Here is a 57,671-nt window from a genome sequence, read left to right as displayed (position 1 = left end):
CGGTATGCTGCCGAAAAACAAATTAGGCGAACAGATGTACCGCAAGCTCAATGTGTACGCTGGTGCAGAACATCCGCATCAGGCTCAGAAACCTGAAGTTCTGAATTTAAACATTCGTTAATCATACCGGGAGGAAGATTTCATGGCAGTAGCACAGTACTACGGCACTGGCCGTAGAAAGACCTCCGTTGCCAGAGTTCGTCTGGTTCCGGGTCAAGGCAAAATCACAGTTAATAAAAAAGATTTGAACGAATATTTCGGCCGTAAAACGCTGGAATTGATCATTAGACAGCCCCTCGTACTGACTGGCGTAACGGAACAGTACGATGTCATCGCTGACGTAAAGGGCGGCGGACCGTCCGGCCAGGCCGGCGCAATCCGTCACGGCATCAGCCGCGCGCTGTTGGAAGTCGACCAGGATTTCCGTCAGTCCTTGAAAAAGGCTGGTCTCCTGACTCGCGATCCTCGTGAAAAAGAACGTCGGAAATACGGCTTGAAGAAAGCCCGCAAGGCTTCTCAGTTCTCCAAACGTTAATCATTTTCATAATAACTACTCTAAAACCTATGCAATCAAAAATGGCGTAACCCATGAGGTGTACGCCATTTTTTTTGTAAAAAGCACCTGCTCCGTCGGCTCTGGAGTTTGTCACTTGCTCCAGCGGTCGTACGTCGCTATTTTTCGATTTAAATACGCCAAGGCTTCCTGCATGGCGCTCATCCGCTCTTTGAGGCGGTCCCGTTCGCGGACGAGGATGGCCTTTCTCGCCTCATAGGTCTCGCGGCTGCCCTGGTTGTACAGCTCGATGTACTCCGTCAGGCCTTCGATGGATACGTTGCCCGAACGCATGCATTTAATAAAGGCGATGGTATTGCAGTTTTCCTCTGAATAATTGCGGATGCCGTTTTTATCGCGCGGGACGTTGCGGATCAGGCCGATGCGTTCGTAATACCGCAGCGTGTCCGGCGTAATGTCGTATTGCTCGCTTACTTCTTTGATTTTCATGATAGATTCCCTCCTAGTACCCTTACTATACAGTATGGAGTTTACTATAAGTCAAGAGACGGATGGAAATTCGCTGTCCTTGACGGGGTATGATATACTGAAAAAAATACGATAAGGTGATGTCATGAATAAAACACGTGCCGGTATAAAAAATAAAATCATCGCGGCCCTCGCCGTCGCTTGTGCGGCGTATTTTGTCGCTTTCTGGATGGGGACGGAGAAAGAGGCGACGCTGGAGGCCTATGAAAAAGCAGCGGAAGAAGCCATGATAGCCGATACGGAAATCTTGGCTCATAACGGCCATATCCGCGCCATGGACGGGCAAGATACAGAAATACGAGATTTATATAACGACAAGCCCGTGCTCATCTATTTCTGGATGCCCTGGAGCGACGACAGCAAAGAGGGAATGCCTGTGCTGGAAAATATATACCGAAGGTACGGCGATGATATTCATGTCGTCGCCCTTTCTTTCGGCAGCACGGCAGAAGAAGCCCGCTCCTTTTATTTGCAGCATGCCTATGCCATGCCCTTTTATACGGGCGCCTTGTCTGTCGCCGACGACTATAACGTATATGAAGTCCCGCAGTGCGTCATGATCCGCAAAGGCGGAGCCATTTCCGACAGAGTCGCAGGGCTGCCCGATGAAAGATCGTTGGCTTATATGGTGGAAAGAGGGATGGAACCGTGACGTATTGGGCGAAAGCCTTGGGTTGCGAGTTGCTGCGCTCAGAAGGCTGGTCCGTATTGATATTCCCGTTTGGATTGGCAGAATAGGCCTCGATGGAAATTCCTTTTTGGTGCCTATTCACCATGGTTCCTGCATCGATGGTAGGAAGGGAAAAAAGTTGATGGCAGCGTGAAAAAATTATAAAATTACTATTGACAAATTCGCTGATTTTGCCGTATAATAAACAAGTCGCATGGAGCGGCACTGTTGAGGGCGGTTAGCTCAGTTGGTTAGAGTATCTCGTTGACATCGAGGGGGTCGATGGTTCGAATCCATTACCGCCCACCACACACGTAAACCTTACTAGTTCATAGTAAGGTTTATTTTTTTGCCGCACAGCGGCCGGGATGCGCATGTAGGAGCCCTTCGTTTCGGGTTCATCTTTGAAACGTCTTGACAAATATCATATAAACTATTAAAATACGGCTATATACAAGTTTATGTATATTAAAATGCGATGAACAAGACGGCCTGCGTCGGAGGTCTTTACAGCGAACCGGGAAGAGTGTGAGCCCGGGAAAGACGGTATGCAGGCGGATCACTTGGAAGCTTCGGCTGTGAACCAGCCGACGGGTAGCTCCGTTACGGGCATAGAGTGGCTGCACTGCAGTCAATAGGGTGGTACCACGGTGATTACGTCTTCGTCCCTTAGGGATGGAGGCGTTATTTTTTTTACTGAATGAGGAGGAAACACAATGGACTACGGCAAGACCTTACATCTGCCAAAAACGGATTTCCCCATGCGCGGCAATCTGCCGAAACGGGAACCGGACTTTTTAAAATTCTGGCAAGAACACAAGATTTATGAAAAACGGCTGCAGAAGCGCGACGGCGCGCCGAAATTTATTCTGCACGACGGCCCTCCGTATGCAAACGGCAAGCTCCATATCGGCCATGCTTTAAATAAAGTATTAAAGGATATTATTTTAAAATATAAGACGCAGCAGGGCTATTATACGAAGTATATTCCCGGCTGGGATACGCACGGCCTGCCGATTGAACACGCCGTCATTAAGGATACGGGCCTGAACCGCCATGAAATGTCTGCCCTCGATTTGCGGGCGAAATGCCGCGATTATGCCTTGGAACGCGTAGAAGAACAGAAGCAGGACTTCATCCGCTTCGGCGTTCTCGGCGATTGGGATCATCCCTACCTGACGCTTCATAAGCAGGTCGAAGTGGCTCAGATCGGCGTATTCGGCAAAATGGCCAAGAAGGGCTATATTTACAAAGGCCTCAAAACCGTTTACTGGTGCCCGCACTGCGAAACGGCCCTGGCTGAAGCTGAAATCGAATACAAGGACGACAAATCCTTCTCCATCTATGTAAAATTCCAGGCTGTTGACTTGAATTGCCACATGCCGAAGGGTGCCGATCCGGATAAGGTATTCGCCTTGATTTGGACGACGACACCTTGGACGATTCCGGCCAACCTGGCCATTTGCGCCAATGAAAACTTTGAATACGTATGGGTCAAAATCGGCGAAGAATACCTGCTCATGGCTAAGGAACTCGTCGAAGCGACGATGAAGGCCGGCAAGGCAGAAGACTACGAAGTATTGCCTGAGGTCATGACGGGCAAGCAGATCGAAGGCCTCGTCTTCCAGCATCCCTTCTACGCAGACCGCAAGGTTCCCGTCCTTCTCGGCGACCACGTTACGCTCGACGCCGGCACGGGCCTCGTCCATACGGCTCCGGACCACGGCCAGGACGACTTTGACGTCTGCGTGAAATATGCATCCTGGGGTGTCAAGCCGATCGGCACCGTCGGCTCCAACGGCTGCTATACAGATAAGGTTCCCGATTATGAAGGCAAGTTTGTCTTCGATATGAACGTGCCTATCATCAAGCGGCTGGCTGAAATGGGAGCACTCTTCGCCAAGAGCACCTTCCGCCATCAGTATCCCCATTGCTGGCGCTGCAAGAACCCGATTATCTACCGCGCGACGGAACAGTGGTTCTCCTCTGTCGACGGCTATCGTCAGAAAGCGCTGGAAGCGATTGACCAGGTACAGTGGATTCCTGGCTGGGGTCACGACCGCATTTACAACATGATTCACGACCGCGGCGACTGGTGTATTTCCCGTCAGCGCGTATGGGGCGTTCCGATTCCTATTTTCTACTGCAAGGACTGCGGCGAACACATCATCAACGACGAAACGATCGCTCATTTGCAGACGATGTTTGCCGAAGAAGGCTCCGATACGTGGTGGATGCACGATGAAAAGGAACTGCTGCCCGAAGGCTTTACGTGCCCCCACTGCGGCGGCACCCATTTCCAGAAGGAAAGCGACATCATGGACGTATGGTTCGACAGCGGCTGCACCCATCAGGGCGTTCTCTGCAACGATCCGGAATTGGATTATCCCTGCGAAATGTACCTGGAAGGCTCGGACCAGCACCGCGGCTGGTTTAACTCGTCCCTGCTGACGTCCGTGGCCGTCAATGGTTGCGCTCCGTATAAATCCGTACTGACTCACGGCTTTACCGTCGACGGCGAAGGCCGCAAGATGAGTAAATCCGTCGGCAATACGGTAGCTCCGCAGGAAGTCATCGAACAGTACGGCGCCGACGTCATGCGCCTGTGGGTATCCTCGGCCGACTACCAGGGCGATATCCGCCTGTCCCCGAAGATTTTGAAGCAGCTGTCTGACGTATACCGCAAGATCCGCAACACCTTCCGCTATCTTTTGGGCAACCTCAGCGACTTCAATCCGGAAACGGACGCCGTCGCTTATGCCGATATGACCGAACTCGATAAATGGGCTCTTATGCGTCTGGAACAAGTATATGAAACGGTTACGGAAGCCTATGAAAACTACCAGTTCCACGTCATGTACCATGCGATTCACAACTTCTGCACCGTCGACTTGAGCGCTATGTACCTCGACGTCATCAAAGATCGCCTGTACACGGAAAAGGCCGACTCGCAGGTCCGCCGCAGCGCCCAGACGGCAATGTACCAGATTCTCGATACGCTGGTCAAGATCATTTCGCCCGTATTGTCCTTCACGGCAGAAGAAGTTTGGCAGAACATGCCGCAGATTCCCGGCAAGGAAGAAAGCGTTCTTCTGACGGATTGGCCGAAAGCTCATCCGGAATATTTGAACGCCGATTTGGAAGCTCGCTGGAATACGCTGCTGTCGTACCGCCGCGATTTGACGCGTATCCTTGAAGGCGCTCGTCAGGATAAGAAGATCGGCCATGCCCTGGACGCTGCCGTTGCGATTTACGCTTCCGGCGAAGACTACGACTTCCTCAGCCAGTGGAAAGACCAGCTGGCGACGCTGCTCATCGTCAGCGAAGTTTCCTTGCTGAACGAAGCGGCCCCGGCTGAAGCCGTTTCCGGCGAAGACCATGGCGATATGAAGGTCGTCGTCGCTCCGTCGACTCATGAAAAATGCGAACGCTGCTGGATTCACAGTGAAACCGTCGGCGCTGATGCCGAACATCCGACGCTGTGCGCACGCTGCGTTTCCGTCTTGAAATAAGTAAATATTCTATTCGTATGCATCCCGTCTGCTCTTTCGTCAGGCGGGATGTTTTTTGTTATTGAAGGGAAGGCCGCAGGCTATCGGCGTTGCGAGTATGCTGCGATGTACCGCAAAAAAGCCCTCCCCCGGGCGTACCGTTGGGGGAAGGGCCGTGCAGACTGATATGATTATTTTTGGATGGAGACGGTATGGAGTTCCTCTCCGGAAGGCAGGTACCCCGTAAAGGTAAGGGCAGCGTCGGAGGCTTCCATGACCAGGTAGTTTTCCGTTTCCGGCTGAGGCGCTGCGTATTCGTCCAGGGAATGGTTTTTCCATAGGCCGGGATATTGGACACTGCCGGCTACGCCCGTCAGGATGTACAGCGGACCTGAAGCATCGCGCTGGAAGTTGCGGATATGGCCGCGGTCGCGATAGCTGTGGAGATGGGCTGATAATACGACGTCGACGCCGTATTCATCAAAGAGGGGCATCCATTGGCGGCCTTCTTCGGAAAAGCCTTCTTCGCGGGGCTGCGGGCGGTTTTGGAACCCGTACTGCAGGACATCCTTGTGCATGACGACGACTTTCCATTTCTTTGTCGTGCGGGCCATGTCCTGGCGGAACCAGGCCATTTCATCTTCCAGCAGCTTGGGCTGGAACTGAGCCATTTCGGAAATCTGCGTGTTGAGGACGACGAAGTGGACGTCGCCGTAATCAAAGGAATAAAATTGGTTCCGATACGGCTCAGGCGCGTTGGCCGGCAGGGCGAACAGGCGGAGATAGGCTTCGGGCATGCGGATCTTCCAGTCGCGGTTGTACGTTTCGTGATTTCCCATGGCGGGCGCGATGGGGATCTTGCTGATCATATCCTCCGCAGCGTCGAACCAGGCATTCCACTGGTAATGATCCTGGCCGTTGTCGACGAGGTCGCCCATAGAGATGGCGAATTGGGCGTCGGGATGAGCCTGCCAGGCCGGGTCCAGCGTGGCGGCCCATACGCTGTAATCGCTGGATTGCGAGTCGGGAAATATCAGGGCTTTAAATTCGTTTCCTTCTGCCGTGTGCAGGCGAATCCAGGCGCTTCGCTTTTGGCCGTAGCCGACGCGGTATTCGTAGGCTGTGCCGGGCGACAGCTCCGTCAGCGTTGCTTTATGGATATACGTCGTTACGCCGTCGTCCGTAAAGGCTTCGCTCGTCGCCGCGACAGCGTAGACCTCGTCCTGTCCCTGTTCATGATATTCTACGACAGCATCGTCTTCGGCCATTGCCGACTGCCACATGATGGTCCGCGACGTCTCGCTGTTTTTCGTAATGACCTGGCGTATGTTCATGGCGTCTACATTGCTGGTGAGCTCGTAATGAGCGGCCAGGGACTTCGTTGTCCGAAGGCTCTGCTGGGCTGCCGTCTTGACGCCGGGAATGAAGGCGTACGCGGCGGCGCAGGCGATGAGCAATACGGGAACAATTCGTTTCAACAGTTTCTTTTTATTCATTTGCAGCCCTCCTTGCGGTGTATATCCTGAGATGAACTTTATCATATCACATGGAGTTTGCTTTAAGTCAAGACCTTTAACATAAGGTATTCTTACTAATTACATTATAGGTTTTAAATCTGATCATGTCTAATGCTTGCCTTTTATGGCAAGAAATACGATGGAGGCATGGCATGCCCTTAAATCGGTGCTGCTGCGGCGCTTGACAAGGGGATGTGCAGGATATACAATATTGAACGTAATAGAGAATGTCGATGAACGGGAGTAAGTACCCTTGCGGCACCCTTTGCAGCGAGCCGGCGGCAGTGGAAGGCCGGCATGAGGACGCAGGCGGGAATGGGCCCGGGAGATGCGGTCTGAACGACGAGTAGGCGCCGCCGGGACTTCCGCCGTTATGAGGAAGAGCGCATGAAACGTGCGCGTATGAGCCGGGCAGCTTGCCAACCAGGGTGGTACCGCGGAAATGTCTTTCCTTTCGTCCCTATCATAGAGGGATGGAAGGATTTTTTTTATAGCATAGCAATGTGTTGAATTTGAGGAGGATGATACTATGTCGATTATTTTTTCCGGCATTCAGCCGAGCGGCAATCTTACATTGGGAAATTATTTAGGCGCCCTGCGCAATTTTTCGAAGATGCAGGACGGCAACGAATGCTATTACTGCGTCGTCAACCAGCACGCCATTACGGTGCCCCAGGACCCGAAGCTTCTCCATGAACGGACGCGGGCTCTGGCGGCTATTTACATCGCATCGGGCCTCGACCCGGAAAAATCTACGCTGTTCGTACAGTCCGAAGTGCCGGAACACGCCCTGCTGGGCTGGATTATGATGACCCAGTCTTACGTAGGCGAGCTGGAACGCATGACCCAGTACAAGGATAAGGCGGCGAAGCGGGGCGATTCGATTCCTGCCGGCCTGCTCGTCTACCCGCCTCTCATGGCTGCGGATATTCTCTTGTATCAGACCAATTACGTACCCGTCGGCGATGACCAGAAGCAGCATATGGAAATTACCCGCGACCTGGCGCAGCGTTTCAATCGCCTGTACGGCGAAGTATTTACGATTCCCGATATTTACCTGGGACACGACGGCACGCGCGTCATGAGCCTCCAGGAACCGACGAAGAAGATGAGCAAGTCCGACGACAATACGACGGCGACGATTTATCTGCTCGATGAACCGAAGGCCATTGAAAAGAAAATCAAGCGGGCCCAGACGGACAGCGAAAACTCCGTCCACTACGACAGGGAAAACAAGCCGGGCATTTCCAACCTGATTGAAATTTTCTCGGCCGTGACGGATCATACTCATGAAGAAGTCGAAGCAGCGTATGCCGGCAAGGGCTACGGCGCGTTCAAGAAAGACGTGGCCGAAGCCGTAATCGCCGCCCTCGAGCCGATTCAGGCCCGCTACGCCCAGCTGGTCAACGACCCAGAACTGGACGAAATTCTCGACAAAGGCGCGGCGAAAGCCCATGCCAAGGCCAGCGAAACGTACGAAAAAGTCGTCCGCGCTATGGGCCTGAACCGGAAATAAGAGGCCGTCATGAGCCATTTCTTTGCGCTCCTGGCGCGGATGAAATTCATTCGCCGCTGGAGCCTGATGCACAACACGCAGGAAGAAAACATCCAGGAGCATACGCTGCAGACGGCTATGATCGCCTATCATCTCTGCCTTCTCAGTAACCTGCATTTCGGCGGCCGGACGGACCCGAAGCAGGCGGCCGTGTTGGCTCTGTATCATGACGCAGCGGAAATCTTTACGGGAGATATGCCGACGCCGGTGAAATATTTCAACGAAAAGATGCGCCGTACCTACGGCGACGTAGAGGCCATGGCCCAGGAAAAGCTGGTTCAGACGCTGCCGGAGGAACTGCAGGCCTATTACAAGCCGCTCATCTGCAGCGCCGAGGAGGATCCGGCGTGGCCCTTCGTCAAGGCGGCCGATACGCTGAGCGCGTATTTGAAATGCCGGCAGGAACTGGCGGCGGGAAACCGCGAGTTTGCCGAGGCCTTCTCGTCGCTGAAGGCACGGCTGGAACAGCTGGGCATGCCGGAAGTCGATATGTTCTTGGCCGACTACGCGCCGAGTTTTTCCTTGTCCCTGGATGAAATGAATCATTCAGGCTGACAAGAGTTTAAAGAAATAGAAAATAAGGTTTACCGATTTTCGATCGGCAAGCCTTATTTTTTTATAAAAATATTTTGCGATACAAGTTGTATATTTAGTATAATAAGGATCATATGCTGATACATATAGTATATGCATTTCGGCGGGAAATTTTTTTGAAAAAGAAGGTATTTACCTGCCGAGTGTGGAAACGTATAATAAATAAGGCAAATATACTTTAGTAAGTGGAGGTAGTCCTTATGACGCTCAGTTTATTTTGGTCGAGATATACATTAGAGCTGCATGAACGGCATCTGCGCGATGTGGACGCCATGTACCGCTATGTGATTGCTCGGGAAAAATGGAACTGGTTTTTATCTCAAATTCCGGAAAAGGAACAGGTACAGATCCTGCGCGGCCATAATCACGGCGACGAGTCGTGGTCGTGCCGGAAGTGGCTGGACCATATGCTGGAATGGATGAAGGAAAATAAGCCGGCCGCCGTATACGAGGCCGTGGCGGAGCGCGTTCGCGCGATGGAAGCCAAGCCGATAGAGGAATTGGAAAAGCAGGCGGCCCATTCGCTGTCGCAGGAAGAGCTGCATACGCTGCGGCAGGCCGGATATTTCCGGTGCGTCGACGCGCCGGAAGGCGAGGAGTGACCAAAGGAGGTGCCTATGAGTGCAGTGCGGCGCATTTGTTTAGTTGTTCTTGGATGGTTTATTATATGTTCGGCGGCTGCGCTGCCGTCCGTTCAGGCGGCCGATTCGGTGCGGGCTATCGTCATTTCCGGTGAAATCGACGGGAGCCAGGCCGCTCTCGTGCGGCGTGGCCTGGAACTGGCAGAAGAGTCGGGCGATACGGCCGTCGTCGTGTCTATCGACACTATGGGAGGCCGGGCGGACAGCGCCCTCAAAATACGGGATATGCTGCGGAGCACATCTTTGCCGACGATCGCTTTCGTCAAGTCGCGGGCCTGGTCGGCAGGCGCCCTCATCGCCTTATCGTGCCGCCACATCGTCATGGCTCCGGGAAGCAGCATCGGTGTAGCCGAGCCGATTCCCAATACGGAGAAAAATATCGCCGCTATGAAATCGGAATTCAGCGCGACAGCTTCCCACATGGGCCACAATCCCCGCGTAGCTGAAGCCATGGTTGACAAGACCCACGGCTATCCCGACTACGCCGAGCCCGGCGAGATATTGTCCTTGTCGGATATGCAGGCCAAGGAGCTCGGCATTTCTGAAGGGACGGCCAATTCGCCGGAAGAAGCGCTGAAGCTGTTCAGCTTGGGCGACGCATCGGTGCAGTATGAAGAAAAGAGCTGGAAGGACAGCATCATCGGCATCCTGCAGAACGAGTACGTCCGCATGGTCGTCATCGCCCTCATCCTGATGGCGATTTTCGTAGAAATCAAGACGGCCGGCATCGGCGTAGGCATCATCACGGCCATCGTCTTAGGCGGCCTGCTGTTCTTATCCGGCGAGGATTCCCTGGGCGACAGCCTGATCGTCTTAGGCGCGTTTATCGGCAGCCTGTTCTTCGTCGGGATGGAAATCCTGTCTCCCGGCATGGGGATTTTCGGCGTCCTGGGCGTGCTGCTGCTCTTCGGCAGCTTATTTTATACGCTGGGGGCGACTATAGATTCTGTCTACATTTTAGCCGGCGGAACCGTCTTGTCTTTAGTTTTGTTTTATTTTGTCGGCAAGCGTCTGCCGAAGAGCCGGCTGGCGGCGAAGTTCATGCTGACGACGCAGTCGACGAAGGAGAAAGGCTATTCGTCCCAGTCTGATAAGAGCAAGTACCTGTATCAGCGGGGAAAAACCATTACTATTTTACGGCCGGCCGGCACCATCCGCATCGGCAAGGAGCGAGTCGACGCCGTATCGGCAGGCTCGTTCATCGAGAGGGATGTAGAAGTGCGCGTCGTAGAAGTAGAAGGAACGCGCGTCGTCGTCGAGCCGGTTCCCAAACGCAGCGAGTAAAGGAGGTACCTTATGTCCATATTATCAGTTCTTGCCGTACCGATTATCGTCATCGTCATAGCCATTGTGGCCATATCCCTGTTTCTGCACTTCGTGCCCATCGGCTTGTGGATTTCGGCCATGGCTGCCGGCGTGTCCGTCGGCATCGTCAATCTCATCGGCATGCGCCTGCGCCGCGTCGTGCCGTCGAAGATTATCCTGCCGCTGGTCAAGGCGAATAAAGCGGGCCTCAACGTCAATGCCAACCAGCTGGAAGCCCATTATCTGGCCGGCGGCGACGTAGACCGCGTCGTCGACGCCCTCATTGCGGCGCACCGGGCTACGATGGCCCTGACCTTTGAACGGGCCTGCGCCATCGATTTGGCCGGCCGCGACGTACTGGAAGCCGTGCAGATGAGCGTCAACCCCAAGGTCATTGAAACGCCCTTTATTTCGGCTGTCGCCCAAAACGGCATCGAGCTGAAAGTACGGGCCCGCGTGACGGTCCGGGCCAATATCGACCGCCTCGTTGGCGGCGCCGGCGAAGCGACGGTCATCGCCCGCGTCGGCGAAGGCATCGTTACCAGCGTCGGCTCGGCCAGCGACCATTCACAGGTGCTGGAAAATCCCGATGAAATTTCCAAGACCGTGCTGAACAAGGGCCTCGACGCCGGTACGGCCTTTGAAATCCTGTCTATCGATATTGCCGACGTCGACGTAGGCCGCAACATCGGCGCGCGTCTCCAGACGGACCAGGCGGAAGCGGATAAGCAGATTGCCCAGGCCAAAGCAGAAGAACGGCGGGCCATGGCTGTAGCGAAGGAACAGGAAATGCAGGCTTATACCCAGGAAATGCAGGCCAAAGTTGTCGAAGCACAGGCGGAAGTTCCCCTGGCATTGGCTCAGGCCCTGCGGGACGGGACGCTCGGCGTGATGGATTACTATAATATGAAAAATATCATGGCCGATACGGAAATGCGCTCGGCTGTGGCCCAGGCCGGCATCCCCAAGGCAAAGCCGGCGCCGGCGAAGGACGAAGGCCATAAAGGCGGATTTACGTCTGAGGCAGAAGAATAAGCAGGTGATACCATGGATATATTTGACGGCAGACTCTTAAATTACGTCATTCCCATTATTATGATTATTTTGTTTTCTCTGCCCGACGCCATGCGTAAAAAACGGCGCTATCCGAAGCGTCAGACGCCGCCGGCAGAGAAAAGGCAGCAGCCTGCGCCGGCTAAGAATGAACCGGAGCCGGTCCGAACGGCGCCACGCCGCGTTCCCATACGATCGCGAAAGGTCAAGGCGCCGGCAGAAGAACCAGCTGCCGCCATTCCTGCCGCTGCGGCACAGCTGGCGGCATACGCCGCGTCGCTGCCGCCTCAGCCCAAATCGGCTGCGCCGGTTCGGCTGGCCAAGACAAAAACAGAACCGTGGAGCGGCCTGACGCCCGAAGCACGGGATCTTTACGCCGGCCTCGTATGGGAAGAGCTGCTGCAGCCGCCATTGGCCCGCCGCCGCAACCGGCGCTAAGGTCCTCCATCGGACATAATGAGATAAAGTGAGGATAGGATATGATACGAGAAACTCGAATTAATATAGACGGCATTCCGGCCCTGCAGATCACCTGCGGCGATATGCCGAAAGGCGTCGTGCTGTTTTATCACGGCTGGACGTCGCAGAAGGAATATCAGTCCGTCCGCGGCCATCTACTGGCAGCTTACGGATACGACGTGCTCATTCCCGAAGCCGTAAACCACGGCGAGCGCGGCCCCATCGACTACAACAGCCCTGCGTCGTACGGTGAATTTTGGCAGACGATTTTTCAAAATATCCGCGAAGCGCCGTCGATCATCAAGTACATACGCAAGTGGCGGCGGCATGTGCCGTGCGCCGTCATGGGCCATTCTATGGGGGCCTTTACGGCCTTGGGCGTCATGGCTCACTATACCGAATTCCGTACGGCCGTAGCCCTGAACGGCTCCGGCTGGTGGGATGAATCGGACCGCCGGTTCCGGGCGGCGCTCCACATCGAAAAGCCGAGAAGCTACCGCGTGCTGGCCATGCAGATTCAGGCCATGGACCCCTACGCCTATACGCATAAGCTGGCCGGCCGCTCCGTCCTGGCTCTTAACGGCGGCGCCGACGACGTCGTCGACAATAAGGCTCAGGAGCTGTATATGGAGAAGCTGGCGAAAGACAGCCAGGTTATCAGCCGTTACGGGACGTACGACGGCCTGGGCCATTTCGTGACGACGAATATGATGGGCGACGCCGTGCAATGGCTGGATGAAGCGCTGGCTGTTCCCGTGAGGTAGCCGGCTTGCGGAAATACACTGAATCATGGAAAAAGACTGGGCGTCTGTGCGATGCCGGTCTTTTTTCATATAAAGACGATTGGAGGAAATTATGTATGGCTTTGCCTAATATATACATCGTAGCCTGCGGCGGGACAATTGCCGGAAAGGCGGCGACAGAAGAAGATTTGACAGGATACACTGCCGGAGCGGCGACGATAGACGAGGTGCTGCAGGCTGTGCCCGCCGTTCATCAGTATGCCCGGATTCGGGGCGAGCAATTCTGCAGCATAGACAGCTCTGATATGAGCGAAGGGCTGTGGCTGGCCTTGGCCGCCCGGGTGCAGGAGCTGGCCGGCAGGGACGACGTAGACGGTATCGTCGTTACCCACGGCACCGATACGATGGAAGAAACGGCGTATTTTCTGAATCTGGCCGTCCATACGGAAAAGCCCGTCGTCTTCGTCGGCTCCATGCGTCCGGCGACGGCTATCAGCGCCGACGGTCCCTTAAATCTGCTGGAAGCCGTGCAGGCGGCGGCCCAGGCCGAAACGGGCCGTTACGGCGTCGTCATCGTCATGAACGGGACGATTTGCAGCGCCCGGTTTGTAGAAAAGACCGATACGACTCACGTCGACACCTTTAAAAGCCGTCAGCTCGGCTATATAGGACTGATGCAGGACGGAATGCCCATGTTTTATCAAGCCCCGCTGCGCCGCCATACCTATGAGTCCGGCTTGTCCTGCAGCGGCTGTGCCGCCCTGCCGCCCGTCGTTGTTGCCTACGCCTATGTTGGCATGGAACGCTGGATAGAATCCCTCATCCCGCAGGACGTCTGCGGCCTCGTGCTGGCCGGCTTTGGCCACGGCCGCATGCCCGGAGCCGTATGGCAGTCCCTGCAGAAGGCAATGAAAGAGGGCCTCGTCGTCGTGCGGGCCAGCCGGACCCTGGGCGGAGCCGTTACGCCCGTAGCCGAATACGAGGGCACGATCTGCGCCGATACGCTGACACCGCAGAAGGCGAAAATCCTGCTGCAGCTGGCCCTGCTCAAAACGAGGAATATCCAGGAGATCAAAGAGGCCTTCCGGGAATACTGATTGGCCAAGGACGGCCTATTCCCTATTCGTTTTGAGTGTGATAAAATAAAAAAGATATGAGAATAACGTATACAGCGATGCTGTGAATTATATAGTGACAGGAGAGATGCACGATGAAAAGATATGCGAAAGTTTTTATAACCGCCGCCCTGGCTGCCGGCCTCAGCACGGCCGCTTTTGCGGCGAATAATGCGTCGCAGCTGACGGATATCGACAATTACTGGGGAAAAGCTGCCGTACAATATTTCTATGACCGCCATTACGTCAGCGGCACGGACGGAAAATTCCGTCCCAACGAGGACATTACCCGCGAAGGCATTGCAGCGATTATCAACAACATGATCGGCGAAGATTCGGCGGCAGTGACGACGGACTTTAAGGATGTCAAAGGCCGCTGGTCCGAACGGGCGATTTCTTCTCTTGTCGATAAGCAGATTATGAGCGGCTACAGCAACGGCACCTTCCGGCCGACGCAGAAAATCACGCGGGAAGAGTTCGCCGTTATCGCCTACAATTACATGAGCTATAAAGGCATGGCTACGACGGGCGAGCAGACCGTCCCCTTCGCCGACGAAGCCAAGATTTCTCCGTGGGCTAAGGAAGCCGTCAACGCGATGGGCGCGGCAGGCTACATGACGGGCTCCAACAACGTCTTCAATCCGAAGGAATACGTTACCCGCGGCGAAGCGGTCAACGTATTGTACCGCATCGTCATGACTGCCGATTCGGCCCAGGCTGCGGCGCCGGAAGCGACGCCGGAGGAAGCGTCCCTGGAAACGAAGGTATTTAAGGATATTACAGAGGCCTATGGTTCGATTAAGAAATTTGCCGGCGACGGCATTATGTACTGGCAGGGCGATACGCTCCACATCGGCGTGAAGACGCAGAAGAATAAGGACGAACTGGAAAGCGTCCTGGCGGCGGATAAGACCATACCGAAAAACGTCGTATACGTACAGACGGCTAAATACAGCTATGACGACTATAAGAAGATGATGTCCAAAGCCGAAGAAGTATACAGAGCTACGGAAGCTACAGATGCCGTCGTCAAGACCGACGTCGACTATCTCAATGAAAAAGTCGTCCTCACCGTACAGTCCATTTCGGAAGAAACGCGGGCCAACCTGGACGACGCCCTCGGCGGTGCGCTGCGCATCGTAGTTCAGTAAATATTGTCGCAAAAGGAGACATTTGCATGAAATATAGAGCCTTGGCGGCGGTTTTAGGCACCGCCGCTATACTATCCGCAGGCGCTGCTTCGGCAGAAGCGCCGTATACGGACTTGAACACATTGCCCCAGCGGGCTGCCGTCGACTACTTGTACGATACGCAGTGCCTGACCTTCGTTACGGGCGATCAGTTTCATCCGAATACCGTGTTGACTCGCGGCGATTTGGCCCAGCTCATTTACAACGCTGCTGCCAATATGCCGTTAGCGAATCCGGAGTTTAAGGACGTCCAGCCAGGACGGGCTGCCGACGCCATGGCGGCCGTAGCGGCCCAGGGCATTTTGACGGGCTATGAAGACGGCTCGTTCCAGCCGGATAAAGAAGTGACGCGGGAAGAATTTGCCGGCGTCCTGTACCGGTATCTGCAGTACTGCCGCCTGGCGGACGCCGACGGTGAAGTGGAAGCATACGCCGATGAAAGCGACGTATCGCCGGCTGAGCTGACGGCCGTTCAGGTGCTGCACAGCAAGAATATCATGGTGCCCGACGATAACTATTTCCGTCCGAAAGACGGCATTACCCGCATGGAAGCGGCCGAGGTCATATACCGCCTGCTCCATTCGGACGAAGACTACGTATCCCATGTGCAGGTGGAAATGCAGGTCATGAAATGCCTTAACGCCGAGTATGGCTCGGCCGTGGCCTATTTCCGGTATGGGACGATGTACTGGGAAGGCAACACCCTCGTGTTAGGTATAAAAGGCAGCCCAGGCCGGTATTTAGAAGACCGCATTGAGCATGAAGTGACTCGCGCCGACGCCGTGTCTATTCGCCGCGTCCGCTTGAGCCGGAGCGACTACGACCGCATTCTGAACAGCGCCGTCAATACGATCGTGCGGATGGAAGGCGTGCAGACCTACGTCGGCTCCATTCCTGATTACGTCAACGAACAGGTCGTCGTTACGGTCCGCCGCCCGGTAAGCGAGCAGACCCTCAAGGCATTGACCGAACGGGTGGGAGCAGGCGTTATCCGCATTGAAACCCTGGCTGCTCCGGGAAAGGCCGTCCATGTGCAGGAAAATCGCAGCGGTGACGGCGAAGGCTACGACGTGGACCGCCGCGGCCGCCGTCATGACAATATCAGCTATTCGCCCCTCGTAGACCAGGCGACGTCAAACGCTATCGCTTATGTGGAAAACGATGTAATGAATTAAAAAAGAAATAAAATGAACCGACCCTTCAACGTCAGAGTTTCAGGTCTAACGTCAAAGGGTCGTTTTTTTATGCGTTGGGGAGAAAGAGTTCAGTCAGCTCTTGGCAGGAATGGACGAGGTAATCGGGATGAAGGCTTTCTAAAAAGGACGTGTCCCGAAAGCCCCAGGTAACGAGGACTGACGTCAGGCCGGCGTTGTCCGCCGTTTCCTTATCTACTTCCGAATCGCCGACGTAGACGGCCTGCTCGGGCCGGCAGTTCAAGAGGTGCAGGGCTTTTTCTATCATGTCCGGCGCAGGTTTTTTGCGGTACTGCGGCGATTCGCCTATGGAGAAATCGACGAGCTGGCGGAAGAACTCGTCGTGGAGGAGCGATACGGCGCCTTGTCCTTTGTTGGAAACGATGGCCGTCTTGTATCCGCCGTTCCGCAGCGCTGCCAGCATGTCTGCGACGCCGTCGTAGGGACGGGTATTGCCTTGGCAGTGGGCGCTGTAATATTGCTTGAACTCTTCCGCTAACAGGGCCTGCTCGTCGGCCGGCACGGACGGAGCGGCCCGCTCGATCAATCCCGTATAGCCGTAGCCCAGGCAGAGGCGCACCTCCTGCGGAGGGAGCTCCGGCATCTGGTGGAGCCTGAATATATGATTTAGACTATGAGTCAGTTCGGACAACGTATCGAGAACCGTGCCGTCCATATCGAAGATGACGGCTTTGTACGAATGGTTTATTTCATGGGGCATGACGGCCCGCCTCCTTTGCGCAGTATACCCATAGTATACCGTTCCCGGCGGTCTTTGTCCAACGGCGATAGCTTCCTAAATTCATAGGGCTTCATCCTAAATAGGCTAGTGCTAAAATAGATGCAGTATGATACAATAGGGAAAGATATTTGATAGAGCAAGATAGAGGAGAGGTTGATATGGCAAATTTGTTACCATATGCTATTGTAGCTGGCATTGCAGTTGTCTTTTTTGTAGTATGCTATATTTTATTTTCCGGCGGCAGCTCGGAAAAGGAAGAGAAAAAAGGAAAGAACCGCCACAGCCGCGCCGTGTCCGAACGGCCTGGCCAGGGCAAGTCGTCCCTCGGGTATGACGAGGCGGAAAAAAGACGCTCGGCGCAGCCGCAGCAGCCCGCCAGGGAAGATACGGCGCCCATTCCTCGCATTTCTAACGTAACCGTGCGGGAGCGTCAGGAAAATCCCGACGAAACGGCCTTCGTGACGACGAAGGGAGAAGCCGTACGCCGCGACGGAAAAATCGTATACGAAGAACCGCATCGTCCGGCTAAGAAACAGGAACATCTCGATGCGACACAGGTATTGTCGCGCGAAGAAATATTAGAAGCCATGGATAAAATCGATAAAGAAGAAGCTGCGGCTCACAAGGCGAAGGAAGAAGAAGCCAAGAAGAAAGACATGGCTGAAACATTGCGGAGCGCCAAAGCCGCTGAACGGTCTGAGGGAGAACGGGAAGACGAAGAGGCTCCCCGCGCCGCCTTGGCCGATATGGCCGCCGTCGTAGCCGCCGATTTAGAGGCGAAATCGCAGGGCGAAGCCGCGGCGCGGCCGGGACGCCGCATCGTGCAGGAAGTCATGGCTGAAACGGCCAAGGCTGCCGCCAAAAGCGTCTCCGACGAAACGCAGGTCATCAGTCCGGCCGAGCTGCGCAGAAAGCAGGAAGAAACGGCTGCTGCGGCAGACGAAACAGTTATGTTCGACGCAGGCCGCTTGTCCGATGCTATGCGTCAGACCGGCGCGGCCCCTGCAAGCGATGAAACGGCCGTCATGCCGCCGGTACGGCAGCATACGCATAGTGACGCCGGCAACGAGACGAAGCAGCAGAAGAGCCCCTGGGGCAACGACCTGTCCCGCTCGGCGGCGAAGGCTGCGCCAATGGCCGGCCGGCCGTCTATTTGGGAAGCGGCTCCCGAAGCTGATTCGCCCTTTATGTCCCAGTGCACGGCTCATTTCCTGCGTCAATTCGGCATGGTGACCGAGGATATGAAAGCGCAGGCCGCTTCGATTACGGCGGCGGCCTTCCGCCGCATCGGCTGTCGCTCCGACGGCGAACGAAAGAAAGCCCTGTCGTCGCTGCTGGCCCAGGAAGCGCTGCAGAACGTGCAAAAGGCCTACGTGGCCCATCCGAAGGATTACGTCGCGGCGATGGCATTGCAGGCCTTTGCCGATATCGTGCAGGGCTCGCCCGTTTCGACGCGCCATCTCGTTGCCGTCGACGCGCTGAAAATCATGCCCTACTTGTCGGATAACCACTATAAGATACTGTCTGTCCTGCTGCTGTTCCTGTATTCGCGCAATTCCCACAACGTCGACGCCGAAACCTTCGGCCAGTACATCGACAAGTACGTACTGCCCTTCCTCGACGGATTCCCGACGGAACGGCCCTATTACCAGCAGCTCGATTATCTCCACTGCACGGCCTTTGAAGGCAAGGAAACGCACTTTGCTGAAATCCTGGCTGATTCGTATCCGCTCTTGTTCCGCTACCGCGGCTTTACGGAAGAGGAACTGCGCAAGGTGCTGAAGGGAACGCCCATGCCGGCGGAATATATCGTCCGTTCCTTCAATTCGCCCCTGGTGAAGCTGGCTATGATCGACGAAAGCATGGCGACGCGGTTCTTCCGCCTGGCCGGTATTTCCGACAGGGCCATGCAGTCGCAGCTGCTGCGGCTGGCGAAAAAACGGCCTGCCGGCTTCGGCGGCGAAGAAGCCTTGGATATCATGGAAGATATTTCGCCGGTACTGGCCGATTTGGGCGACATTTGGGACAGCACGATGCTGCGCATTTCCACCTTGTCGCTTTTAGGCTTGTATTTAGCGCAGGGATATATCAAGGAACAGATCGGCGAAGAATTCGATTTGTCCCGCTGGTTTGAATAAGGAGGATCTGCTATGAAGAAAATTCGCAAGGCCGTCATACCGGCTGCCGGCTTCGGCACCCGTTTTTTGCCGGCGACGAAGGCTACGCCGAAGGAAATGCTGCCTATCGTCGATAAGCCGACGATTCAATATATTGTAGAGGAAGCCCTGCAGAGCGGTATCGAAGAAATCCTGATCATCAGCGGTCACGCCAAGCGGGCCATCGAGGACCATTTCGATACGAATCCGGGCCTGGAAATGCATTTGGAAAGCCACGGGCAGGAGTCGCTGCTGAAGATGGTCCGCAGTATTTCGGAAATCAACATCCACTACATCCGGCAGAAGCACATGCGCGGCTTAGGCGACGCTATCTTGTGCGCCCGGTCCTTTATCGACGACGAACCCTTTGCCGTCCTTCTCGGCGACGACGTCGTATACAATGAAACGAACCCGGCTCTGCGCCAGATGATTGACATTTATAACGACTTAGGCGCGACGATTTTGGGCTGCCAGGAAGTGCCCTTGGAGAAAGTATCGTCCTATGGAATCGTAGCCGGCGTTCCCGTCGAAGGAAAGAATGTCCTGCGGGTTACGAATATGATTGAAAAGCCGTCTGTCGAAGAAGCGCCGAGCCGTACGGCCGTCCTGGGCCGTTACATCATTACGCCCGACGTCTTTGAAGTGCTGGCCCGCACCGAACCGGGCAAAGGCGGCGAAATCCAGCTGACCGACGCGATTCAGACTATGGCGTCGCGCGAAGCCGTATACGCCTACTGCTTTAAAGGCAAACGCTACGACGTAGGCGATAAGCTGGGCTTTTTAAAGGCGACGGTTGAGTACGCCCTGCGCCGTCCCGATTTGGGCGAGCCCTTCCGGCAGTATCTGACGGATTTGATGACAAAATAAACGAATGATAAGTAAGACGGAGAGCATCGTGCGGTGCTCTCTATTTTTTTGCAGCCGTTTTATTTTTCCTGGGATATGGGACGGCATATCTTTTTATAAATTCTCATTATTTGTTATTGGCTATTTGGGCTGTTTTTGTGTCGGATAGGAGTGGAAAATGTATTTTTTTACATGGTATTATAGAAAAGGATTTTCGAAATCATTTATTATATCTATATGAAATACCTTATAGTTACAGGAAGGGGAGAATGCAGATGAGACACAAAAAACGCTACGCCTTGCTGGCCTGCGCTATTACGACGTGGCTGTCCTTGCCGGCTTTCGCCGCAGAAACCACCGGGGGAGGGAGCAGCGATGTCACTATAAAGGATGTCGTCGTTGAGGCCGACCGGGCGAAAGAAGAAGCCAAGTACGAGTCGCAGCAGACGACGATTATCACGGCCGAAGACATCGAAAAGAAACAGGCTAAATCTGTCGAGGAGATTATTTTCAATGAAACGGGCGTGACCCGCACGGTAGACGCTATGGGCCGCGTCGGCGTGTCGATCCGCGGGGCCGAGCCGCGCCATACGCTCATCCTCATCGACGGCCAGCCCGTCATGGGCGACGTGTCGAAATACAGCGGCCAGGGCGACGAACTGCAGCGCCTTGGTACGGAAAACGTCGAACGCATCGAGATCATCAAGGGGGCAGCGTCGGCAAAATACGGTTCCGATGCGATTGGCGGCGTTATTAATGTCGTAACAAAACGGCCGCAAAAAGAAGCTGGATTTCAATTCAATGTGGAAGGTCGCCGCGCCAAAGGCGACAGCGATCTGTTTCCGTATCAGAACGTATTTCTTCGTGCCGATTCCGGGCAAGTAGGAAAGTTCCGTGCCGCTGTATATGGCAGTAAGCGGGATATTATGCCTGTATATGAAACGGCAACGTTGGAAGATACGGATGGAACCGGAAGATTTATGCGTAATTCCTTGCGGTATTATGGCGATATTAAAAATATCGGCTTTATTGGGACATATGATATCAATGACCGTAATGCCATTGATATCAATATAGATCGAACAACAGAAGATTTAGAACGATATGTTTGGTATTCTGAATCGGGACCGCAGCAGCAATTTAAACGCGATGTGACCCGCGATAAAACAAGCTTGACATACCGCGGGAATAATGGCGGCAGCACAGATTGGAATATTAGCTATAATTATTCAAAATTGACAGAAGACGATATATCCTTATCTTCTTTTTCCGGAGCCTCTTCTTACGAGGGGAAAAATACACTGGAATCTATCGATGACTTGGAACATAAGCAGTGGAATGTTGACGCGTCGGCCAACACGCAAATCAATGACGACCATTTGCTCTCCTATGGTTTTGGTTTTTCCCAGGAAACGGCAGAAGGCAGCCGCATAAAAAATGCTCCCCAGTCTTATTTGCGCTCTATTGATCCATGGAATTATGATAAAAATCTCCAAAATATGACAACGATAGACGAAGAAGGGAATCTGGTTTATACCAATGAAGGGGCGTCTAACGTTCACGCGTATAAAATGTCCTTTGATGAAAACGGATATCCGTATTGGGATAAAAATTACGAATATTATGGAAGCAGTACAGCTCCGGCATTGACGCAGGAGGACTACAATCGTCTTACGAATAATGGAACCAATCCAACTGGATTATATACAGCGACGGGCGATGATTTAGAAAAAATAAATCAGTTTGCCAGCCAATTAAAGCAAGAGAATAGTGCGTTTGCCGATTATGACTATACCAAGTACTAATTATGGCTTATTATAATCCTTCTTTATATGGCACTGCATTTCCTTTAACGTTAAATGGAAAGAAGTTTATGGAGGAATATAATAAACGCAATAATACTGTAGAAGTAGGTCAGGCTGAGTTAAAAAAACAGTACTTCTTTCTTCAAGATACATGGCAGGTAAATGATCGGACTATATTGTCACCGATTGTCCGTTTAGATCATAGCGATTTATTCGGTTCGGAAGTCACCTTCAATATTGGGTTGACGCATAATGTAGGCGGAAAAACGTCCCGACGCTTTAAAGCTAACATCGGCACAGGATATACTGCCCCTGGATTAGGCGAGCTATATTATAATTGGGAGATGTATGGCGGCACGCCGGCCGGTACGGTAGAGGGGATCGGCTCTGAAGTCGGACGCCTCGGATATTATTGGGTAGGAAATCCTGATTTGAAGCCGGAAAAATCTGTCAATATGGATATAGGCTTTGAATTGGAAAGCGGAAAAACGGCAACGCGGTTTAATGTCTTCCATAATAAGATTACGGATTATATGACGACGTACTTCACGGGAGCGCTCATGGATTTTCATCCCGGCGATTCGACATTTAAATGGCTGCAGCCGCCCGATATGATATATAGCTTTAAAAATATTGGGAAAGCTGAGATTACCGGCGTAGAAGCAGAGCTAAATCATCAGTTTAATGATCATTGGTCGGCTCATTTGGGGTATACTTATCTTCATGCCATAAACAAGAGCGATCCCGACATGCCGCGGCAGCTTCTCGACAAGCCGCAGCACAAGGTTGATATCGGCCTGACCTATGAAAACAAGGGTTGGCGCGCGTCTCTGTGGGGAAATTATTATATCAACATGCTGGACAGCAATTCTATTGCAGGAAACGGCAATTATATGCAAAGCGACAGCAATGGGACGCATTACTTTTTTGAAGATAGCGACAAGATATCCTATCAGAAAAAGACCTTTGGGCTGTGGAACCTGCTGATTCAAAAAGAACTGTCTAAGGATTCGTCGGTCTACTTCGGCATCGACAACCTGTTTAACCACCGCGACGACGACCGGGCTCTGATGGAACGGGTCTATAAGGTCGGGGCCAACTTCAAATTCGGCCCCGACGCCCATACGATGTCAAAAGAACTGGATAAAGCTGTCGGCGAGGCCGAAGTCGCGCCGGAAGAAAAGAAAATCAAGCTCCAGACGGATTGGTTCATCCAGCGGCCCTTCGATGTCGATAAAACCGAAGGCGTCGAAATCATCGGCGATTACCGCGCCCGTTGGAATTCCTTTACAGGCCAAAATAAGCCGGAAGCTCGTGTTGCGGCGACATCCAGCGTTGGGACAGCTGAAAAGAATATATTAGAAAAGGCTGGACACGGCTTTGAACAGCGCCTGCGCTTAGGACTGGACGCCCGCATCGGCGAAAATACGAACGTCACCGTCCTCGGCAGCGCCTCCGGCATGAGCGGTGTCGATACGCAGTACGATATTTCCGATTCTAAAGGGCTGAACCATCAGCGCTTGGAAACTGTCGACGTGACCCAGCACGCTAAGAAATGGGACTTCTCCGTCGGCCGCCTGACCGAGCCCCTGGGCGTTACGGGCTACTGGTTCGGTAAGGAATACGACGGGGTCCGAGCCGTATGGACGAACGATAAGACCCAGGTGCGGATCGGTTACGGCGATTTCAGTTCTAGTACGGGCATTACCGATTCTGCCTATACTCATGCGACGATACAGACCTTTTTCCGTGCGCCGACTAAAGCAGAATGGCTAGGCTATTCGGGACAATTTGGTAGTCAGTATACAGATGGCTCAATGACAGTTACAGACGATAGTGGCAATGTTGTATATGAAGGGCTGTATCAAAAGTTAGCCAACGCATCGTCTCCCGAAGAACAAGGAGAGATTATTTCCCAATATTTGCAGGTTATTCAAGAAAAGAACCCAGATATGTATGAGGAGATTGCGGGTTACATTGATCGCTCTTTAACTCAAGGAATCGGGCCTGTAAATACCTATGCATGGGAATTAGTAACCGTAACGGATAGTCAAGGAAATAGCCGGCAATTTTATAATCTTATCAATACCTCGAGCACTTTTGCTAATTCTGATGGGGTACAATTAACTGCAGATGATTTAAAGGACATGCAGGCTGTTACAGATAAGACAGAAGCCGTATGGGAGGACAGTAAAAATCAATTTGAAGTAACCGTTGATAATGGAAAAACTACACAGATTAACAACTCTCATACGAATATTTTGACGCCAGGAAGGTATACAGTCACTTCTGAGTTTTTAGGATATGGCAAGTATACTGGAAATATCGTATTGCAAGAATTAGGCCGTGCCAGCTTAGATAAAGCCAATCAGTATCGCTTTTATACACAGGCCATCGCTGTAGAAGATGTGCAGGATGGAGAATTGATCATTTGGGGTAAGGATGATACTGCAGCAGAAAAGGCTAAAGAAATGGCGGGTCAATCATTATGGAATCCGGATAACGCATTGCAGCGGTTAGACCGTAACACTGGTATAGACGGTGCAGCTGTGGAGACGGGGTATTCTACCCATAGCAAGATCGGAGTGCTTGCCCGAACATTTATTACCAGCATAAATACGGGATGGAATCCAGAAAATGGAAGCTCGCTGCCGCTGCAGGAAACTCTTGCTGGTGCTGTAGGCGGAGTAGTAAAAGTTACAGGTACCGTCCTCGTGCAAGACCAGATCCCGTCTATCGAACGGGCGGCCTTTGCCCAGGTCAAGCACCAGTTTGGTGATAACTTCGGCGTACAGGCCTGGTATCTGCGCTCTCTCAACGACGATACGCACTCCATCGCCTACGCCAACGGCGACCATAACGACGTGGCGTCTTTCGACGAGCTGGCTAACGTCGTCGGCGTCGGCGCGACGTACCGCCTGAACGACAAGATCCGCTTCTCCTATGAATGGGGTCAGAACCGCACCGATTTCGGCCGCTTCATGAACGGCCATACGATATACCGGCACGAATCCGGCACGTCGGACTTCGACATTGCCGGACGGGCCAACGGCGGCACGCCGCGCTTCTGGGTCGCACGCATCGACGTCGGCCATGCCGATACGGATGTGCCGGGCAGCTGGAACGCCTTCGCCGATTACAAATATTTCGAACACGGTTCGTTCTTCGGCGGCAACGGCACGGAATCCCTGCCGGACCGCTATCTCGACGGTATCAAGAGCTTTACCATCGGCGGCGGCTACGTCCCGGCGAAGGATTTCCTCATTGAAGCCTTCTACACCTTCGGGGCCAAGGGCATCGGCAAGCGCGATACCCTCTACGGCAGTGAAAGCTTCGAATTAGGCGACTACACGCGCTTGCAGGTAACGTACAAGTTCTAAGGCAATAACTGAGTCTGACGCAGTATATCTGCCGTCGGCCGCCTATGGACAACTTCATATTCTTTTACCAACATCAGGTTTCCCGCGTTTTGCGCAACCTCCCCTTCCGCGCGACGAGAGCCTGTGTTGATATACAAAACCCAGCCCGGCCATGAAGTCGCATACCTTTATGGTCGGGCTGGGCTGCTGTTTTTAGTATTAAATAAAATAATTATTATCAAAAATATTTACATCGGCCTTCGTTTGATATATAATAACTTTGTAATAAATATCAATATCTGTTTTTCAAAGGAGAGGTTGGCTATGTTTCAGAACAGCGATTTTTGGATTGGCTTAGGTATTGGCGTCGTCGCCGGCGTATTTGGGTATAAACTGCTTACAGAACGGGAGCAGCAGCTGTTGGCCCTGCAGCAGCCGGCAGCCGGGACGGTTACGGCCGATGTGCCTTTGGCTGAATTACAGCGTCAAAAAGAAGAATTGGAAGACTTGATTGCGGCGCAGGAAGCAGCGGCAAAATAAGAAGCGTTATAGAAAAGACTGTCGCCATGGCGGTGACGGTCTTTTTTACACTGGTAATCATTGATAAGAAGGGACGGCTTACTCACGTGCTTCCTGTATCGAAATGGGATTTTATCATCCGCGCTGTGCGCATTTCATCGTATCTTCCGGGGCGCATCCGCTTGTACAGCCGCAAGCTGGTCGGCAATGCGGAGCTGGCCGGAAAGATATATGCCTATGTGGCCAGCTATAGGGAAATTGATAAGGTAGAAATCAATATTGTTACCGGTTCCGTGCTGATTTTGTACAGGCCGCAGGCGCTGCGGAGCAATGCCGAATTGGCCCGGGTGGAACAGTATATCATGAACCATGCGGAAAGGAGAGGTTGATTATGTCTTATGCTTCCGGATTTATGTTGGGAGCTTCTATCGGAAAGGCGATTCATAACATGGTGTCCGGCGGCGGATTTTCTCCAGCCGGAGGAAGGGGCAAGGGAATGGGAAAACAGGCTGCCAATCCTCCCTATGCGGCTCCGGCTATGCCTGCCGCGCCTGTCAGACCGAATATACCGGCTTTTGCCTGTGTATCTTCTACACGGGGCCGACGCCGATATCGGGCTGCCGCATTAGTGCAGAATCAGCCACTGGCCGAGCTTCTGCAGCAGGCTCTCGGCAGTTTGCCGGCGGCGCGGCGCGTGGAAGTCAATGCGGCGACAGGGAGTATTCTGGTATGCTCGGATAATGAAGGGGCTCTGGATGCGTTGGAACGTTATTTAGGGGAACGTATTTTTCCCGCTGTTCCGGCTCCGCCGTATGTGCCGGCGCCTGTGCAGACGAAAACGGCTGCGTCGGCTTATACGGATGTGCTGTATGAGACGCTGAATTTCTTGAATTCTGCCGTATCGCAGAAGACGGCCAACGTCTTTGATTTGCGTTCCCTCTTGTCTCTCTTTTTGGCCGTGCGGGGCATGCGCAAGATGATCGGCCAGAATCAGCGCCCGTCGGGACCGCAGATGCTGTGGTGGGCTACGTCGTTGATGAGGGGGCGGAGATAAGATGTATACGTGTTGTACCCTGCCGCTTCACAGCGTGCTGCCCCTGCGCATGCGCTCTATCCTGAGCGTCAAGCTGCGCCAGATTCCCGGCGTGGCTGCCGCCTCGTCTGACGAGCAAAAGCTGACCATATACTACCAGGGGAAGGTGGATCTGCGGATTATCCGCATGTTGGTCCGCTCCTTTGAGCAGAAATACGGAAAAGCTAAGGAAGATAAAAAAGAATGGGACGTAGCGGCATACCGGCGCGAAGCCATTATTTCTGTCGGCGGCTTTATCGCCATGAATATTTTACGCAAAACGAATCCGGAATTTTACGACGGCATTCTCCTGTTCCGGCGCTTGTTTACCTTATTTATCGCCCGGCGGTTTATCCAGAACGGCGTCATGGGCGTTATCCGGGACAAGCAGGCTAATGCCGATACGCTGACCGCTACGGCTGTGGCCGCGTCCGTCCTGGCTGGCAAGCCCGAATCGAGCCTGACCTTGCTGGCCCTTTCCAATGGAGCGGAAATGCTGACGGAATATGCTGCCGAACGGGCGCGCCGCCAGATTTCGGGCCTCTTGAAGCTGGATCAGCGGGACGTATGGCTCGTGGAAAATGGCCGGGAACGAAAGGTCCCTGTCGACTCACTGAAGGTAGGCGATACGATTGCCGTCCATCTGGGCGAAAAGATCTGTGTGGACGGGAAAGTCGTCGGCGGGAATGCGGCAGTCAATCAGGCCTCCATTACGGGCGAATCGAATCCGGCTATCAAGCAGCCCGGGACCTTTGTATATGCCGGCAGCGTCATCGAGGCCGGAGACCTCGTCGTCAAGGTCGAAAAGGTCGGCGCCGATACGTCGCTGGCCCAGATTATCCACTTGGTCGAAGAGGCGCAGACCCGCCGCGCGCCAGTGCAGAATTTTGCCGATAAGATGGCCAATATGCTCGTTCCTATTTCCTTTATCGGCGCGGCTATTGTCTATGGTGCGACGAGGGACTGGCAGCGCGTGCTGAACCTGCTGTTCATCGACTTCTCCTGCGGCCTGAAGCTGTCGACGGCGACGGCCATTTCTGCGGCCATCGGCATGGCGGCCCGCAAGGGGATTCTCATTAAAGGCGGCAACTACATCGAAAATCTGGCCGATATCGATACGGTTGTCCTCGATAAGACCGGCACGATTACCATGGGCGTACCGCAGATTGCCCATATTTCTACGGTTCCCGGCGTAGGCGAAAAGGAAATGATTTTACTGGCTGCGTCGGCGGAAATGCACTCCGTTCATCCGCTGGCCGTAGCGGTGCAGAAATACGTCAAGGCTCACGGCTGGGACGTACCGCATCACGATATGTCCGAAACGGTTGTAGCCCGCGGCATGAGGGCCTCCGTGCCTCCCTTTGAAGACTTTGCCGGCGGCGACGTCCTCGTCGGAAGCCGCCGCTTCATGCAGGAAGAAGGCGTGCAGGGCATGCCGGAAAAAAGCGACAAGTCATGGGGAAAAAATCTGCTGTTTGTCGCGCGGGACAAGCAGTATATCGGCTGCCTGACGATTGAAGACCCGGTTCGCCCGGCTATGAAGAAAACCCTCAATCAAATGCGCCGCATCGGTGTAGACGAAGTCATCATGCTGACTGGCGATTCCAAGGAAGTGGCGGCAGAAGTGGCCCGCGAAATGGACATTGATTCTTATCATGCTGAAATACTGCCGGAAGATAAGGCTAATTACGTCATGAAGCTGCAGAAGCGGGGCAGCGTCATGATGGTCGGCGACGGCATCAACGACGCGCCGGCACTGGCCTTTGCCGATATCGGCGTCAGCCTGGGCGGCAACAAGACGGATATAGCGGCTGAATCGGCAGCTATTACGATTCGCTCCGAAGATCCGGGAAAATTGTATGATGCATTGAAGATTGGCCGGCAGACCATGAAGGTCATCAATCAGAATTTTACGGCGACGATTGTCGTCAATTCAGCGGCTATGCTTCTCGGCGCGCTGGGGCGCATCAGCCCCTTATGGGCCGCAGTCATCCACAATACAGCGACGCTGGCCGTCGTATTGAACAGCGTGCGCATTCTCGGCGTGTCTCGCCGCATGGTGAAAGCGTAATTTTATCCTGACATATAAGCTCCTTTGTTCTGGGAATTCCCTGCAGTTGGTACAGTGAATCAGCTGCAGGGAATTATTTTTTATCTGCCGGGGTGGAGAAACAATTTTATCCGGAATTTTATATTTTTTTATGTATACATCACCATATTAGTATGATATACTACTGTATGAATGACGAAAGTCAGTCCTAACCATTAAAGGAGTGAAAGAATACATGTTAGAATTACGCCATGTATCGTTTTCCGTTCCCGACGAAAATGGTACGAAAAATACAAAGGAAATTTTAAAAGATATCAATCTGGTCATCGACGAACAGAAATTCGTCGTCATTACCGGCCCGAACGGCGGCGGCAAATCGACGCTGGCTAAATTAATCGCCGGCATTGAAAAGCCGACGAGCGGCCAGATTTTCTTCAACGGCCAGGACATTACGGACTGGGACATTACGAAGCGGGCCCAGAACGGCATCGGCTACGCCTTTCAGCAGCCTGTGCGCTTCAAGGGCATCACCGTCATGGACCTGCTCTGTCTGGCGGCGGGCAATAAGAAGCTCGACAAATGCGTCGTCTGTCAATACCTGTCCGAAGTCGGCCTTTGCGCGGAAAATTACATCAACCGCGAAGTGGACGCGTCCTTGTCGGGCGGCGAATTGAAGCGCATTGAAATCGCTACGATCGTAGCCCGCAAGAACACGGAGCTGGCTATTTTTGACGAACCGGAAGCAGGTATCGACTTGTGGAGCTTCCATAAACTCATCAAGGTATTTGAAAGAATGCACGATCAGAAGCAGTCGATTCTCATCATTTCCCATCAGGAACGCATTCTCAACATTGCCGATGAAATCGTCCTCATTGCTGACGGCACGGTCCGCAAGGTCGGCACGAAGGAAGAAGTTCTTCCCGAATTGATGGACGTCGTAGGAAACTGCAAGTTTTATAAGGAGGAAGACTGATGGATAAGTATCAAGAACATTTGCTGGAAGTCATCGCCGATTTGCATGGCATTCCTGAAGGCGCATATAATATCCGCTCGAACGGCCAGAGCGTCGGCCGCGCTTCAACGGCTCATATCGAAATCGAACCGCAGAAGGACCGTCCGGGCATCAACGTGTATATTAAGCCGGAAACGCAGCACGAAGCTGTGCACATTCCCGTCGTCCTGAGCCAGGCCGGCCTCAAGGACGTCGTATACAATGATTTTTACGTCGGAGAAGGGGCTGACGTCGTCATCGTCGCCGGCTGCGGCATCCACTGCGGCAGCGACGACGGCTCGCAGCACGACGGCATTCATACTTTCCATATCGGCAAAAACGCCCGCGTACGCTACGTAGAAAAGCACTACGGCGACGGGGACGGCAAGGGCCAGAAGATCATGAACCCGGAAACCATCGTCCATATGGAAGAAGGCAGCTATATGGAAATGGAAACGACGCAGATCAAGGGCGTCGACTCGACGAAGCGCGTCACGAAGGCGGATTTGGCAGCCAGCGCGACGTTTATCGTCAAGGAAAAGCTCATGACCGACGGCGCGCAGTTTGCCGAAACGGAGTTTGAAGTCGAACTGAACGGCAAGGATTCCAGCACGGATGTCGTATCCCGCGCCGTTGCCCGCGGCACGTCCCACCAGATTTTCCGGGCCAAGGTCATCGGCAACGCCCAGTGCCACGGCCATTCGGCCTGCGACTCCATCATCATGGACGACGCCAAGATTTCGGCGATTCCCGAACTGACGGCCAACGATACGGATGCAGCCCTGATTCATGAAGCGGCTATCGGCAAGATTGCCGGCGAACAGCTGACCAAGCTCATGACATTAGGCCTTACGGCAGAAGAAGCGGAAGAAATGATCATCCAGGGCTTCTTAAAATAATAAACGCAAGATAAGCCAGTCTTTCCCCGCGAGGGAGAGGCTGGTTTTTGCATAGGCGGAAAGAGTAGGCAAAGGACGGGGAAATAGTGTACAATAAGGAGAAAAAGGAGGGGGACTGCATGAACGGAGAGGCGGCGTTTCGCCGATATGCAGATTTTGACGCAATACTGAATTCTATTTACTGTGCGATTTTTATCGTCCATACAGACGGCCGCGCCGTATACCGCAACGGAGCGGCTGACGAGCTCAAGGCGGAATTGGGCGTGACGGAAGACGAGCTTATCGGCGCGCTGGAGGCGCAAATCGACATCGTACATGGGCAGGGGCGCTTTGCCGTTGCAGTAGAGGGGGGCATGATTATCTGTCATCTTCTGCCGTGGACCCAGGCTGGGCAGCGGCAGGGCAGCATTATCGTCGCCCATATATCGGGGAAAGAACGGTGCTCCGCCCAGGAATTGGACAACGTGATAGACGTGCTGGAAGAAATCGACGCCATTTTGGAGGTCGTCGCCGACGGCATCGTCGTGGCTGATAAAAACGGCGTTATCATCCGGGTCAATAAGGCGCTGGAAACGACCCTTGGCATCAAGCGGCGCGACGTCTTGGGCCGCTCTATGGAAATATTCGACCGGGAGCATTCCGTCTGCGGCGAACTGATACGCAAGATGAACGAAGATCCTAAACGCATCGTCGTGTCGGGAACGTACAAGCAGAAGGAGCTCTTGTGCACCGGCGCGCCCATATTCGACCGGCAGCACCGCCTCAAAACTATCGTCATCAGCATACAGGACATGTCGGCTCTCAATACGCTGCGCAAAAAGCTGGAAGAGCAGCGGCTGTACACGAAGAGCTATATGCGGGAAATATCCTTGTTCAACGGCAGCGGCGGCCCCATCGTGGCCCACAGCCCGGCCATGAAGAAGATACTTCATCTGGTGCACGTCGTCGCCGACGTCGAGTCCGTCGTATTGATTACGGGCGAGTCGGGGACGGGGAAGGAAGTCGTCGTCAACGAAATTTATCACACGAGCCGGCGAAAGGACAAGCCTTTTATCAAGATAAACTGCGGCGCCATCCCCGACACCTTGTTCGAGTCGGAGCTGTTCGGCTATGAAAGCGGCGCCTTTACAGGTGCTCGGCGGCAGGGCAAGGTCGGCTTTTTCGAGCTGGCCAACAGGGGAACCCTGCTCCTGGACGAGGTGGGCGAGCTCAGCCTGGCAGCGCAGGTCAAGCTGCTCCGTGTCATACAGGAAAAAGAAGTGCAGCGCATCGGCGCGGCCAAGCCGGTCAAGGTAGACGTCCGCCTGATTGCGGCGACGAACAAGGACTTGTGGAGTATGGTCTGTCAGGGGACGTTCCGGCAGGACTTGTATTATCGCCTCAACGTCATTCACATCCATATTCCGCCGCTGCGGGAGCGGCGCGAGGACATTATCCCCCTGGTCAACTATTTCCTGAAATATTTCAATGAAAAGTACGGCAAGGAAAAGGAGATTTCTCCGGAACTGTACCGCTTCCTCATGCGTCAGGACTGGCCGGGCAATATCCGCGAGCTGGAAAACGCCGTCGAGACGATGATCGTCCTGCCGTCGGAAAACAAGCTGACGCCCAGCCATTTTGTCGGCAAGGGAACGGGCGAGGATTCCGGGGCGGCCGTCAAGGTGCAGCGTCTCGTGCCGTGGAAGCGGGCCGTAGAAGAAATGGAAAAGGAGCTGCTGACGCAGGCGTACCGGGAATATCGCTCGACGCGGGCCATGGCGAAGGCGCTGGAGATAGACCAGTCGACGGTCGTGCGGAAAATGAAAAAATGGGGCGTCGGCTCCCATGAAAAGGATAAAAACGATGCAATATAGCATAGAAGTGATGTCAACGCGCATCGGTTGGACGAAAGCGGTACCATCATGGCATTGGCAATAAGCAGTAAGGATATCGGCATACAGGCGATGTAAATATACATCGCACTGGATGCTGATATGTTTTTAAAGGCCCGTATTTACGCCATTTGCAGCTTTTTTATAATTGGCATATTTATTTCATATATATTTGTGAAAGACCCATCAGGTATAGGATAGTGTATGAAATATGAGTCCAGCGAAGGAGGGGTTTGGTATGTTAATGACTAAACAACAATTCCAAGACAGCATTCGCGCCAGAAAACCGATGAACGTATGGTTCCTGGGAGAGAAAATTGAAGACGTTACGACCTATCCGCCCTTGGCGGCCAGCTTCAACGCTATCTCCAAGATTTACGAACTGCAGCATCGCCCGGACTGGCAGGATCTGATTACTGTTCCGTCCCATATGCTCGACGAACGGGTCAGTATTTACAACGCTCCCCTCCGTTCGGCAGAAGACGCGAACCGCAAGACCAGAGCTGCCAGAGCGCTGGCTGAAGTCATCGGTTGCTGTACGCACCGCTGCACCGGCTCGGAAGCATTTGCCGGATTAGGCCCTGCGTGCTACGACATGGACCACGACTTGGGTACCAACTATTTTGAACGCTTCATGAATTTCCTGAAATACGTACAGCAGAACGACTTGACCTGTACCGTTACGGTAACGGACGTCAAAGGGCTGCGGACGGCGCCGCCTCATGCACAGGCCGACCGCGATTCCTACGTCCACGTCGACGAAGTCCGCGAAGACGGCATCGTCATCAGCGGGTTCAAGTGCAATCAGACGGGCATCCTTTTCGCTCATGAAATCGTCATCGTTCCGACGACGAACATGAAGCCGGAAGACAAGGATTTTGCCGTCGCCTGCGCCGTTCCTGCCGATACGCCGGGACTGACCTTTGTCTTGGGCCGTACGCCTCAGGATAAACGCTTCTTCGAAGTCGAAGGCGATATCGAAGGCATCGACTTGGGCAAACAGTATGCCGACCATCAGGCGCTCGTATACTTCGACCACGTATTCGTCCCGAATGAAAGAGTATTCCTCTGCGGCGAAACGCAGTACGTAGGACGGCTCCTGAGCTACTTCACGGCAGTCCACAGATTGACGGCCGGCGGCTGCAAGGCTGGCGGATGCTCGGCTCTCTGCGGCGCGGCAAGTCTGTTGGCCGATATGGTCGGCGTGCAGAAAGCCGGTCATATCCGGACGAAGCTCACGGAAATGGCAATGACTGCTGAAACGGTTTACGGCCTGTCCATTGCTTCGGGTGTAGAAGGATTCCAGCATCCCAGCGGCTTCTGGATTCCCAACCCGCTCATGTCCCATACGTGCAAATACACCTGCACGAAGATTCCCTTCGATGCCGTTCGGTACGCCCGCGACATCCTGGCGGGCTTCGGCGAAACGGCTCCGTCCGAGCTGGATATGAGAAATCCCGAAGTCGGCGAACTGTGCCAGAGAGCCTTCAACCCGGGAAACCCGAAATACAACGCCTTCGATCGTCTGCGGGCCAGCCGCTTCATCGAACACATGGTACGCGGCTCTAACTGGACGGCCATGGCCCTCCACGGCGGCGGCAACCAGGAAGCGTCGACCGTCATGGCCAGAATGTATACGGACTGGGAATACCTGAAAGGCCTCGTAAAAGTTGCCACAGGCATTGAAACGGACGCGCAGAAGGCTGAAGAATTTATCGACACCATCGGCAAGCGCCAAGGCCGTATCTGCACGACTCTCGATTTGCCGAAGGTTGAAAGCTAAGGTTTTCGCAGCAGATCAGGAGAATAAGACACCGTAGTGTAACCTAAGCAGCACATAGTAAAAAAGTATACTCCTCGCATGACTGGGGGAGTATACTTTTCTGTTTAGGCAGCTTTGCGGTAGCGCATATCTTCTGGATATACGGGACATGCATTCAAAATATAAAACTACACCATAATGGTATTGATTGAGTTGACAAGCCGTGCTATAATAATATAAACGATAATTACTATACGTTGATGGTACTGCCTGCCTGATGCAGGCGTGACATATGAGAAGGAGTGAATGATCATGAAAATAGAAGAAGGTACGATCTTATCGATTGAAGAAGACGGCCTTGCCGAAGTAAAGGTCGGCCGCCATTCGGACTGCATGGCCTGTGGCGCTTGTCCCGGCGCGGAACACATCGTCGTCAAGGCGCTGAATCCTATCGGCGCGGAAGTGGGGCAGCACGTCAAATTTGAAGTGCGAGAAGTCAACATCGTCATTGGAGCCTTTGTCTGCTTTATCATGCCCCTTATCGTCGCCGGCCTCGGAGCCGTCGCCGGTCACTGGATTGGCCTTTCCCAAGGCATGGATGCCATGCAGGCTGCGATTGTCGGCGGTATCGTCGGGTTTCTTATCGGCGTTGTCGGCGTCAAGCTGTTTGACCGGTCCTTGACGAACGATATCAACGCCAAGCCGAAGATCATCGAAGTCTGCCGCTAACTATTTCATCATACTGCGTAAAAATCCGTATGGGACGGCGTGTTCCATACGGATTTTTTATCGTTTGTTAATTTGTCAGCGAATCTTTCAGCTCGAGCCGCGTGCCGTCTTGCAGCTGGACTGAGGTAATGGAAATGCGGCTCTGCAATCCTTCCAGCGTCGCCGTGCGGAGCAGCTCAGCCTGGGCCGGAACGGCGGCGTTCAGCCGGAACTGGCTGGTATGAGCTTTGCCGTCGGCGTAGATGGCTATGCGTATGGGCGCGGAGAAGAGGACCGTCGAGTCGGCGCGGCGCAGCTCGTACCGGCCTTTGGCTTCCCGGAGGGTTTCCTTGCCCTGTGCGGACAGCTTCGGCGTGTATTGGATGCGCAGGTATATATCCTGCTCCGTGCTGCCGCGAACGACGGAAGCGGAGAGGCTTGTAATCTGGACGAGGGAATCGATGCGCTGGGAAACGGGCCGGTTGGCCGCTGCCAAGGCTGCTTCAGAGGCCTGCTGCAATTCCTGTACGACGGCGTCCGGGTCGGCAAAGGCGACGACGCGCCACTGGCGGGCCGATACCTTTTCCAGCTGAAAGGTAATGGGAATCGACGCTTGCAGCGAATCGTTATAAAAGGAGGCCGTAAGCTGGGCGTAGCCCGAGCCGTCCTGGCGGCTCCACGACGATGATTCATAGCGCCAGCCCGAGGCGGGGAGTAGCAAGCCCGCCTTGTTTCCCGTGTCGGTAATGACCTTTCGCGCCGCTTCCGGTTGAGCGTCATCTGAATCGCCGGCGAGAATGGTCTGGCAGGCGTGGATGAACTCGCCTTTCACGGGCAAAAGCAGGGCGCGGGACGCCGCCGTTTGGCCTTGATGCCGGCGAATCAGGCTGTCGAACAGCTGCCCAGCCAAGGCGCTCTCGTCCGCTGAAAGAGACAGGGTTTCGCCGTCTCCTGCCTGAGCGGCGGCGACGATGCGGGAAAATGAATACTCCGGCGTAGCCTTGTATATCGTTTCATAGGACAGGCAGGCAGCGCCAATGCAGACGGCGGCCGCAGCGGCGGCTGCCAGTATTTTTATATCCGGTTTGGGAATAGACGATAATTTCATAGCCATTTCCTTCTTTGCATAGAATGCGGTACGGTTCTCATTATAGCATAAAAAAGGAAAAAACGTCGGTTTTCTCGAATATAATTAAGAGAACAAGCGTTATACGGAAGGATGTGACCAGTTGTGATTACGCTGCATGACAAGACAAACGGCAAGACATATACCCTCAAGGAAGGAACGACGCTGCTGCAGCTTTGCTCCGAGCATTATGGCGACGCGGAGCCCCGCATTGCGGCGGCGCTATATAATAATGAATTTGTAGGCTTGCAGACGAAGGTGCGGGAAGACGGGGATATTTCCTGGTTTTCCATGGCGACGCTGGAAGGCAATCAATGCCTCGTCCGCACGGCCATCATGCTGCTCGTGCGGGCTGTCAGCGATTTATACCCGCAGGGAAAAGTGTTTGTAAAGCACGCCCTGCGCAAGTCGCTGTACTGCGAGCTGGATATCGGCCATACTGTGACCTATCGGGACGTCGAATCGATTAAGCGGCGTATGCGGGAAATCGTCGCCCAAGACGAGCCTATTACGCAAGTCGTCCTCAGCGCGGAAACAGCTATGGACATGTGCCGCAACCGCCACATGGAACGGGAAGCGGAGCTGCTGCGCCACGTCGGCCTCAAGAACGTCATGACCTATCAGTGCGGCCAGGTCTTCGATTACTACATGGGGCCTATGCTGCCGAGCATGGGCTACTTGACCTGCTTCAATCTGCGTTCCTACGCGCCGGGCGTCATCTTGGAAACGCCGAAGGTAGATAATCCCAATGAGCTGCCGCTGTATAAGGAAATTCCCAAGATGGCCCGCTTATTTTTAGATGCGGAAGAATGGGGACGCATCGTCCGCTGTCAGTACGTTTCTGATTTAAACCGCTATATTGCCGACGAAACGATTCAGGATATCGTCGATATGGCCGAAGCGCTGCAGGAAAAAAAGCTGGCTGAAATTGCCGATTACATCGTCCGCCAGCGGCCGAAGATCAAGGTCATCCTCATCGCCGGCCCGTCGTCGGCGGGAAAGACGACGTTCTGCAAGCGATTGACGACGCAGCTCCGCGTCGTAGGGCTGCGGCCCGTCAAGATATCGCTGGACGATTACTTTTACAACCGCGAGGACACGCCGAAAAATCCCGACGGCAGCTACGATTTCGAATCCCTGCGGGCAATCGACATCCCCTTGTTTAACCAGCAGATCGACGAACTGCAGCAGGGCCGCGACGTCTGCCTGTCCCGCTTTGATTTCGTAAGCGGCAAGCGTTACTTTGACGAAAAGCCCGTCCATCTGGAGCTGGAGCAGCCCATCGTCGTCGAAGGGCTCCATGCCCTAAACGATTCGCTGACATACATGCTGCCGCGGTACGAAAAATATAAGATTACCCTGGGCGTACTGACGCAGATCCGCATCAACGACCACAACCGCATTTCGACGGCCGACACGCGGATTATCCGCCGCATGGTACGGGATCAGCAGTTCCGCAACCGCGGCCCTCTGGATACGATGGACATATGGGCTGACGTGCGCCGCGGCGAAGAAGTGAATATTTACCCCTATCAGGAAGACGCTGATACGATTTTCAACACGGCCCTGCCGTACGAGCTGTCCGTGCTGAAGCCCTACGCCGAGCCCCTGCTGCGCTCCATTGACAAGGAAAGCTCCCATTATGCCGAAGCGCAGCGGCTGCTGAAATTCCTGAACCCCTTCAAGGGACTGGATGCGTCCGTCGTTCCCAGCAATTCTCTCCTGCGGGAATTTATCGGCCCTGAACGGAAACAGCCCTGACAGAACGGCGGGATTCCGGCTTTTTCCGGCCTTCCGGCGATTCCCTAAAAATATATTGACAAAGCATTTACAGATAGATATAATAGTAAAGTCGAGGTAGAAATATGAAACTACAAGTCGAAGAAGCACTAAAGGAGGAAGGAAGGAAAGTTCCTTTTTCCTTTCAAAAGCCGGCTGCCGATTTAGGTGATGTAGACGCTTTTCCTTGGAAAAACCATGTTGTGGCTGTGGAAGGCGCGTTCTGGTCCGATGGCACGCACATCGTCGTCAAAGGAACAGTTCGTACATCCGGCATGTATGCATGCAGCCGCTGTCTGATGCCGGTATCGGTGGATCGGAATGCAACACTGTCTGAAGTCTATGGTACGGAAGCAGAGCTTCCTGATGACGTATTGCCTTATAACGGGGAATACATCGATTTGACGGAGACAATTAGAGAAACGTTGATCCTCAGCGAGCCCATGAAGGTGTTGTGCCAGCCTGACTGCAAGGGCCTGTGCCCGCAGTGCGGCGCAAACCTGAATGAAGGACCCTGTAGTTGTCCTACCGACAGGATCGACCCGAGACTCGCCGTCTTGGGGGATTTATTAAAATCAAAGCACTAAAATACGTACCATGGTTTAAGGAGGTGCAGAACATGGCAGTACCAAAGAACAGATTGTCTCAGACTCGTCAGAAAATGCGTCGTGCAAACTGGAAGCTGACAGCGCCGGGTTTCGTTGAATGCCCGCAGTGCCACGAAGCAGTAATGCCCCATCATGTATGCCCCACTTGCGGCTTCTATAAGGGCAAACAGGTTGTTAACAACACAACAGCTGAATAAGAGTATGAAATAAAAAGAGCGTCCGTAAGGGCGCTCTTTTTGGCAATGCCATGGAAAATACGGCGGCAGCTCTATGACGGGCAGGCCGATTCATGGTATAATAAACGGTACAGCTTGCGTAGTGAAAGGAAGGATATTCATGCGGGCCATGGGAATAGACCCGGGAACGGCCATCTGCGGCTTCGGCATCGTCGACGCCCAGGGAAGCCGTCTTACACCGGTTACATACGGAACGATTCAAACGACGCCGGACCACAGCGACGGCGAACGCCTCGTGACTATCTTTGAAGGGCTGAACGAGCTGTACGCTAAGTATAAGCCCGATATTATCGGCGTAGAACAGCTGTTTTTCAACCGCAACGTCACGACGGCTATTACCGTCGGCCAGGCTCGCGGCATCATTCTCCTGACGGCGCAGCAGGCCGGCATTCCCTTGCTGGAATTTACGCCGCTGCAGGTAAAGCAGGGCGTGACGGGCTACGGCCGGGCGACGAAGGAGCAGGTCATCGATATGACCATGCGCCTGCTGGGCATTCGCGAGAAAATCAAGCCGGACGATGCGGCCGACGGGCTGGCAATGGCCATTTATGCCATTTATTCCAGCCATTCGCAGCGTTTGAAAAGGACGGTGCAGTTATGATTGGGTATGTCAAGGGGATTGTGACGCATATATTCCGCGATTCCTGTTTTGTCGACGTCCACGGCGTCGGCTACCGCGTGTCCATTCCGGCGTCGACGATGGACAAACTGGTGCTGAATCGGGAAATCACCTTGTTTACGTATATGAGCGTCCGCGAAGACGCCATCGTATTATATGGATTTGCCACGCAGGATGAATACGACTTGTTTATGCTGCTGATCAGCGTAAACGGCGTAGGGCCGAAGGTGGCCTTAGGCATTCTGAGCGCCGCCAGTCCCGACGGGTTCCGCCTGGCCGTGCATCAGAAGAATATGAAGGTACTGACGAAGATGCCCGGCATCGGCAAGAAAACGGCGGAGCGCATCGTGCTGGAGCTGCACGATAAAATCGGCCCAGTTGGAGACGGCGCGGCGGCCGCTGAAGACGGCGGCCTGGAAAGCATGCCGCAGGGCATCGCCTCGGACGCCTTGGCGGCGCTGACCAGCCTGGGCTATTCCTCCCAGGAAGTACTTCCTGCTATTGAAGCCAAGGCTGGCCAGTGCCGGACCGTAGAGGAACTGCTGAAAGCCGTATTGCAGGCATTGGGAAGCAGGAGGTAAGACGTGGAAGAGCATCGCATTGTGGAGACAGGCCCGATTGCGGGAGATTCCTGGCAGTACAGCCTGCGTCCCCACTATTTAAAAGAATATATAGGACAACAGAAGGTTAAACAGAACTTGGAAGTCTTTATCCAGGCGGCAAAGCTGCGGCAGGAAGCGCTGGATCACGTGCTGCTGTACGGCCCGCCTGGGCTGGGCAAGACGACGATGGCCGGCATCATCGCCAATGAGCTGGGCGTCAACCTGCGCATTACGTCGGGGCCGGCTATCGAGCGGCCCGGCGATTTGGCGGCCCTGCTGACGAACTTGCAGGAGCGGGACTTGCTGTTTATCGACGAAATACACCGCTTGTCCCACAGCGTGGAAGAAGTGCTGTACGCGGCGATGGAAGACTACGCTCTGGACATCGTCATCGGCAAGGGGCCAAGCGCCCGGTCGGTGCGCATCGACCTGCCGCCCTTTACCCTCGTCGGCGCGACGACCCAGGTCGGCCGTCTGGCGCCGCCGCTGCGCGACCGCTTCGGCGTCATCTGCCGGCTGGAATTTTACCGGCCCGAAGAGCTGGTGCTGATTATCAAACGGACTGCCGATATTTTAAACGTAGAAATCGACGATGCCGGCGCGTTGGAAGTGGCGCGTCGCTCGCGGGGCACGCCGCGAATCGCCAACCGCCTGCTGAAGCGGGTCCGCGATTTCGCCCAGGTAGCCGGCGAGCAGACGATTTCATCGGCTTTGGCCGGAAAAGCCTTGGACCGGCTGGAGGTCGACGCCTGCGGCCTGGACCGGACGGATCGGCGGGTCTTGCAGGTCATCATTGAAAAATTCGGCGGCGGCCCTGTCGGCCTCGATACGATCGCCGCGGCGATCAGCGAGTCCGTCGACGCCGTCGAAGACGTGTACGAACCCTTCCTCATGCAGCTCGGCTTTTTGAACCGCACGCCGCGGGGACGGGTCGTAACGGAGGCGGCTTACGCCCATCTGGGATTGCCGTCGCCGTCGGAAGGCAAAGGCTCTTCGTTATTTTAGGAGGTATATATGGCGAAAACCTTAATTTTAATCGGCGCGTTGTTTATTGCGGCCGGCTTTGTCTGGCTGGCGCTGGAGCACATCGGCGTAAGCCGTTTTCTAGGCAACCTGCCCGGCGATTTGAATTTTACGAAGGGAAACGTATCCTTTCATTTTCCCATCGTAACCTGCCTCATCATCAGCGTCGTGCTGACCCTCATTCTGAATATATTTTTCCGTCATTAACAGGAGGGAAGACCTATGATTAAAACGCGACTACTTCGCGTCCTCGCCGCGGCGGCATTATTTGTCTGCCTGACGGCGACGGCTTTCTGCGCCGGCTCGGACCAGACGCTGCGCATCGGCATCCGTGAAGGGAGCAAATCTGTATCCATCATCGGAACCCAGGGGGCGGCCGTTTATAAAAACGGTTCCCTGTGGAAAAAGGTAGGGGCGAATAAACCAGTTAAGATAGAACTCAAGGGAAAAGACCTCGTCGTCAACGGCTCGAAGAGCAAGGGGGCTGTGTCGGTACGGCCCTTGAAAAAGGGCGTCGTCAAGCTGACCGACGGCTATTCGTACCGCGGCTCCATCGAGTGCATGCAGCCGTCGAAGGCTTCGGGGATCACCGTAGTCAACGTCGTGCCCCTAGAGCAGTATTTATACGGCGTCGTCGGCAAGGAAATGTCGCCGTCGTGGAGCTCCGAAGCGCTGAAAGCCCAGGCCGTCGCGGCCCGGACCTACGCCGTGTATCATAAGAACTCCTTCCGAAACAAGGGCTTCGATATGACCGACGACACGCGCAGCCAGGTTTACGCCGGCATCAACGGCGAATCGCCGTCCATTATCAGCGCCGTCGACGCGACGAAGGGCGAAATCCTGACGTATAAGGGCAAGCCCATCGAGGCGATTTTCTGCGCCACTGCCGGCGGCTGGACGGAACACAGCGAAAACGTGTGGGGCAATTACGTGCCTTACCTGCGGGGCGTCGTCGATAGAAGCGAAAAGATGCCGTCCTACAGCTGGACCGTGACGACGACGCCGGAAAAGCTGGCGGCGAACCTGAAAGCAGCCGGTAAAAATGTCGGCAAGATAAAGTCCATTACCTTGTCGCCCTTGGGCAAGCGGCCCATGGACGTGTCCGACCGCGGCATATCCGGCCGCGTCCTGTCCATGACGATTCAGGGCTCGTCGGGAAGCGTCAGGCTGACGGGCAACGCCTTCCAGTCCATCATGGGACTGAAGAGCACCTTGTTTGACATCTATCAGGGGACGGAAAAGAAGCAGAAAGACAGTAAGAAAGAGAATAAGAAAAAATCGTCCCGCAAGACGACCTTTAAAATTAAAGACAAGAAGCCCATTACGATTTACGGCTTCGGATGGGGCCACGGCCTGGGGATGAGCCAGTACGGCGCATACCAGATGGCCCAGGAACAGAAAAATGCCAAGAATACGTACCGCAAGATACTGCAGCATTACTATACGGGCGTAAAGCTTGACAAGATAGGTTAAGGAGACAGTACGTTGAAACTTAGTGATTTTTATTATGATTTGCCAAAAGAATTGATTGCCCAGCACCCGGCAGAGCAGCGGGATCACGCCCGCCTCATGCTGTACGACCGGCAGAGCGGGGCTGTGGAACACAAGCATTTTTACGATTTGATCGACGAGCTCCATCAGGGCGACGTCCTGGTATTTAACGATTCCCGGGTCATCCCGGCCCGCCTGTACGGGAAAAAGTCGCCGACAGGCGGCAAGGTCGAAGTGCTGCTGCTGACGCCCGTCGGCGAGGATACGTGGGAAGTGCTGGTCAAGCCGGGGAAACGGGCCCTGCCCGGGGCGGTTATCGAGTTTCCCGAAGGCCTGACCTGCCAGATACTGGACCGTACCGACTTCGGCGGCCGCATCGTCAAATTTGAATACGACGGCGTATTCGACGATATTATCGACAAGATCGGCGAAATGCCCCTGCCGCCGTACATTCACGAAAAGCTGGAAGATCCCGACGAATACCAGACAGTATACGCTCGCGAACGGGGCTCGGCGGCGGCGCCGACGGCGGGGCTCCATTTTACGGACGAGCTGCTGGAACGCATCAAGGCCAAGGGCGTAGAGTTGGTCTTCGTCACGCTGCACGTCGGCTTGGGGACGTTCCGGCCCGTAGAAGAGGAAAACATCGAAGACCACGAAATGCACAGCGAATTTTACAGCATTACGGAAGAAGCGGCCCAGACGATTAACCGGGCGAAGGCTGAAGGCCGGCGCATCGTAGCCGTCGGCACGACGTCTATACGGACGCTGGAAAGCGCCGGTACGACGGGCGTGCTGCAGGCCGGATCGGGCTGGACGAATATTTTCATCTATCCCGGCTACACCTTCCACATCGTCGACGCGCTGGTCACGAATTTCCACCTGCCCGAGTCGACGCTCCTCATGCTCATCAGCGCTATGTCTACGAGAGAAAAAATCTTAAAGGCGTATGAAATTGCCGTGCAGGAAAAATACCGTTTCTTCAGCTTCGGCGACGCCATGTTTATACGATAGGAGGACACGACGTTGGTTATTACTTACGAACTGCAGGCCGAATGCGACGGCGCCAGAGCCGGCATCCTGCGCACGCCTCACGGAACCTTCAAGACGCCTATGTTTATGCCCGTAGGCACGCAGGCGACGGTCAAGACCTTGTCGCCGGAAGAGCTGTACGACATGGGCGCCCAGGTCATCCTGAGCAATACGTATCACCTGTTCCTGCGGCCCGGCGAAGACCTGGTCAAGGAAGCCGGCGGCCTGCACAAGTTTATGAACTGGAAGCAGGCTATCCTGACGGACAGCGGCGGATTTCAAGTATTCAGCCTGGGGCAGATGCGCAAGATTACGGAAGAAGGCGTAACCTTCCGCTCTCATTTGGACGGCTCGAAGAAATTCCTGTCGCCTGAAGTATCTATGGACGTGCAGATGGCCCTTAATTCTGATATCGCCATGGCCTTCGACGAGTGCATCCCGTACCCTTCGGACTACGACTACACCCTCCATTCGACGGAGCGGACGAGCCGCTGGGCCAAGCGCTGCCTGGATCACCACCATAGCGATACGCAGGGCTTGTTCGGCATCGTCCAGGGCGGCATGTATGTGGACCTGCGCCGCAAGAGCTGTGAAGAATTAGTAGACATGAATTTTGACGGATATGGCATCGGCGGCTTGAGTGTTGGCGAATCTAAGGATATAATGTATGATATACTAGATCATACGACGCCCTACCTGCCGCAGACGAAAGCCCGGTACCTCATGGGCGTCGGCACGCCGGACTGCCTCGTCGAGGGCGTAGCCCGCGGCGTAGATATGTTCGACTGCGTCTTCCCGACGCGCGTAGCCCGCAACGGCATGGCCATGACCCATACGGGCCGGCTGACCGTGCGCAACGCAAAATACGCCAGGGATTTCTCGCCCATTGAAGAAGGCTGCGGCTGCTACACGTGCCGCAACTATACGCGGGCCTATATCCGCCATCTCTTCAAAGCGGAGGAGCTGCTGGCATATCGATTGGTCAGCATTCATAATTTGTATTTCCTGCTGCAGTTTATGCGGGACATGCGCCAGTCTATTCTGGACGGCACATTCCGTCAATTCCGGCAGGAATTTTGGAAGCGATATCAAGATGCATAATATTTCGTATCTTGCATATATACCATATCACTAAATGTTGGAGGTGAATACAGTGGACATGATGGAACAGTTAAACGCCTTTTGGCCGATTATCCTCATGGTAGTCATTTTCTATTTCATGCTTTGGCGTCCGCAGAAAAAGCAGCAGAAACAGCGCCAGGAAATGCTGAACAGCCTGAAAGCAGGAGTTAAGATTATCACTGCCGGAGGTATTTACGGCACGATCGTATCTCTTCACGACGAATATCTCGTCATCCGCGTAGCCGATAAGGTAGAAATCAAGATTACGCGCAACGCCGTCAACCAGGTCTTGGGAAAGCAGGATCGGTCGGAAGGGAAGAAATCCAAAAAGGCGGAAAAGAAAGCTGATCCGAAGCCTGTAGAAAAAGGGGCGGAAGCAAAACAGGCCGACGCAACGCCGGCAGAACCGAAGGCTGCCGAACCAGCACAGGCTGAAACAGCAGCTCCGGCTGAAGAAAAGAAAACTGAAGAATCGCAGGACGCGAAGTAACACCTTTGAAAAGCCATGAATGACCGGCTCCGCGCCATTTCTGGGCGGGCCGGTTCATGGCCTTTTTGCATGGGCCGGCGAAGGCCGGGCCTTGGGGAAGCATGACGAAGCAGACGGCGGAACGCCGCCGTTTATAGTATAGACTACTGTATTTATAAGAGGAGGGAAACCTGTTGCGGACCCGTAATATGATAAAGTTTTTTGGGGCGGTCGCCATTATATTGGGCGTGTTCCTGACCTTCATTTATCCGCTGGCCAACTCGATTAAACAGGGCCTGGATTTGCAGGGCGGCACGCATATCGTCCTGGAAGCGGAAGATACGCCCGATGCGCCGGTCACGGAGGACTCGCTGAACCGCGCCGTCTCTATCGTCGAACGGCGTATCAATGAAATGGGCCTGACGGAACCGCTGGTGCAGAAGGAAGGCGCCCGCCGCATCATCGTTGAGCTGCCCGGCGAAAAGAATCCGGAAAAAGCCATCGAAACGATCGGCAAGACGGCCGTCATGGAATTTAAAGATGAAAGCGGCGCGACGCGCCTGACCGGTAAGGATTTGAAAACGGCGAAGGAGCAAATCGAAAACGGAAACCAGAACGTCGTCGCCATTGAATTTACCGACGAAGGCGCCGACAAGTTCGCCGATTTGACGGCGGCCAACGTAGGCCATAAAATCGCCATCTTGCTGGACGGCGAAGTATTGACGGCTCCCGTCGTCAACGAACCGATTACCGGCGGCAAGGCCGTCATCACCGGCAGCCGTACGCTGGAAGAAGCTAAAAATCTGGCAATTCTGCTCCGTTCCGGTGCATTGCCTGTCAAGCTGAAGGTCATGGAAGTGCGGACTATCGGGCCGAGCCTGGGCCAGGACTCGAAGATTAAGAGCGAAAAGGCCTTTGCCATCGGCATCGTCCTGATCATGATTTTCCTGGTCGTCGTATATCGCATGTCCGGCATCGTCGCCAACGTAGCCCTGCTGGTATACGTCCTGATCCTGCTGTCTATTTTGAAATACCTCGACGCGACGCTGACCCTGCCTGGCATTGCGGGGATCATCCTGTCCATGGGCTTTGCCGTCGACGCCAATATACTGATCTTCGAACGATTTAAGGAAGAAGTGCTCGTAGGGAAGACCTTGCGAACGTCGATGGAGGCTGGATTTAAGCGGGCCTTCCATACGATTCTCGACGCCAACGTATCGGTTATGATCGCAGCTATCGTCCTCATCGTCATGGGGGCCGGCACGGTCAAAGGCTTTGCCGTCAACCTGGCCTTGGGCCTCATCGTCAGCATGTTTACGGCTATTATCGTCAGCCGTTCCCTGCTGACCTGGTTCATTAACACGAATCTCCTCACCAATCCGTGGTTCTATGGATTGAACCGCAAGGTGCCGGAACACATGCTCAAAAAGGGGGGACGGAAATGAGTTTTGATATTGTAGCCCATAAGAAATGGTGGTTTACCCTGTCGTCCGTCCTGGTCGTCCTGAGCGTCATCTCCATCTTTATCAACGGCTTTAACTTCGGCATCGACTATACGGGCGGTACGATTTTGGACTTGCAGTTCAAGCAACCCGTCACGGTCGCCCAGGTGCGCGAAGTCATCGACGACTCCAATATGAATTTGGAAAACAGCGTCATCCAGCTGTCGGGCGTAACGGATCAGGAATCGTCCCAGGAAGTGATGATCCGCATGCGCAATCTGGAAAGCGACGAAAGCAAGGCCATTTCCGATCAGCTTAACGAAAAGCTGGGCGGAGCGGAAGTGAAGCGTATCGAATCGGTCGGCGCCGTCATCGGCTCGGAAGTCACGAAAAATGCCGTGACCAGCCTGGCCGTGGCCTTTATCGCCCTGGCGGCCTATATTTCCTTCCGCTTTGAATATAAGATCGCCATTTCGGCTATCGTATCCATCCTCCATGACTTGATCATGGTATTGGGCTTTTTCTCCTTCTTCCAGCTGGAAATCGACGCCTCCTTCCTGGCGGCTATCCTGACGGTCGTCGGCTACTCCATGAACGAAGCCGTCGTCATCTTCGACCGCGTCCGCGAAAACACGAGGACCCACCGCCGCACGGATACGTATGAAAAGCTGGCTCACGACAGCATTTCCCAGAGCATCCACCGCAGTATCTACACGCTGACGACGGTACTCTTTGCCTGCGGTGCCCTCCATTTCTTCGGCGGCGAATCGACGAAGAATTTCTCCCTGGTCATGCTCATCGGCTTCATCAGCGGCGCCTACTCGTCCATCTGCGTAGATACGTCCCTGTGGGTCGTATGGAAAAATTATACGGCAAAGAAGCACGGTTCGAAGCGTGTTGTTCATGAAGAAAAAGAGGAAATAGAAGAAAATTAAATATACACGGATAACCAATGGTAATCCATTCAAGCATTATAGGTTAGGTATAAACCAGTACCAATGTAAGGAGTTCTTACATTGGTACTGGTTTATTTTTTGTGATTTAAGCAGGTGATTTATGTGCTATAAATGATGGAATGTAAATGGTTTTTATGAATAAAATTATGAATAAAATGCATTTCATTTGTTGAATGATACTAATAAAATATATTCATGATTAAATATTGACGTTTTATGTGTAGCGTGCAATAATATAAACATAAAAAAAACGTAAATACGAATTAATTCGTATTAAGAAACAAAAAAAGGAGAGGGTAGAATGAACAACGAAAAACCTACGAAAGTGAGATGGATGGTATTTGCTTCTTTATTTGCATTATGTACAGTCAACTACATTGACCGTGCTGTTATTTCTGTATGTATGCCTGCAATTGAAGAAGAACTTCAGTTTGGTCCAGAATTGGTTGGCGTTATTTTAAGTGCATTTTTTTGGGGATATACTGTAATGCAAATTCCAGCAGGATGGTTTGCAGATAGGTTTGGTCCGGGAAAGACTATTTTAGGCTCAGGTATTTTGTGGGGCGTTTTTCAAATGATTACAGGTTGTCTTCACAGCAGTACTGCTTTTATGATTGTTCGAGCACTATTGGGAGCTTCTGAAGCCCCTATTTATCCCGCTAGTAGTAAATTACAATCTGTATGGCTAACAAAGAATGAACGGACTCGTGGAGCTGCTATTGTTGATGCTGGCTCGCCTTTGGGCACTGCTATTGGAGGTCCATTGATTGTAGCTTTCCTTGCTTGGTTTGGGGGATGGCGAGGTGCTTTAATGGGAGCGGGTATTTTGACCATCTTGGTAGTTTTATTATGTTATCCGTTTTGTAAAGCTACGCCAGATACAAGTCCAAGAATTAATGCTGCAGAACGTGAATATATAGATAATGCGTTAAAAGATGAATATAAAATATCTGGAGATGCAAATCAAAAATTATCTGTTGGATTAACAAGATATTTAAAAAGTTTTACATTTTGGGGAATGACTTTGGGATTTATTTGTTATGATTGCTTTTGGTACGGATTGATGACATGGGGACCCATGTACTTATCACAAGTTTTTAATGTCAACATTATGACAATAGGCACGTCCATATTTATCGTTTTTGGCGTTGGCGTTATTGGTGAATTATTTGGAGGATTTTTTATTGATCATCTAAAAGAAAAGGGAATTGACCCTAATAAGATTGTCAAATGGTCTTTTGGAATTTTAGGTGTTTTGATGGCTATAGCTATGTATTTCTTGAGCAATGCAACTAGCATTACCATGGCGATCATTTATTTATCCTTTGCGATGTTTTGTGAACGTTGGGTGGGTTGTACATTCTGGAGTTTACCCGCAACAATATCGCAACGAGACGATGTTGGTATCGTTGCAGGATTTATGAATATGTTAGGAAATGTTGGTGGCGCAATTGTTCCTGTTTTAGTCGGTATCATTGTTATGGCGACGGGGAACTATTATTGGGCAATCATTCTATTCTTAGCTTTTGCATTAGGAATTAGTTTCTTCCCATTAATTATGAATTTGAATAAAAAAGTAGGTGCTGATATTTTAAAAGCATAAGAGATAAAATACATTTTTCTTTCTGACCGAGAAGTAAGGGGAATGATTTGCAAATATGTAAATCATGTAAGGATATGAAAGGCGTAATATTGGAATGCGCATTTTTTAATGATTTGAAAGACGAGTGATTATAAAGTGATTCATGTGAACTGTGTATCGTATCAACTATATTTACAAGTACTCCAAACCGGTTAGTCAATAATTTTGGACATAAGGAAAAAGCTTATCGCACATGCATACTTGCATGTGCGGCAAGCCTTTATCTGTATTTATGATATTCTAATAATTTAGTAGGATGAAGATCGTTTTATGCTCATTCGGAGCTTTTATGGCAATACTATTGAAGCTGGTCAGATAAATATTTTTATGTGAATGTATTTGAGGTGTCATCTTTTTAGAAGATGGCAAGATCAAGCTTTTGTATGTTTATTTATATCAATGTATACAAAAAAGGGTATGAATTGATGAAATATCTCTTTGGTAGATAACTTGTACTAATGATATATGATGGTGAAGATGAATTTGTAAAAGATTATATTGAATCTTAGTGTAACTGTGAATAAGATATGGATTTTTATAATGGAGATAACAGTATAAAATATGAGTAGATTAAGAGTTTCATTGAAACCATTCTTTTTAATTGAGATTTTTAGTATGCCTTGAGAAATTTTTTGCAATAAAGCTAAGTAAATAATTTAATAAAAATTATAAGAAGGTGTTAGAAAGCGTTCTTATTAGCATTTTATAATAATTTGGTTGTAGTTATTATGTTTTTTAACAAATTATTTTATTTAAATATGTATAAAAGAGATTCTTTGTATTAAATAATGCAAATGAGATATACTCATGATAAAGTATTGACTTTAATTGTATAACGTGCAAAAATATAAATACAAACGTAAATACGAAATAATTCGTAATTAAGAATGCCGAGGGCGTTTATAAATGTGGTAAAAGGTGATAGTCATGAATATAAGAAAATTAGTATCTTTTAAGTGCAATAACAAACTCCAATGGGGGATACTGGATGGGGATGAAGTGTATAGTGCAGAAAATTTATCTCACGCAATATCGGTACACCTTCCTGAAAACCTTTTAGATTTTATTTCTTTAGGACCTAATGGATTAAATAGGCTGAAAGCTAAGTTAAAAAAAGAACATTGCGTTATTAAATCATTAAATATTGATGCTATCACTATTACTGCACCTATTATGAATTTGAGAAGAAATATATTTTGTATTGGCGAAAATTATGTAGAACATGTAGGTGAATTTGAAAAAAATTTTAATATGGAAATACAAAAAAAATTACCGTCATGTCCAGTTATTTTTACAAAAGCTGCTTCGGCAATTATTGGACCTGAAGAATTGATTGATTCCCATCCAATGATAACGAAGGCATTAGATTATGAGGGGGAGCTAGCTGTTGTTATTGGTAAAACAGGTATGAATATATCGGCAGAAAATGCAATGGAGTATGTGTATGGATATACTATTCTAAACGATGTTTCTGCGAGAGATTTACAAAGTAAACATGGGCAATGGTTTCATGGGAAGAGCCTTAATACATTTGCTCCTATGGGACCGTGTATTTTACTAAAAGATGAAGCCCCAAGTTTTTTTGAAATTATGACTAAGGTTAATGGAGAAATACGGCAACATGCTACCACTAAGGAATTTATTTTTTCCATTTCTAAAATAATTCAAACTTTATCGGAAGGGACTACTCTTTATGCAGGTGATGTTATTGCAACTGGTACTCCTTCTGGCGTAGGGGTAGGTTTTACGCCGCCTAAATATCTTCGTTCTGGAGATTTAGTAGAAATAACTATATCTGACATTGGGACTTTATCGAATTCAGTTAAATAACTGATGGATTTTTATCGAAGGGCTTGTAACCTGCGCAGGGTTATATATATAGTGTGTGCGGATATTTGCTCCGGAGGCTTTTATGAGGCACATATTGCAAGTTTTAAGGTTTAGCGATATTTTTAGAAAGATGGTGAAATTTTTATGACTCAATTAACTCAAAAACCTACAAACGTTCGATGGCGAGTGTTTTTAGCATTGCTGATTCTCGTTACTATCAACTACGTAGACCGTGCTGTTATTTCTGTATTAATGCCTATGATTCAGGAAGATTTGCAATTTAGCCCTGAACTTGTAGGTGTCATTCTGAGTGCATTTTTTTGGGGCTATGTAGTAATGCAGATACCTTCTGGATGGTTATGCGATAAATTTAATTTGCACCCGGTAAAGTTATTGTCGGTACAGGGATCTTGTGGGGGATATTTCAGATTTTTACTGGATTTATCCATAATAGCACAATGTTTATTGCTATTCGTGCATTATTGGGTATTTCAGAAGCTCCGATTTATCCCTCTGGAGGGAAATTACAGTCTGTCTGGCTGACTAAAAATGAACGTGGTAAAGGCGCTGCATTAATGGATTCCGGTTCGGCTTTGGGGAATGCGTTAGGAGCACCGTTATGTGCGCTATTTGTAGCTTTTCTTGACGGTTGGCGTGGCGCTTTAATTGCAGCAGGCGTATTAACAATTATTGTAGTGCTAGCTTGTAAACCCATTATTGGATCTACACCGGAAACGAATAAGAGCATTAATGAAGCGGAACGTGAATATTTACGCAAAGCTTTTGAAGAAGAGGATGCTAGTTCTTTAAGCGGCCAAAACATGGATGATGCAAAATCTGGTTCAACGGCTACGACATATTTAGGTTCACGGAGTTTCTGGGGAGTATGTCTGGGATTTGGCGCTTATGATGCATTTTGGTATGGTTTAATGACCTGGGGCGCCTTATATTTGGCGGCAGTACATCATCTGAATATTAAAGATTTAGGTTGGTCTATTTTCTTAATTTATGCAGTAGGAACTGTTGGACAATTATTAGGCGGTGTCGTTACTGATAAAATTCGTCAAAGTGCAAAAGATACTAATGCCGTATTCAGACGGTTATTTCCTCTGTTAGGTGTATGCATTGCTGTTCCGATGTATTTGCTTTCAGTAGCAACAGATATCTACTTTGCTATTGCGATGCTTAGTATCTCGATGTTTTTTGAAAAATGGTGTGGAACAATGTACTGGTCTTTACCGTCGATTGTTGCGGATCGGCAATATAGTGGCACTCTCAGTGGCATTATGAATATGTTTGGCAATGTTGGTGGTGCAGTTGTTCCTATCGTTGTCGGGTTGATTGTTGGAGCTACTGGTTCGTATTATTGGGCTTTGATGTTATTTATTGCTTTAGCCCTTGGAACGGGTTTATTCCCTGTTTTAATCAATTTTGATAAGAAAATTGGGATGGAGTAATTTAACTTTTATTGAATTTGGCGAAATAATGAAAAGACCTTTTTTGAGGTCACCTATCGGTCTGCAAAAAAAGGTCTTTTTATCAAACATGTAGAGCTATAGAAAGGGTGGAATACTTATGAAATACAATCCTGTGACAGATGAAGTTGTCAATGAATTAAAGAAAATTGTCGGAGATAAATATGCTACGACGGATCCGGATAAATTAGAGATTTATAAGACTGACGAAGAAGGGAATTCTATTTATTTCAGTTATCCTGAAGTTGTTGTATTTCCGGCTTCTACTGAAGAAGTTGCCGAAGTTGTTAAGTTAGCTAATAAATACTTAGTTCCAATTACGCCGCGTTCGGCTGGAACAGGGCTATCTTGCGGGGCGATTCCTGTGCATCATGGAATTGTTATAGAATTAGAACGAATGAATCAGATTCTTGAAATGGATGCCGAAAACTTGTACTGCGTGGTTCAGCCAGGCGTTCGTACTGTTGATTTGCAGCAAGCTGCGAAAGCAAAAGGATTATTGTATGCCGGCGATCCGTGCAGTGCTGAAAGTTGTCAGATAGGCGGAAATTTAGCAACCAACGCTGGGGGAAACAAAGCTGTTCGTTATGGTACGACTCGTCATCAAATCTATGACCTTACTGTTGTAACACCGCTTGGCGACATTGTAAAAGTTGGTGCCCGGTTAGAAAAATGCAGCACGGGATACTGTTTAGAGCAATTGATCTGTGGATCTGAAGGTACACTGGGAATTATTACAGAAGCGACGTTAAAATTGAGGATGCTGCCGCCGTATTCCTTCGATATCGTTGCTATTTTTGATGATCCTGCAAAAGCGTTAGCTTTGCCGAGAAAGATTTTGAAGGCAGGTATTGAGCCGACAAGCATTGAATATATGGATAACCGGGCTATTGTTATTAGCGGCGATTTTATTAAATGCGATTTGCCGTATGCTAAGAAAAATGGCGTGTATGATATTATTACTGTTGAATCATACGATCAAGATGAGCTCGATAAAAAAATGGAAAAATTAGGCGATTTATGCGATGAGGCTGGTGCCGTCGAGGTACTGATGGCTGATGACCGAATTTGGGAAGCCAGAAAACAATTTGCCGATGCTTGCCGCGAAATTTGCTTGACTTGGGCTAGTTCGGACTATGTCGTTCCTCTTGATAAAATTATCAATGTCACAACAGAACTTCCGAATATCATGAAGAAACACGATATTGATGGCGGTATTGTAGCTCATATTGGTGATGGCAATATTCATGTGAATATTTTGAATACACATAATCAAGGTCCAGAAGAATGGGCGAATACTTTGCATGCATATGATGATGATATTTTTGCATTGGTATATAGCCTGGGCGGAAAGATGTCTGGCGAACACGGCATTGGCTATAAGAAAAAAGAGGAATTTGAAAAATTTACTCCTGAAGGTGAATTAAAACTTATGCGTTTATTGAAGAAAGCTTGGGATCCTAATAATATTATGAACCCATCTAAAGTTATTGAGGTTGAATAAATTTATTACATACATATATTACATATTATATAGGAGTTGTTATGAGTAAGTTTAAAGAAAGATTGAAAAATGGCGAACGGTTATTTGGGCCGTTCCTCAACATGAATTACCCGGCCGTCGTAGAAATCGCTGGCTTGGCAGGCTTTGACTTTGTCATCATCGACAACGAGCACGGCGAAATTTCCTTGGAAAGCACCGTCGACTTGATCCGCGCTGCGAAATTGACGGATATTCCGGCTATCGTCCGCGTATACGAAGGCAATCCCGAATTGATCGACAAAGCCCTGGACTTGGGCGCCGACGGCGTTCAGATTCCGAATATCGGCGCTAAGGAAGCTGCTGAAATTGCCGTACAGGCCGCTAAATTCGCGCCGGAAGGCAGCCGCGGCTGCAACCGCTTCGTTCGCGCCGGCCGCTACGGCAGCATCGATAAAGCCGATTTCTTCGGCAAGGCCAATGAAGAAACGGCCGTTATCCTTCAGGTAGAAGGCCAGGACGGCGTCAACGCCCTGCCGGAAATCTTGAAGGTCAAAGGCGTAGACGTCTTGTTCGTCGGCCCCTACGATCTCTCGGCTTCCTTGGGCATCCCCGGCCAGGTAGATCATCCGAAGGTCATCGAACAGATGAATGAAATCATGGCCCAGGCGAAAGAAGTCGGCGTAGCCGTAGGCTTCTTCGTCGACGACGTGAAGAAAGCCGTAGAATGGAAAAAACGAGGCGTACAGTACGTTTCCTTCTCGAGCGACGTAGGTGAATTGTTTACTCGTTTTAAGGAAAACGCTGACTACTTTAAAGAACATTGATGAAACTGTATGCGCGTATCCTTTTGAGAAGGGGTGTGGATGATAATGGGTGAATTTTCCGGGAAAATCGTACTAGTTACAGGGGGCAGCAAAGGAATTGGCGCTGCTACGGTAAGGCGTTTTTGTGAAGAAGGCGCACATTGTATTATTGCCAGCCGCCATCTGGAAGAGTGTCAGTCTTTTGCTGATGAATTGCAGCAAGCGGGATTTTCTGCAAGCGCCTTGGCGGTGGATGTAAGTAAAGTAGCTGAGATCAAGCAAATGGTCGGCGATGTTATAGATCAATTTGGCAAAATTGATGTGTTAGTTAATTCTGCTGGAGTTAATAATAGAAAATATGCAGTAGATTACGTAGAAGAAGATTGGGATTATATTATGAATATCAATCTGAAAGGGGCGTATTTCTGCACGGTTGAAGTGGGTAAGGAAATGTTAAAACAACAGAAGGGGGCTATTATTAGCTTGTCATCCTTGCAAAGTCACATCAACATGCAAAGATTATCGATCTATGGAGCAAGTAAAGCTGGGATACGCAATTTTACTAAGGGTTTGGCAAATGAATGGGCTACAAAAGGTGTTCGTGTAAATTGTGTGTCGCCTGCATTTATAGCTACTCCGTTAGTAGAGAAGGTACTGCAAGATCCTTCTTATACTACGATTATAGATTCGCGTACGCCTATGAAGCGTGTCGGCACTCCTGATGAAGTTGCAAACGTTATTCTTTTTTTAGCATCGGATAAGGCAAGTTATATTACTGGAGCAGATATTGCAATTGACGGCGGATGGACGGCTAGTTAATGAATTGAGGCCATAATACGAAGGGTTTGTCACGTATATATTTACCATGCGTGGCAAACCTTTAGTTTTTTTATATTCTATTATATATTCCCCTTAGTGAAATGGAGGATGTTTTATGATTTTTCAATTTGGAATTCCTACAAAAACATTATTTGGTGTTGGCCAACTCAATCATTTGCATGAGCAAATGATGCCAGGTAAAAAGGCGTTGCTGATTCTTTCTAATGGAATTTCGGCAAAGAAATATGGGTATTTAAATCGTACGAAAAAAGAATTACACTTGGCTGGCGTTGAGACCGTTCTTTTTGATCAAATCGAACCCAATCCTACTAAAACAACAGTTATGATGGGGGCAGCTGTTGCTCGGCAGGAAAAATGTGATTTTCTTGTTGCTTTAGGTGGCGGCAGCTGTATTGATGCTTCCAAAGCAATTGCCGTTATGGCTACAAACAAAGGTGATTTATGGGATTATATTCAGAATGGTACTGGAAAACGGCAGCCTATTGCCGTTAACCCTTTGCCGATTATTGCGATTACGACGACTGCTGGAACGGGTTCGGAAACGGATGCTGGAGGTGTTATTACGAATACGGAAACGAATGAAAAAACTCCGATAAAAAGCCCGCTTCTATTTCCGAAATTGGCTATTATCGACCCGGAATTGATGTTGACAGTTACTCCGAAATATACTGCTTACCAAGGATTTGATGCATTATTTCACAATATTGAAGGATATTTGTCATGTAAAGCAAATCTCATGAGCGAAATGATTGCTCTTGAAGCCGTTGACCAAATTAGTACCTGGCTTCCTGTGGCTGTTCAAGATGGCTCTAATATAGAGGCGCGAGAACGAGTTGCCTTTGGCAATTATTTGGGAGGCTTGGAAATGTGCACAAGTTCTAATATGAGTGAGCATTCTTTGGAACATGCCTTAACGGCGTATCATCAGGAATTGCCGCATGGTGCGGGCTTAATTATGCTGAGTAAGGCATACTTCACATATATGATTGAGCACCATGTGTGTGATGAACGTTTTGTTGCTTTGGCGAAAAAAATGGGGAGAACTGATGCGGAAAAGCCGGAGGAATTTATTATAGCGCTAGAAGAACTAAAGGAAAAATGTGATGTATCTGACCTTAAAATGTCTGATTATGGCATTGTTCCGGATGAATTTCCTAAAATGGCTGCTAATGCGAAATCGGCAATGGCTTTTCTCTTTGAAGGAGACCGCATGGAACTGAAGGAAGAGGACTGCGTCAATATTTTAAATGCTGCATACCAATAAGATGAGGTTATTCAAGTTAGATTAAGATAGCTTCTATATAAAAATAAAGGGCTCTTTCTTCAGAACGCAGGTTAAATTACAAAACTTGCATATTTAAGAAAGAGCTTTTTGTTATTTTATATGATTTTATGCCGAAGAAAGACTAGCGTAAAATGACTTATAAATAAAATAGGAGTGGCTACCAGTGTATTGATCCTGTAGCTACTCCCATTTGGTTTTAATAATTTGAGATGCTTGGTATTTGAGAAACAAAGGAATCTAGAAATAAGGAGCCTGTGAAAAAATCTCTGTAAACATAGATCTTCTATGATACTTGGTAAGCTGAAAGCGAATTTGAGAACTTTCAGCTCATGGTTTATATATAACAACACATGCTGAACATGTCAAGTACAGACAGGATTTTCGCCTGCTTTTGCCAGCTATGCGTTACTCTGGGAGTCGGCCTTCGTACATTATGCTCAGTTCCCCATACACCTGTCCC

Annotated in this window: 53 protein-coding genes and 1 tRNA gene (1 of these 54 running past the window's edge); 50 read left to right on the top strand and 4 right to left on the bottom strand. The window is 51.4% G+C overall.

The window, feature by feature from the left end:
* Together rplM and rpsI are read left to right on the top strand one after the other, a co-directional pair.
* On the top strand, nucleotides 1–121 hold the 3' portion of the coding sequence (gene rplM, locus CJ260_RS05815; protein ID WP_087478003.1) for a 50S ribosomal protein L13. Its footprint begins 320 nt before the window's first position; only the last 121 of its 441 coding nucleotides appear in the window; the start codon falls outside the window, past its left edge; its stop codon occupies nucleotides 119–121.
* Nucleotides 122–142: 21 nt separating this feature from the next.
* A complete protein-coding gene (gene rpsI, locus CJ260_RS05810) occupies nucleotides 143–535 on the top strand; it encodes a 30S ribosomal protein S9 (RefSeq protein ID WP_087478004.1) in 393 nt (130 codons plus the stop codon).
* Nucleotides 536–646: 111 nt separating this feature from the next.
* On the opposite strand, the gene CJ260_RS05805 is transcribed toward rpsI, so the two are convergent.
* On the bottom strand, nucleotides 647–1,003 hold the full coding sequence (locus CJ260_RS05805; RefSeq protein WP_087478005.1) for a MerR family transcriptional regulator: 357 nt from the start codon (nucleotides 1,001–1,003) through the stop codon (nucleotides 647–649).
* Nucleotides 1,004–1,127: 124 nt separating this feature from the next.
* Between CJ260_RS05805 and CJ260_RS05800 the strand changes: the two genes are divergently transcribed.
* The 3 genes from CJ260_RS05800 to ileS all read left to right on the top strand — a co-directional run bounded on the left by CJ260_RS05800 (nucleotide 1,128) and on the right by ileS (nucleotide 5,224).
* Nucleotides 1,128–1,694 (top strand): TlpA disulfide reductase family protein, encoded by a 567-nt coding sequence (locus CJ260_RS05800; RefSeq protein ID WP_095629528.1) that lies wholly within the window; start codon nucleotides 1,128–1,130, stop codon nucleotides 1,692–1,694.
* 250 nt (nucleotides 1,695–1,944) lie between these two features.
* Nucleotides 1,945–2,021 (top strand) — tRNA-Val (locus CJ260_RS05795).
* Nucleotides 2,022–2,428: 407 nt separating this feature from the next.
* The gene (gene ileS / locus CJ260_RS05790) at nucleotides 2,429–5,224 is read left to right on the top strand and encodes an isoleucine--tRNA ligase (protein WP_095629527.1); all 2,796 of its coding nucleotides are present in this window, start codon (nucleotides 2,429–2,431) and stop codon (nucleotides 5,222–5,224) included.
* A 170-nt stretch (nucleotides 5,225–5,394) separates the two neighbouring features.
* Here ileS and CJ260_RS05785 read toward each other — a convergent pair whose 3' ends face one another.
* Nucleotides 5,395–6,699, bottom strand: coding sequence for a metallophosphoesterase family protein (locus CJ260_RS05785; protein ID WP_095629526.1), 1,305 nt, complete (start codon nucleotides 6,697–6,699; stop codon nucleotides 5,395–5,397).
* Nucleotides 6,700–7,249: 550 nt separating this feature from the next.
* On the opposite strand from CJ260_RS05785, the gene trpS reads away from it, so the two are divergent.
* The 10 genes from trpS to CJ260_RS05735 all read left to right on the top strand — a co-directional run bounded on the left by trpS (nucleotide 7,250) and on the right by CJ260_RS05735 (nucleotide 16,550).
* Complete coding sequence (gene trpS, locus CJ260_RS05780) at nucleotides 7,250–8,236, top strand: tryptophan--tRNA ligase (protein WP_087478009.1); 987 nt, start codon at nucleotides 7,250–7,252, stop codon at nucleotides 8,234–8,236.
* A gap of 9 nt (nucleotides 8,237–8,245) precedes the next feature.
* Nucleotides 8,246–8,830 (top strand): 5'-deoxynucleotidase, encoded by a 585-nt coding sequence (gene yfbR / locus CJ260_RS05775; protein ID WP_095629525.1) that lies wholly within the window; start codon nucleotides 8,246–8,248, stop codon nucleotides 8,828–8,830.
* Between the two features lie 239 nt (nucleotides 8,831–9,069).
* The gene (locus CJ260_RS05770) at nucleotides 9,070–9,471 is read left to right on the top strand and encodes a hypothetical protein (RefSeq protein ID WP_095629524.1); all 402 of its coding nucleotides are present in this window, start codon (nucleotides 9,070–9,072) and stop codon (nucleotides 9,469–9,471) included.
* A 15-nt stretch (nucleotides 9,472–9,486) separates the two neighbouring features.
* On the top strand, nucleotides 9,487–10,794 hold the full coding sequence (locus CJ260_RS05765) for a nodulation protein NfeD (protein WP_095629523.1): 1,308 nt from the start codon (nucleotides 9,487–9,489) through the stop codon (nucleotides 10,792–10,794).
* Nucleotides 10,795–10,806: 12 nt separating this feature from the next.
* The gene (floA, locus tag CJ260_RS05760) at nucleotides 10,807–11,850 is read left to right on the top strand and encodes a flotillin-like protein FloA (protein WP_087478013.1); all 1,044 of its coding nucleotides are present in this window, start codon (nucleotides 10,807–10,809) and stop codon (nucleotides 11,848–11,850) included.
* A gap of 12 nt (nucleotides 11,851–11,862) precedes the next feature.
* Nucleotides 11,863–12,306, top strand: a complete 444-nt coding sequence (locus tag CJ260_RS05755; protein ID WP_095629522.1) for a hypothetical protein — start codon at nucleotides 11,863–11,865, stop codon at nucleotides 12,304–12,306.
* A 41-nt stretch (nucleotides 12,307–12,347) separates the two neighbouring features.
* Nucleotides 12,348–13,091 carry an alpha/beta fold hydrolase gene (locus CJ260_RS05750; RefSeq protein WP_095629521.1) on the top strand — a complete coding sequence of 248 codons (744 nt, stop codon included), beginning with the start codon at nucleotides 12,348–12,350 and terminating at the stop codon, nucleotides 13,089–13,091.
* A gap of 95 nt (nucleotides 13,092–13,186) precedes the next feature.
* On the top strand, nucleotides 13,187–14,167 hold the full coding sequence (locus CJ260_RS05745) for an asparaginase (RefSeq protein ID WP_095629520.1): 981 nt from the start codon (nucleotides 13,187–13,189) through the stop codon (nucleotides 14,165–14,167).
* Nucleotides 14,168–14,280: 113 nt separating this feature from the next.
* On the top strand, nucleotides 14,281–15,336 hold the full coding sequence (locus tag CJ260_RS05740; protein WP_095629519.1) for an S-layer homology domain-containing protein: 1,056 nt from the start codon (nucleotides 14,281–14,283) through the stop codon (nucleotides 15,334–15,336).
* 26 nt (nucleotides 15,337–15,362) lie between these two features.
* Nucleotides 15,363–16,550: an S-layer homology domain-containing protein gene (locus CJ260_RS05735; RefSeq protein ID WP_095629518.1), complete on the top strand. Its 1,188-nt coding sequence runs from the start codon at nucleotides 15,363–15,365 to the stop codon at nucleotides 16,548–16,550.
* A 67-nt stretch (nucleotides 16,551–16,617) separates the two neighbouring features.
* On the opposite strand, the gene CJ260_RS05730 is transcribed toward CJ260_RS05735, so the two are convergent.
* Complete coding sequence (locus CJ260_RS05730) at nucleotides 16,618–17,289, bottom strand: HAD family hydrolase (protein ID WP_095629517.1); 672 nt, start codon at nucleotides 17,287–17,289, stop codon at nucleotides 16,618–16,620.
* 179 nt (nucleotides 17,290–17,468) lie between these two features.
* Between CJ260_RS05730 and CJ260_RS05725 the strand changes: the two genes are divergently transcribed.
* The 13 genes from CJ260_RS05725 (at nucleotide 17,469) to CJ260_RS05665 (ending at nucleotide 35,369) form a co-directional block, all read left to right on the top strand.
* Entirely contained in the window at nucleotides 17,469–19,448 is a 1,980-nt protein-coding gene (locus tag CJ260_RS05725) for an LPO_1073/Vpar_1526 family protein (protein WP_095629516.1), read from the top strand.
* A gap of 12 nt (nucleotides 19,449–19,460) precedes the next feature.
* The gene (galU, locus tag CJ260_RS05720; RefSeq protein ID WP_095629515.1) at nucleotides 19,461–20,333 is read left to right on the top strand and encodes a UTP--glucose-1-phosphate uridylyltransferase GalU; all 873 of its coding nucleotides are present in this window, start codon (nucleotides 19,461–19,463) and stop codon (nucleotides 20,331–20,333) included.
* Nucleotides 20,334–20,587: 254 nt separating this feature from the next.
* The gene (locus CJ260_RS05715; protein ID WP_095629552.1) at nucleotides 20,588–22,117 is read left to right on the top strand and encodes a TonB-dependent siderophore receptor; all 1,530 of its coding nucleotides are present in this window, start codon (nucleotides 20,588–20,590) and stop codon (nucleotides 22,115–22,117) included.
* Between the two features lie 2 nt (nucleotides 22,118–22,119).
* On the top strand, nucleotides 22,120–25,497 hold the full coding sequence (locus tag CJ260_RS05710; RefSeq protein WP_095629514.1) for a TonB-dependent siderophore receptor: 3,378 nt from the start codon (nucleotides 22,120–22,122) through the stop codon (nucleotides 25,495–25,497).
* Between the two features lie 303 nt (nucleotides 25,498–25,800).
* The gene (locus CJ260_RS05705) at nucleotides 25,801–26,016 is read left to right on the top strand and encodes a 50S ribosomal protein L9 (RefSeq protein ID WP_087478022.1); all 216 of its coding nucleotides are present in this window, start codon (nucleotides 25,801–25,803) and stop codon (nucleotides 26,014–26,016) included.
* A gap of 26 nt (nucleotides 26,017–26,042) precedes the next feature.
* Entirely contained in the window at nucleotides 26,043–26,384 is a 342-nt protein-coding gene (locus CJ260_RS05700; RefSeq protein WP_087478023.1) for an HMA2 domain-containing protein, read from the top strand.
* A 2-nt stretch (nucleotides 26,385–26,386) separates the two neighbouring features.
* A complete protein-coding gene (locus CJ260_RS05695) occupies nucleotides 26,387–27,049 on the top strand; it encodes an HMA2 domain-containing protein (protein ID WP_095629513.1) in 663 nt (220 codons plus the stop codon).
* Between the two features lies 1 nt (nucleotide 27,050).
* The gene (locus CJ260_RS05690) at nucleotides 27,051–29,138 is read left to right on the top strand and encodes a cation-translocating P-type ATPase (RefSeq protein WP_095629512.1); all 2,088 of its coding nucleotides are present in this window, start codon (nucleotides 27,051–27,053) and stop codon (nucleotides 29,136–29,138) included.
* Between the two features lie 214 nt (nucleotides 29,139–29,352).
* Complete coding sequence (locus CJ260_RS05685; RefSeq protein ID WP_087478026.1) at nucleotides 29,353–30,090, top strand: ABC transporter ATP-binding protein; 738 nt, start codon at nucleotides 29,353–29,355, stop codon at nucleotides 30,088–30,090.
* Nucleotides 30,090–31,007 (top strand): SufD family Fe-S cluster assembly protein, encoded by a 918-nt coding sequence (locus tag CJ260_RS05680; RefSeq protein ID WP_095629511.1) that lies wholly within the window; start codon nucleotides 30,090–30,092, stop codon nucleotides 31,005–31,007. Before CJ260_RS05685 ends, CJ260_RS05680 begins: the two co-directional genes overlap by 1 nt.
* A gap of 119 nt (nucleotides 31,008–31,126) precedes the next feature.
* Complete coding sequence (locus CJ260_RS05675) at nucleotides 31,127–32,860, top strand: sigma 54-interacting transcriptional regulator (RefSeq protein ID WP_095629510.1); 1,734 nt, start codon at nucleotides 31,127–31,129, stop codon at nucleotides 32,858–32,860.
* Nucleotides 32,861–33,116: 256 nt separating this feature from the next.
* Nucleotides 33,117–34,661, top strand: a complete 1,545-nt coding sequence (locus CJ260_RS05670) for a 4-hydroxyphenylacetate 3-hydroxylase N-terminal domain-containing protein (RefSeq protein WP_158099962.1) — start codon at nucleotides 33,117–33,119, stop codon at nucleotides 34,659–34,661.
* 291 nt (nucleotides 34,662–34,952) lie between these two features.
* Nucleotides 34,953–35,369, top strand: a complete 417-nt coding sequence (locus CJ260_RS05665) for a SoxR reducing system RseC family protein (RefSeq protein ID WP_087478036.1) — start codon at nucleotides 34,953–34,955, stop codon at nucleotides 35,367–35,369.
* Between the two features lie 67 nt (nucleotides 35,370–35,436).
* Here the strand turns inward: CJ260_RS05665 and CJ260_RS05660 are convergent, their stop codons facing one another.
* Complete coding sequence (locus CJ260_RS05660) at nucleotides 35,437–36,456, bottom strand: hypothetical protein (protein WP_095629509.1); 1,020 nt, start codon at nucleotides 36,454–36,456, stop codon at nucleotides 35,437–35,439.
* 123 nt (nucleotides 36,457–36,579) lie between these two features.
* Between CJ260_RS05660 and CJ260_RS05655 the strand changes: the two genes are divergently transcribed.
* The 22 genes from CJ260_RS05655 (at nucleotide 36,580) to CJ260_RS05555 (ending at nucleotide 57,190) form a co-directional block, all read left to right on the top strand.
* Entirely contained in the window at nucleotides 36,580–38,235 is a 1,656-nt protein-coding gene (locus CJ260_RS05655; protein ID WP_095629508.1) for a nucleoside kinase, read from the top strand.
* Between the two features lie 104 nt (nucleotides 38,236–38,339).
* Complete coding sequence (locus tag CJ260_RS05650; protein WP_087478039.1) at nucleotides 38,340–38,840, top strand: DUF177 domain-containing protein; 501 nt, start codon at nucleotides 38,340–38,342, stop codon at nucleotides 38,838–38,840.
* A gap of 32 nt (nucleotides 38,841–38,872) precedes the next feature.
* Entirely contained in the window at nucleotides 38,873–39,058 is a 186-nt protein-coding gene (rpmF, locus tag CJ260_RS05645) for a 50S ribosomal protein L32 (RefSeq protein ID WP_087478040.1), read from the top strand.
* 139 nt (nucleotides 39,059–39,197) lie between these two features.
* Complete coding sequence (ruvC, locus tag CJ260_RS05640) at nucleotides 39,198–39,698, top strand: crossover junction endodeoxyribonuclease RuvC (RefSeq protein WP_087478041.1); 501 nt, start codon at nucleotides 39,198–39,200, stop codon at nucleotides 39,696–39,698.
* Nucleotides 39,695–40,297 carry a Holliday junction branch migration protein RuvA gene (gene ruvA, locus CJ260_RS05635; protein WP_087478042.1) on the top strand — a complete coding sequence of 201 codons (603 nt, stop codon included), beginning with the start codon at nucleotides 39,695–39,697 and terminating at the stop codon, nucleotides 40,295–40,297. Before ruvC ends, ruvA begins: the two co-directional genes overlap by 4 nt.
* Before the next feature lie 3 nt (nucleotides 40,298–40,300).
* Nucleotides 40,301–41,323 carry a Holliday junction branch migration DNA helicase RuvB gene (gene ruvB, locus CJ260_RS05630; RefSeq protein WP_087478043.1) on the top strand — a complete coding sequence of 341 codons (1,023 nt, stop codon included), beginning with the start codon at nucleotides 40,301–40,303 and terminating at the stop codon, nucleotides 41,321–41,323.
* A 9-nt stretch (nucleotides 41,324–41,332) separates the two neighbouring features.
* Nucleotides 41,333–41,548 (top strand): DUF2905 domain-containing protein, encoded by a 216-nt coding sequence (locus CJ260_RS05625; protein ID WP_087478044.1) that lies wholly within the window; start codon nucleotides 41,333–41,335, stop codon nucleotides 41,546–41,548.
* Nucleotides 41,549–41,563: 15 nt separating this feature from the next.
* Nucleotides 41,564–42,814 carry a SpoIID/LytB domain-containing protein gene (locus CJ260_RS05620; RefSeq protein WP_095629507.1) on the top strand — a complete coding sequence of 417 codons (1,251 nt, stop codon included), beginning with the start codon at nucleotides 41,564–41,566 and terminating at the stop codon, nucleotides 42,812–42,814.
* A 12-nt stretch (nucleotides 42,815–42,826) separates the two neighbouring features.
* Complete coding sequence (gene queA / locus CJ260_RS05615) at nucleotides 42,827–43,846, top strand: tRNA preQ1(34) S-adenosylmethionine ribosyltransferase-isomerase QueA (protein WP_087478046.1); 1,020 nt, start codon at nucleotides 42,827–42,829, stop codon at nucleotides 43,844–43,846.
* Nucleotides 43,847–43,858: 12 nt separating this feature from the next.
* Nucleotides 43,859–44,965, top strand: a complete 1,107-nt coding sequence (tgt, locus tag CJ260_RS05610; protein WP_087478047.1) for a tRNA guanosine(34) transglycosylase Tgt — start codon at nucleotides 43,859–43,861, stop codon at nucleotides 44,963–44,965.
* 58 nt (nucleotides 44,966–45,023) lie between these two features.
* Entirely contained in the window at nucleotides 45,024–45,476 is a 453-nt protein-coding gene (gene yajC / locus CJ260_RS13420) for a preprotein translocase subunit YajC (protein ID WP_331225480.1), read from the top strand.
* A 19-nt stretch (nucleotides 45,477–45,495) separates the two neighbouring features.
* Nucleotides 45,496–45,618, top strand: a complete 123-nt coding sequence (locus CJ260_RS13315) for a hypothetical protein (protein ID WP_255378468.1) — start codon at nucleotides 45,496–45,498, stop codon at nucleotides 45,616–45,618.
* 46 nt (nucleotides 45,619–45,664) lie between these two features.
* The gene (gene secD / locus CJ260_RS05600) at nucleotides 45,665–46,900 is read left to right on the top strand and encodes a protein translocase subunit SecD (protein WP_087478049.1); all 1,236 of its coding nucleotides are present in this window, start codon (nucleotides 45,665–45,667) and stop codon (nucleotides 46,898–46,900) included.
* The gene (secF, locus tag CJ260_RS05595; protein WP_087478050.1) at nucleotides 46,897–47,832 is read left to right on the top strand and encodes a protein translocase subunit SecF; all 936 of its coding nucleotides are present in this window, start codon (nucleotides 46,897–46,899) and stop codon (nucleotides 47,830–47,832) included. The genes secD and secF overlap by 4 nt, the downstream gene beginning before the upstream one ends.
* A gap of 322 nt (nucleotides 47,833–48,154) precedes the next feature.
* A complete protein-coding gene (locus CJ260_RS05590; protein ID WP_095629506.1) occupies nucleotides 48,155–49,456 on the top strand; it encodes an MFS transporter in 1,302 nt (433 codons plus the stop codon).
* A 966-nt stretch (nucleotides 49,457–50,422) separates the two neighbouring features.
* Entirely contained in the window at nucleotides 50,423–51,325 is a 903-nt protein-coding gene (locus CJ260_RS05585; protein WP_095629505.1) for a fumarylacetoacetate hydrolase family protein, read from the top strand.
* 144 nt (nucleotides 51,326–51,469) lie between these two features.
* Entirely contained in the window at nucleotides 51,470–51,868 is a 399-nt protein-coding gene (locus CJ260_RS13415) for an MFS transporter (RefSeq protein WP_095629504.1), read from the top strand.
* Complete coding sequence (locus tag CJ260_RS05575) at nucleotides 51,754–52,782, top strand: MFS transporter (RefSeq protein ID WP_369831709.1); 1,029 nt, start codon at nucleotides 51,754–51,756, stop codon at nucleotides 52,780–52,782. The genes CJ260_RS13415 and CJ260_RS05575 overlap by 115 nt, the downstream gene beginning before the upstream one ends.
* A 112-nt stretch (nucleotides 52,783–52,894) precedes the next feature.
* Nucleotides 52,895–54,304, top strand: coding sequence for an FAD-binding oxidoreductase (locus CJ260_RS05570; protein WP_095629502.1), 1,410 nt, complete (start codon nucleotides 52,895–52,897; stop codon nucleotides 54,302–54,304).
* Between the two features lie 41 nt (nucleotides 54,305–54,345).
* Nucleotides 54,346–55,107, top strand: a complete 762-nt coding sequence (locus CJ260_RS05565) for an HpcH/HpaI aldolase/citrate lyase family protein (protein WP_095629501.1) — start codon at nucleotides 54,346–54,348, stop codon at nucleotides 55,105–55,107.
* Nucleotides 55,108–55,146: 39 nt separating this feature from the next.
* Nucleotides 55,147–55,905 (top strand): SDR family NAD(P)-dependent oxidoreductase, encoded by a 759-nt coding sequence (locus CJ260_RS05560; RefSeq protein ID WP_095629500.1) that lies wholly within the window; start codon nucleotides 55,147–55,149, stop codon nucleotides 55,903–55,905.
* A 115-nt stretch (nucleotides 55,906–56,020) separates the two neighbouring features.
* Nucleotides 56,021–57,190 (top strand): iron-containing alcohol dehydrogenase, encoded by a 1,170-nt coding sequence (locus CJ260_RS05555; RefSeq protein WP_095629499.1) that lies wholly within the window; start codon nucleotides 56,021–56,023, stop codon nucleotides 57,188–57,190.
* The last annotated feature ends 481 nt before the right edge of the window (nucleotides 57,191–57,671 follow it).

Source organism: Megasphaera sp. ASD88, from assembly GCF_002287425.1.
In the GTDB taxonomy this organism is placed as follows: Bacteria; Bacillota; Negativicutes; order Veillonellales; family Megasphaeraceae; genus Megasphaera; species Megasphaera stantonii.
The sequence above is the reverse complement of the archived record's forward strand: the minus strand, read 5'-3'. Positions and strand labels throughout refer to the sequence as shown.

Excerpts from the sequence above, each read along its gene's own strand:
- rpsI (WP_087478004.1), top strand. The coding sequence starts at position 143 with ATGGCAGTAGCACAGTACTACGGCACTGGCCGTAGAAAGACCTCCGTT.
- CJ260_RS05805 (WP_087478005.1), bottom strand. The coding sequence starts at position 1,003 with ATGAAAATCAAAGAAGTAAGCGAGCAATACGACATTACGCCGGACACG.
- CJ260_RS05800 (WP_095629528.1), top strand. The coding sequence starts at position 1,128 with ATGAATAAAACACGTGCCGGTATAAAAAATAAAATCATCGCGGCCCTC.
- ileS (WP_095629527.1), top strand. The coding sequence starts at position 2,429 with ATGGACTACGGCAAGACCTTACATCTGCCAAAAACGGATTTCCCCATG.
- CJ260_RS05785 (WP_095629526.1), bottom strand. The coding sequence starts at position 6,699 with ATGAATAAAAAGAAACTGTTGAAACGAATTGTTCCCGTATTGCTCATC.
- trpS (WP_087478009.1), top strand. The coding sequence starts at position 7,250 with ATGTCGATTATTTTTTCCGGCATTCAGCCGAGCGGCAATCTTACATTG.
- yfbR (WP_095629525.1), top strand. The coding sequence starts at position 8,246 with ATGAGCCATTTCTTTGCGCTCCTGGCGCGGATGAAATTCATTCGCCGC.
- CJ260_RS05770 (WP_095629524.1), top strand. The coding sequence starts at position 9,070 with ATGACGCTCAGTTTATTTTGGTCGAGATATACATTAGAGCTGCATGAA.
- CJ260_RS05765 (WP_095629523.1), top strand. The coding sequence starts at position 9,487 with ATGAGTGCAGTGCGGCGCATTTGTTTAGTTGTTCTTGGATGGTTTATT.
- floA (WP_087478013.1), top strand. The coding sequence starts at position 10,807 with ATGTCCATATTATCAGTTCTTGCCGTACCGATTATCGTCATCGTCATA.
- CJ260_RS05755 (WP_095629522.1), top strand. The coding sequence starts at position 11,863 with ATGGATATATTTGACGGCAGACTCTTAAATTACGTCATTCCCATTATT.
- CJ260_RS05750 (WP_095629521.1), top strand. The coding sequence starts at position 12,348 with ATGATACGAGAAACTCGAATTAATATAGACGGCATTCCGGCCCTGCAG.
- CJ260_RS05745 (WP_095629520.1), top strand. The coding sequence starts at position 13,187 with ATGGCTTTGCCTAATATATACATCGTAGCCTGCGGCGGGACAATTGCC.
- CJ260_RS05740 (WP_095629519.1), top strand. The coding sequence starts at position 14,281 with ATGAAAAGATATGCGAAAGTTTTTATAACCGCCGCCCTGGCTGCCGGC.
- CJ260_RS05735 (WP_095629518.1), top strand. The coding sequence starts at position 15,363 with ATGAAATATAGAGCCTTGGCGGCGGTTTTAGGCACCGCCGCTATACTA.
- CJ260_RS05730 (WP_095629517.1), bottom strand. The coding sequence starts at position 17,289 with ATGCCCCATGAAATAAACCATTCGTACAAAGCCGTCATCTTCGATATG.
- CJ260_RS05725 (WP_095629516.1), top strand. The coding sequence starts at position 17,469 with ATGGCAAATTTGTTACCATATGCTATTGTAGCTGGCATTGCAGTTGTC.
- galU (WP_095629515.1), top strand. The coding sequence starts at position 19,461 with ATGAAGAAAATTCGCAAGGCCGTCATACCGGCTGCCGGCTTCGGCACC.
- CJ260_RS05715 (WP_095629552.1), top strand. The coding sequence starts at position 20,588 with ATGAGACACAAAAAACGCTACGCCTTGCTGGCCTGCGCTATTACGACG.
- CJ260_RS05710 (WP_095629514.1), top strand. The coding sequence starts at position 22,120 with ATGGCTTATTATAATCCTTCTTTATATGGCACTGCATTTCCTTTAACG.
- CJ260_RS05705 (WP_087478022.1), top strand. The coding sequence starts at position 25,801 with ATGTTTCAGAACAGCGATTTTTGGATTGGCTTAGGTATTGGCGTCGTC.
- CJ260_RS05700 (WP_087478023.1), top strand. The coding sequence starts at position 26,043 with ATGGCGGTGACGGTCTTTTTTACACTGGTAATCATTGATAAGAAGGGA.
- CJ260_RS05695 (WP_095629513.1), top strand. The coding sequence starts at position 26,387 with ATGTCTTATGCTTCCGGATTTATGTTGGGAGCTTCTATCGGAAAGGCG.
- CJ260_RS05690 (WP_095629512.1), top strand. The coding sequence starts at position 27,051 with ATGTATACGTGTTGTACCCTGCCGCTTCACAGCGTGCTGCCCCTGCGC.
- CJ260_RS05685 (WP_087478026.1), top strand. The coding sequence starts at position 29,353 with ATGTTAGAATTACGCCATGTATCGTTTTCCGTTCCCGACGAAAATGGT.
- CJ260_RS05680 (WP_095629511.1), top strand. The coding sequence starts at position 30,090 with ATGGATAAGTATCAAGAACATTTGCTGGAAGTCATCGCCGATTTGCAT.
- CJ260_RS05675 (WP_095629510.1), top strand. The coding sequence starts at position 31,127 with ATGAACGGAGAGGCGGCGTTTCGCCGATATGCAGATTTTGACGCAATA.
- CJ260_RS05670 (WP_158099962.1), top strand. The coding sequence starts at position 33,117 with ATGTTAATGACTAAACAACAATTCCAAGACAGCATTCGCGCCAGAAAA.
- CJ260_RS05665 (WP_087478036.1), top strand. The coding sequence starts at position 34,953 with ATGAAAATAGAAGAAGGTACGATCTTATCGATTGAAGAAGACGGCCTT.
- CJ260_RS05660 (WP_095629509.1), bottom strand. The coding sequence starts at position 36,456 with ATGAAATTATCGTCTATTCCCAAACCGGATATAAAAATACTGGCAGCC.
- CJ260_RS05650 (WP_087478039.1), top strand. The coding sequence starts at position 38,340 with ATGAAACTACAAGTCGAAGAAGCACTAAAGGAGGAAGGAAGGAAAGTT.
- rpmF (WP_087478040.1), top strand. The coding sequence starts at position 38,873 with ATGGCAGTACCAAAGAACAGATTGTCTCAGACTCGTCAGAAAATGCGT.
- ruvC (WP_087478041.1), top strand. The coding sequence starts at position 39,198 with ATGCGGGCCATGGGAATAGACCCGGGAACGGCCATCTGCGGCTTCGGC.
- ruvA (WP_087478042.1), top strand. The coding sequence starts at position 39,695 with ATGATTGGGTATGTCAAGGGGATTGTGACGCATATATTCCGCGATTCC.
- CJ260_RS05625 (WP_087478044.1), top strand. The coding sequence starts at position 41,333 with ATGGCGAAAACCTTAATTTTAATCGGCGCGTTGTTTATTGCGGCCGGC.
- CJ260_RS05620 (WP_095629507.1), top strand. The coding sequence starts at position 41,564 with ATGATTAAAACGCGACTACTTCGCGTCCTCGCCGCGGCGGCATTATTT.
- yajC (WP_331225480.1), top strand. The coding sequence starts at position 45,024 with ATGATGGAACAGTTAAACGCCTTTTGGCCGATTATCCTCATGGTAGTC.
- CJ260_RS13315 (WP_255378468.1), top strand. The coding sequence starts at position 45,496 with ATGACCGGCTCCGCGCCATTTCTGGGCGGGCCGGTTCATGGCCTTTTT.
- secD (WP_087478049.1), top strand. The coding sequence starts at position 45,665 with ATGATAAAGTTTTTTGGGGCGGTCGCCATTATATTGGGCGTGTTCCTG.
- secF (WP_087478050.1), top strand. The coding sequence starts at position 46,897 with ATGAGTTTTGATATTGTAGCCCATAAGAAATGGTGGTTTACCCTGTCG.
- CJ260_RS05590 (WP_095629506.1), top strand. The coding sequence starts at position 48,155 with ATGAACAACGAAAAACCTACGAAAGTGAGATGGATGGTATTTGCTTCT.
- CJ260_RS05585 (WP_095629505.1), top strand. The coding sequence starts at position 50,423 with ATGAATATAAGAAAATTAGTATCTTTTAAGTGCAATAACAAACTCCAA.
- CJ260_RS13415 (WP_095629504.1), top strand. The coding sequence starts at position 51,470 with ATGACTCAATTAACTCAAAAACCTACAAACGTTCGATGGCGAGTGTTT.
- CJ260_RS05565 (WP_095629501.1), top strand. The coding sequence starts at position 54,346 with ATGAGTAAGTTTAAAGAAAGATTGAAAAATGGCGAACGGTTATTTGGG.
- CJ260_RS05560 (WP_095629500.1), top strand. The coding sequence starts at position 55,147 with ATGATAATGGGTGAATTTTCCGGGAAAATCGTACTAGTTACAGGGGGC.
- CJ260_RS05555 (WP_095629499.1), top strand. The coding sequence starts at position 56,021 with ATGATTTTTCAATTTGGAATTCCTACAAAAACATTATTTGGTGTTGGC.